The organism is Micromonospora coerulea (assembly GCF_016598485.1).
Lineage (GTDB): Bacteria > Actinomycetota > Actinomycetes > Mycobacteriales > Micromonosporaceae > Micromonospora > Micromonospora coerulea.
The window spans coordinates 171,355-227,590 of record NZ_JAEMUW010000008.1 but is presented as its reverse complement, the minus strand read 5'-3'; the positions used below and the strand labels follow the sequence as shown (position 1 = coordinate 227,590).

Below are 56,236 nucleotides of genomic sequence, written 5' to 3'. Positions count from 1 at the left end.
CCTCACGAAACTCGCCGCTCAGGAGCGGATGACCCCAGACGGCTACGCCGTGACCGCCATCGCCGGTGACTTCGCCGCCCGCGGCGCACTGTCCTTCGAACGGTTCCTTTCCGGCTACTACGCCGAATCCATCCGCATCATCCACGAAGCACACCTCACCGACTGCACCATCGCCGACGGCCAGCACTGCGCCACCTGCAACGCCATCCGCGTCGGCCTCGCCGGCCTCGACGCCGAAGAACGCGTCGTCACCGCCGGGGAGGTGGCCGGCAATGCCGCGCACTGACCGCAGCACCGGCACCCGCGTGGAAGGTGTCGTCCTGGTCCTCATCCTGCTCACCGTCGCCGGCTTCGCCGGAGCCGCCTCCTTCACCCACGTCAAAGACTGGACCCTCGCCAACTCGCCCGCCGGCACGGGCGAGTGGTTCGGCTGGGCCAACGCCGTCATCTCCGAACTCGTCCCCATCGCCGCCCTACTGACCATCCGCCGCCTACGCCGCACCGGCGCTCCCATCGGCTACCCGATGACCCTGCTCATCGCCGCCGCCGGCCTGTCCCTCGCCGCACAGTTGGCGGTCGCCAAACCCGGCCCCTCCGGCTGGCTCCTGTCGGCCGTCCCCGCCCTGGCGTTCATGGCCCTGGTCAAGCTGGTCCTCGCCCCGACACCCGTCACCACTGGGGACACCCTGCCGGCCGCTGAGCCGGCCGAGCCGATCCGCGTCCAGGTGGCCGAGCAGGTCACCACCGCGCCGGAACCCCCGGCCGCCATCACCCCAACCCCCGAACCGACCCCGGCCGTCGAGCCGGAACCTGTCACCACGCCGGCCCCGGAACCGGTCGACGTCCCTGCCCACCTACTGCCCCCGGCCCGCTTCGCGGCCGTGCAGCACGAACAAGCCACCGGCCGCCCCATCACCACCGCCGAACTGGTCGACCGGCTCGACGTCACCCCGGCCGTCGCCGGGCAACTCCTCGCCACTATTGGCGGTGGTGCCCGATGAGCATCTACCTCGTCGACATCGAGCAGGTCACCCACACCTGCCCCGCCTTCCCCGACGCGCACCCGTTCGACACCCGACGGACCCTCGTCGACGTCATCCCCGGCGGACCCTGCCGGGCACCAGTCACCATCCGCTGCGGCAACACCACCGCCCAGATCCCCTGCCGTCGGCACGAGCCGGCCAAACGCCAATGCGGCGCCTGCCGGGTCATCGTCACCGAACGCACCATCACGAACACCTTCGTCGGCTACCAAGGTCCCGAGCACATGCGTCCCACCAAGGACGCCGCCTGATGGCCTCGACGCTGGACCTCACCCCCCGGACCTCGGCCCGGGGGGTGGGCTCGAACGCCGACACCATCGTCTACGGCTACACCGCCGCCGGCTCCGCCTTCGCACGCGCCACCCGGCCGGACTACTTCGGCTGGCTGGAACACGTCCGCGCCGCCGCCGGCTGCACCCGACCCATCCGCCTCGCCGGCAGCCTGCTCACCGTCGAGCAGGGCACCGGCCGTGTCCTCGACGCCCGGCACACCGACGCCATGCCCGACGCCACGATCTACACCGCCTGCGGCAACCGCCGGGCCACCGTCTGCCCGTCCTGCGCCCAGACCTACCAGCGCGACGCCTTCCAACTCCTGCGCGCCGGCCTGATCGGCGGCAAGGGCGTCCCCGACACCGTCGCCCAGCACCCGGCGGTGTTCGCCACCTTCACCGCACCCTCGTTCGGAACCGTGCACGCCCGAGTGGTCAAGCGGCACACCTGCGGCAACCGCCGCCGCTGCGACTGCCGCGCCGAGCCGTGCCACGCCCGCCGCGACGGTGGCCTCTGCGAGCATGGCCGCCCGGCGGTCTGCTGGGCACGCCATGAAGCCGGTGACGCGGTACTCGGGCATCCGCTCTGTCTGGACTGCTACGACCACGACCACCAGGTCGTCTGGAACATCTTCTCCGGCGAACTGTGGCACCGCACCAAACAAGCCGCGGAACGCTACCTGGCCAAGCTCGCCCGCCGCCGGGGCATCCCCCGCGTCGACGTCGTCACCGCGTCGGGAAAGACACGCAAGGTTCCGCCGGTCCGGCTGTCACCGGGCAAGGTCGCCGAACTCCAAGCACGCGGAGCGGTGCACTTCCACGCCATCGCCCGCCTCGACGGCGTCAACGGCCAGGACCCCGACGGCATCGTCCCGCCACCGGCCGGGTTCACCATCGACGACCTCGTCGATGCGCTCCGGCACGCCGCCCGACAGGTCACCTTCCACACCCCTGCCCACCCGGACCGGCCAGAGGGTTGGCCGATCGCCTGGGGAGAACAGATCGACCTGGAACCCATCAACACCAGCGGAACCGGAGAGGTCACCGACAGCCTCGTCGCCGGCTACCTTGCCAAGTACGCCACCAAGAGCACCGAGGCCACCGGGCACACCTCCACCCGCCTGACCGCCGACAGCATCGGGGACTACGCGGACCCCGACGGCGACCACACCGCCCGCCTCATCGACGCCTGCTGGCGCATCGGCCGACCCACCGGCACACCCGTGCCCCTGTCCGAGCGGCCCCGCGACCTACGGCTCCGGCCCGGCTTCGTCGACCGCTGGGAGTGCTCCGACTGCGGCGCCCACACCCGCTACGCCGCCTGCCCCGTCTGCGTCGCCCAGCGTCAAGCCGCCCTTGACGCCCAACCCGCCAACCGGCCGCAGGCCACCAACCCATACGCCCGGCTCCGGCGGTGGGCCCACATGCTCGGCTACGGCGGCCACTTCCTCACCAAAGGCCGCCGCTACTCGGTGACCTTTCAACTCCTGCGGGACATCCGCGTCGCCTACCGCCGCCACGAACACCACCACCAGGCCGACGAGCACACCGGCACCCTCCGGACCGTCGACCACCTCGACGAGGACGGTACGACGCTAATCGTCGGCACCCTCACCTTCGCCGGCGTCGGCTGGCACACCTCAGGTGACGCACTGCTCGCCAACACCGCCGCCGCCATGGCCCGCGAACGACGAGCCACCGGCCGCGAAGAGCTCGCCCACGAACTCGCCACCATGCCGACCGGCGGCGTACCGGCTGCCGCTTGATCCCCTCCCGCCACACGAGGAAGGCCATTCGATGGACACCCCCACTCCGATCGCTCCTCGCGTGCTGCGCGTGGAGGAAGCCGCGCGAGCGCTCGGCATCGGCCGCTCGCTCGTCTACGACCTCATCCGCTCCGGCCGGCTGCGCTCCTTCAAGGTCGGCAGCCGCCGGCTCATCCCCGCCGCCGCCATCGACGAAGTCATCACCACACTCACCGAGGAAGCCGCCTGATGCCTAACGAACCGAAGCAACGACAGTCCGCCGCCCGGCGTAACCCCAACGGCGAAGGCTCCATATACCAGCGAGCCAGCGACGGCCGCTGGGTCGGACAGGCATACGTCCTTACCACCGACGGCAGTCGCAAGCGTAAGTTCGTCTACGGAGCGACCTGGGAGGAAGCCCATGGCAAGCTCGTCGACCTGAAGTCCAGATCTCAGCGCGGCATACCGGTGCCTGATCGGGCCTGGAAGCTGGCCGACTATCTGCCCTACTGGCTGGCCGCGTACGTCAGCGACTTGAAGCCCACCACCGCCCGAGGGTATGAGAGCGCCGTGCGGCTGCATCTGGTGCCGGCCCTCGGCACAAAGCGCTTGGATGGCTTGCAGGTTCAGCATGTCAAGGCGTTCATGGACGGGTTCCGCAATAAGTGTCTCTGCTGCACCAACGGCCTCGACAAGATCCGCCCGGCCGACCGGCGCTGCTGCTCGATCGGTCGGTGCTGCCAGCACTACCCCAGCGCCCGCCAGATTCAGTTCGTGCACGCGGTGCTGCGCAACGCCCTCCAACACGCCATGCGCGAAGAGCTGGTGTCGCGAAACGTCGCCAAGCTGGTCCGCGTTCCCTCGCCCCGTTACAAGGTCGGCAAGGGGCTCTCCGTCGAGCAGGTACGCAAGATCCTTGCTGCCGCCGCCGGTCATCGACTCCACGCCCTCTACGTCGTGGCTGCCACGATGGGGCTGCGGCGCGGTGAGCTGGTCGGGCTGCGCTGGTCGGACGTCGACCTGGACGAGGGCACCTTACGGGTGCAGCAAACCGTGCAACGGGTCGCCGGAAAGCTTCACGTCCTGGACGCCAAGACCGAGGACTCCGAGGCCGTGTTGCCACTGCCCGAGGTCACCTGGCTCGCTCTCCTCGAACACCAGGAACGCCAGAAGGCGGAGTGTGCCGCGCTCGCCGAGGTCTGGGAGGACCATGATCTTGTCTTCCCCTCGGAGCGGGGCACCCCGCTGGAGCCCACCAACCTCAGCCGCTCGTTCGCTCGGCTCCGGGAGACCGCCGGTCTGCCGGGTGTCCGCCTGCACGATCTCCGGCACACCGTCGTTTCGCTGCTGATGGAGCTGGGCGTCCCGCCGCACGTCGTCCAGGCCATCGCCCGGCACGCCGACGTCAAGGTCACGCTCAAGGTCTACGCTCACGCCAACATCGATGCGATGCGTCAGGCGCTTGGCAAGCTCGACGGGCGGCTGTCGTGACCCCGGTTGCTGTCAGCGTTGCTGTCAACCGGCCAACGCGCGGCAGCGCCCGGTGGAAACTGCCTGGTGGAATTGGAGCCCCCGGCCGGGATCGAACCGGCGACATCTCGCTTACAAGGCGAGTGCTCTGGCCAGCTGAGCTACAGGGGCGAGCGGTGCCTTCGTCAGCATAGCGACCGGCGTCCGGTTTTCCCGCTCGGCAGGCGTCCCGAGCACGGGAAACGTCAATTTCCCGACCCCGACACCGACGGATCGACGCCACCTGCCGCGCCTGGACCCGGCGGATTGATGCCCGCCCGTGCCCGACTGACCGAAATGCCTATGCGCTCCGTCCCACCCCGTGCCCCCTCGTCTTGGCAGGGTCGGAAAAGGCGTTTACCGTGCAGTGACACGGACGACACTCCGGCTGGCCTCGGCTGCCCGGGCGACGCCCGCAGGCCGGCACCGCACGGTGCCGGTCGCTCCTTCACTCGGATCGTCCGGCACGTTCCTGCCGGTGAAAGGAAGCGCTTCACCATGGCTACGGTCACCTACTCGAAGGCATCCCGGATCTACCCGGGCACCGAACGCCCCGCGGTCAACCAGCTCGACCTCCAGATCGGCGACGGGGAATTCCTCGTCCTGGTCGGTCCGTCGGGTTGTGGTAAGTCCACCAGCCTGCGGATGCTCGCCGGCCTCGAGGACGTCGACGACGGCGCGATCTACATCGACGACAGGGACGTCACCCACCTGCCGCCGAAGGCCCGCGACATCGCGATGGTCTTCCAGAACTACGCCCTCTACCCGCACATGTCGGTGTACGAGAACATGGCGTTCGCGCTCAAACTGCGCAAGACCTCGAAGTCGGAGATCGACCGGCGGGTCAAGGAGGCGGCCGGGCTGCTCCAGCTGGAGGAGTTCCTCAACCGCAAGCCGAAGGCGCTCTCCGGCGGCCAGCGCCAGCGGGTGGCCATGGGTCGCGCGATCGTCCGCGAGCCGCAGGTCTTCCTCATGGACGAGCCGCTGTCGAACCTCGACGCCAAGCTCCGGGTGCAGACCCGTACCCAGATCGCCTCGCTCCAGGCCAAGCTGGGCATCACCACGGTCTACGTCACCCACGACCAGGTCGAGGCCATGACCATGGGTCACCGGGTCGCGGTCATGCTCGACGGCGTGCTCCAGCAGGTGGACACCCCGCGGGCGCTCTACGACACCCCGGCCAACGTCTTCGTCGCCGGCTTCATCGGCTCCCCCGCGATGAACATCAAGACCGTGCCGTTCAGCGAGCGGGGCGCCGCGTTCGCCGAGATGAACATCCCGCTGACCCGCGAGCAGGTCGCGGCCGCGCAGGCCGAGGGGGGCGACGGCAAGGTGACCGTCGGCTTCCGCCCGGAGGACTGCGACATCGTCAGCGCGACCGAGGGCGGCATGCCCGTCGTGGTCGAGCTCGTCGAGGACCTCGGCTCCGACGCGAACGTCTACGGCCACGCCGCGCTCGAGGGGCTCAACGAGCGCTTCGTCGTCCGGACCGACCGCCGCAGCATGCCGAACATGGGTGACACCATCTTCGTCAAGCCGCGGACCGGCCAGAGCCACGTCTTCCACGCCGTCACCGGCACCCGGATCTGACGTACGACGCACCGGAAGGGGCGGTCCGCTTCGGCGGGCCGCCCCTTTCCTGTCGTACCACCATCGGCACCTGATACCTGGGTAGCGGGGCGGCAATGGCTCCGTGGGTTGATCCGGTGCGGCGCTTTTCGCTCGTAGCGTCACGGCACCGTCCCAAACCGAGGAGCTGCCATGATCGACGCCGCCACCCGCCCTTCCGCACCGCGTCCGCGTTCCCGGTCGTACCGGACGGCCCGCCTGGCCGGTCGCAGCCTGGCGTACTGCGCGGCGCTGATCCCGCTCGCGCTCATCGCGTTGCTCGCCGCGCCGCTCGGCCGGTCCGGCGCCGCCGCCGCACGCTGGCGGGCCCTGCGCACCGGGCTGCTCGGGGCACCGCCGGTCGCCGACCCCCGACGGCGTCCCGGCCCGGTCGCGATCGTCGGGCACGCGGTGCTGAGCCTGCTGCTCGGCGTCACGGCCCTGGTGCCGCTCGGCGTCGAAATGCTGATCGTGCTGCGTGGCGTCCTGTACGGCCTGGTCGACCCCGGTCCGTACACGAACTCGTGGGGTGGCCCGACCCGGGCCGGCGCATGGCTGGCGCACTTCCTGGTCGGGCTGCCGATGGCCGCCGCCGGCCTGGTCGCGCTGGTCGGGATCGCCGCCGTGCACCAACGCCTGACCCGCAGCCTGGACGGGGTGCGGCCCGCGCCCTGGCTGATCCCGGTCACGCTGCTGATCACGCTCGCCGGGGCGCTGCTCTTCGTGGCCTGGACCCACCAGATCTAGCAACGCGGAAAGGCCCCCGCCACCGCCGCGAACGCGGCAGGGCGGGGGCCCGTTTTCCTCCGGCTTACTGCTCCATCGCGCGGCGGCGGGCGACCTCGGCGAGGGTGACCGCGGCGGCGACGCTGGCGTTGAGCGACTCGACGTCGGAGATCATCGGGATGCTGACCGTCAGGTCGCAGGTCTCCCCGACCAGCCGGGACAGCCCGCGCCCCTCGGAGCCGACCACCACGACCAGCGGGCCGACCGCGGCCTCCAGGTCGTACAGGTCGGTGTCGCCGTCGGCGTCCAGCCCGACCACCATGAAACCGGCGTCCTTGCAGGCCTTGAGCGCCCGGGTCAGGTTGGTGACCTGGCCGACGGGCACCCGCGCGGCCGCGCCGGCGCTGGTCCGCCAGGCGGTCGCGGTGATCCCGGCGGCCCGCCGCTCGGGTACGAACACACCCTGCGCGCCGAACGCGGCGGCGGACCGGATCACCGCGCCGAGGTTGCGCGGGTCGGTGACGCCGTCCAGCGCGACCAGCAGCGGGGCGGGCTGCTCCAGCGCGGCCGCCATCATGTCCTCGAACGGCTCGTACGCGAACGGCGGCACCTGGAGGCCGACGCCCTGGTGCAGCACCCCACCGGTCATCCGGTCCAGCTCGGCGCGGCTGATCTCCAGGATGGCGATGCCCCGGTCGGCGGCGGTCCGGATGATCTCGTTGATCCGGTCATCCATGTCGATGCCCTGGGCGGTGTACAGGGCGGTCGCCGGCACCTGGGTGCGCAGCGACTCCAGCACCGGGTTGCGGCCGACCAGCAGCTCCGGGGTGTCCTTGGCCGGGGTGGACTTGCGGCCCGGGGCGACCCGCGGGCCGGATCGGCCGCCGGGCTTGCCGCCCCGACCGCCGGCGCCGCCACGGCCCGCCGGCACGCCCCGGCCACCGCCCCTGCCCCAGGTGGTGTCCTTGCTGCCCGGCTGTCCGATCTTCGGGGCGCGCCCCTCCTCGGCCGCCGCGCGGCGCTCCTTGTCCTGCTTCCAGGCGGTCCGCTGGGGCAGCTTCTCGGTGCCCGAGTACGCCTTGTGCCAGGGCCGCTCGTCGGCGGGCAGGGTCCTGCCCCGGCCCGCGAGGGCGTCCTTGCCCTTGCCGCCGGTGCCCTTCGGGGCCCCCTGCTTCGGGGTCAGACGCCGGCCACGGCGCTGCGAGTTGCCGGCCATCAGTCCTGCTCTCCAATAGTCCAACGGGGGCCCTGCGGGGTGTCCTCGACCACCACCCCGGCCTGCTTGAGCTGGTCACGTACGGCGTCCGCGGCGGCCCAGTCCTTGCGGCTGCGAGCCTGGGCGCGCTGCTCGAGGGCGAGCGCGATCAGGGAGTCCACCACGCCGCGCAGGTCGTCTGTACGGCCGCCGCCGGTCCAGGCCGGGTCCAGGGGGTCGACACCAAGGATATCCAGCATCGCCCGGGCGGCGGCCAGGGTCGTGCGGACGGTCACATCGTCGCCGGCGGTCAGCGCGGTGTTGCCGTCCCGAATCACCTCGTGCAGCACGGCCAGGGCGGCCGAGGTGTTGAGGTCGTCGTCCATCGCCGCCGTGAAGCCGGCGGGCAGTGCCCCGAGCTGGCCGCCACCGACCCGCTCGGCCGCCCGCTGCACGAAGCCCTCGATCCGCCGGTACGCGACGGCGGCCTCGCGCAGCGCGTCCTCTGAGTAGTCGATGCGGGACCGGTAGTGCGCCGCGGCGTAGTAGTAGCGCAGCTCCACCGGGCGGACGCCCAGCGCCGCGACGTAGTCGAGGTCGAGGGCGTTGCCCAGCGACTTGCCCATCTTGGCGCCGCCGATGCTGAGCAGCCCGTGGTGCACCCAGTACCGGGCGAACGGCAGATCGGCCGCCTGGGACTGGGCGATTTCGTTCTCGTGGTGCGGGAAGGTCAGGTCCAGCCCGCCGCCGTGGATGTCGAACTCGGCGCCCAGGTAACGCCAGCACATCGCCGAGCACTCGATGTGCCAGCCAGGGCGGCCCCGGCCCCACGGCGACGGCCAGTAGGCGTCGGCCGGCTCCTCCGGCTTGGCGCCCTTCCACAGGGCGAAGTCGCGCGGGTCGCGCTTGCCCCGCTCCGGCGCGTCCCCGGCGGACTGCATGTCCTCCGGCGACTGCCCGGACAGCGACCCGTACGCCGGCCAGGAGGCCACGTCGAAGTAGACGTCGCCGGAGCCGTCGGTCGCCGGGTACGCGTGACCGGTCTCGATCAACCGGGCGATCAGCTGGTGCATCTCGGGGATGTGCCCGGTGGCGCGCGGCTCGTAGGTCGGCGGTAGCACGTTGAGCGCCCGGTACGCCTCGGCGAGGATCAACTCGTTGACGTACGCGATGGACCAGAAGGGGCGGCCCTGATCGATCGCCCTGACCAGGATCTTGTCGTCGATGTCGGTGACGTTGCGGATGAAGGTGACCTCGAAGCCGGCGGCGAGCAGCCAGCGGCGCAGCACGTCGTAGTTGACGCCGGAGCGAAGGTGGCCGATGTGCGGCGGGGCCTGGAGGGTGAGACCACACAGGTAGACCCCCACCTTGCCGGCTTCCCGCGGGACGAAGTCCCGCACCGATCGGGTGGCGGTGTCATACAGGCGTAGCGTCACCGTACAAGGGTAGCCGTCCGTGCTATTCCAGGTTGGGCGGAGCCGGGTCGTACGCTGCGTGCTGTGGACACGGCGGCACGGGCGGGAGAGACCGCGCAGACCCTCGACCGGGGCCTGCGCCTGCTGCACCTGGTCGCCGACGCACCCGGCGGGCTGACCGTCACCGAGGCGGCGAACCGGCTGGGCATCGGGCGGGCCGCGGTCTACCGGCTGGTCGGCGCGCTGACCGCGCACGCCCTGCTCCGCCGGGACGGCGACGGCCGGCTGCGACTGGGGCTGGGCGTGCTGCACCTGGCCCGCCGGGCCCAGCCACTGCTCGCCGAGGGGGCGTTGCCCGCGCTGCGCCGGCTGGCCGAGCAGGCCGGCGCCACCGCCCACCTCACCGTGGTAGAGGGTGGCGAGGGCATCGCGGTGGCGGTGGTGGAGCCGAGCTGGACGTCGTTCCACGTGGCGTACCGGACGGGGTCCCGCCATCCGCTGGAACGCGGGGCGGCGGGGCGGGCCATCCTGGCCGGGCGGACCGGCGCCGCGGGCCCGGTGAACACCAGCGGGGAGTTGCAGTCCGGGGCGTACGGGGTGGCCGCGCCGGTGCTCGGCATCCCCGGTCTGGAGGCGAGCGTGGGGGTGGTGTCGCTGGCGCCGCTCGACGTCGACGTGGTCGGCGCCCAGGTGACCACCGCCGCGACCGCGATCGCCGCCGCCCTCTCCTGAGCGGGTGACCGATTTGCGGCATGGCGCGGTGTCAGGGCGCGTTCCGCCCCGACATGCCGCAGATCGGGTTGATCAGAACGGAAGGGCCCGGGCGACGACACATCGCCCGGGCCCGTCACGGTGTTGCCGGCTGTCACATGGGGGTGGTCACCGCGGCTTTCGCGTCGATGATCCCGTAGCCGTAGAAGCCGTTGAACTGCGCGTCACCCTCGCAGTACGCGTCGAACTCCGCCGAGCGTCCCTCGTTGGTGTACGTCTGCAGCCGCGGCTCCGGGCAGGCGTGCTCGGCGGCGGTGGCGTAGAGCTGCTTCTCCACCTGGCCGGGGGCCATCCGCAGGCCGCCGTTGACTCGGTCGGCCACGCCGAACCGGCTGACGATCAGCGAGGCGACGCCGGCGGCGTGCGGCGACGCCATGGACGTGCCCTGCAGGTAGGTGTAGTAGCCGCACTGGCCGGCCTTGGTGCAGTCCTTGAACACGAAGTCCTTGGCGGCAGCGACGACGTTGCCGTTCTTGTCGACCGAACCCTCCTCCTGGAGGACCTTCTTCGGGTACGACGAGAGGATCATGTTCGCGTCGGTCCGGTACGACGACGTGCCGTAGCCGTCCCGGAACCAGCCGCCGGGGGCGGCCACCGAGATCTGCTCGACGCCGTAGTTGGAGAAGTCCGACTTCTTGCCCGACGGGCCGAGCGCCGCCACGCCGATCACGTGCGGGCCCTCCGTTGGCAGGTCCCAGCAGCTGGAGTTGTCGATCGGCCGGGGGTATGCCGGCGCGCCGTAGTCCGGGCTGGAAAGGTCCGTCCGCGGCTTGCCGAGGTCCTCGTGGTTGTTGCCGAGCGCGCCGACGAGCGTCACGCCCTTGTCGTGCGCGTAGTTGAGCGCCCGGTTCATGCCCTCGATGATGACCTGCTGCTCGGCCTGCGCCTCGGGAGAGTCGGCCGGGTTGGCGGTGCAGTTGTAGAGCCACGGGTCGACGTAGAACGACATGTTGACGACGTCGAGCCCGGCGTCCCCGGCGTGCACCAGGGCGTTGACCACCGGGTTCAGGAAGAAGTAGCCGGAGTCCTGCCCGCCCTTGAGCTCGACCAGGGTGACGTTCGGGGCGACGCCGGAGACGCCGAGGCCGTTCGCGGCGGCGCCGATCGTGCCGGCGACGTGCGTGCCGTGGCCGCCGTCGTCCGTGCCGACCGGGTCGAGGCAGCCGGCCACCTCGCAGGGACCGTCCACGTCGGTCAGGTCGGGGGCGAAGTTCTTCGACAGCGACCAGCTGAAGTTGGCCGCGAGGTCCGGGTTGCTGGCGTCGAGGCCGGTGTCCAGGACGCCGACAGTCACGCCGCGCTTGCCGGGCTCGGTCTGCCGCGCCTGGTCGGCGTGGATCATCGACAGGCCCCAGAGCTTGTCGTCGAGCGGGTCCATGCCGGTCGCGCTGGTGCCGGAGGCGGCGCCGGCGCCCTTGCTTTGCGCGTCCGCCAGCAGATTCTCCTGCTCGACGCGGTCAATCTTCGGCGCGCGGCCGATGGCCTTCTGCTGGGCGGCGCCGACGAGGGCGTCGGCGGCGGCGGCCCGGCTGGCGAAGTCCGAACGGTCGCTGCGTACCTGGAACATGCCCAGGCTGTCGGTACGGGACACGACGGTGCCGCCGGCGGCCTCGATCGCCGCGATGGCTGCGTCGATCGAGACGCCCTTCTCGGCGACCACCGTGTACTGGGTCGTGGTCGACGGGGCGGCGCCGGCCATGCTGGTCTGTCCGGCCAGCACGGTCGCCAGCGCCGCCACGGTAGCGACAGCACCGACGGTGAAGCGTCTGCTCACCACATCTTTCCTCTCGGGTTGAGGGACGTGCTACGCATCACATCTCACCTGGGAGGATTCCGCCAGTGGTCAACGCGGATTTCTTTCCGCTCGGCAAGCATCTGCCACCGAACGGACAGGATGTGTCACCGCCCGGCAGGGGTCGGTCATCGACTCAACGGGTGGCGGCTGACCGGCTGGTCGCGGCGCCGACGGCCAGCCGCTGGACCAGCTCCGGCAGTTCCGCCAGCGACCGCGCCGCACCGTCACGGTCACCAGCGCGGCGGTGACCGCCGGGCGCAGGTCCAGCAGGGTCTCGTCGGCGTCGAAGACGACGGCCGTGGCCATGACGGCCGGTCGCGCACCGGTCGCCACCGGACCGGATACCGGTGCGCTCACCGGTCGCTCGTCAGGACCGGCTCCGCCGCGGGTCCGGCCGGCTGCGCCGGCTCCGGCGCGGCCCGCAGCTCGGCCAATCGGACCAGGGCGACGCCCGCGACGATCAGCGCACCGCCGAGCAGTTGGACGGGGGTCGGCAGCTCGCCCAGGACCAGCCAGGCGATCAGCACCGCGAACATCACCTCGGTCAGCCCGACGAACGACGACAACCGGGCGCCGAGCAACCGGGCGCCGGCGATGCCGGTCAGGTACGCGACCACCGCCGCGATCAGCGACAGCCCGACGATCGGCACCAGCCAGCTCATCCGGTGCCCGGCGAAGCTGACGTCGGCGAGGCCGGCCCGCAGTGGCAGCACCCCGATCAGGCCGAGCAGGAGCAGGATCGCGGCGCCGACGGCCATCCCGCCGCTCGCCATCACCACCGAGGGGAGGCCGGCGTCGACCCGGCCGGCGATCACGAAGTAGCCGGCCAGCCCGACCCCCGCGCCCAGGCCCCAGAGGACGCCGACCGGATCGAGGCGGGTGGCGCCGGTCAGGTCCAGCACGAACACCAGCCCGCACAGGGCGGTCACCGATCCGGCCACGGTGAGCGCGCGGGGTCGCTGCCCGTGGACCAGCCACATCCAGCCGACCACGAGGACGATGCCGAGATACTCCAGCAGCAGCGCGACCCCGACCGGCAGGTAGCGGACGGCGTTGAAGAAGCAGGCCTGGGCGAGGGCCACCCCGAGCAGGCCGAAGACGCCGACCGTGGCGGCGTTGCGGCGCAGCACGTGCCAGCGGCCCCGCAGTGCCAGCACGGCCGGCACCGCCAGCACCAGCGCGGCGATGCCGACCCGGGCCACCACCACGGCCTCGGCGGACCACTCGCCGGTGATCAGCGGCCGGGCGAAGGTGCCCGAGGTGGCGAAGGTGAGGGCGGAGACCAGGGCAAGGCCGAGGCCCACACCAGGCCGTTCACGCATCGGTACGCTCCTTGGTCCGGTACCTGTCATGAGTCAATCGGGGCTATGCTCATGACGTTAGGCCGGCACCCCGACAGGAGTCAAGTTGCTCTTCGCTCATGACACCGACTGCTCGTTGATCGCCGCCGCCGCGCTCGTCAACACCGCCGGCCGCGACGGCGAGGGCCTGCCCGACGTGACCGCCCTGGCGGAGTTCTTCACCGCCCACGGCTGGACCGGCCGGCACGAGCGGACCGAAGCGGAGCTGACGTCGGTACGGGAGCTGCGGCCCCGGTTGCGGCGGGTCTGGTACGCCGACGAGGACGAGGTCGTCACCATCGTCAACGGGCTGCTCCGGGAGTCGGCCGCGCTGCCGCAGCTGATCCGGCACGACGACGAGCCGTACCACCTGCACGCGGTGCCGCGCGACGCGCCGCTGGCCACCCGGATGGCGGTCGAGGCGGCGATGGCCCTGGCCGACCTGGTCCGCACGGGCGAGCTGAGCCGGCTGCGCACCTGCGACCATCCCGACTGCGACAACGTGCTGGTGGACCTCTCGAAGAACCGGTCCCGCCGGTTCTGCGACGCCGGCTGCGGCAACCGGGCCGCGGTCACCGCCTACCGGGCCCGCAAGGCGGCGGCCCGCCCCTGACCAGGCTGCCCGCGCAGCCAGTCCGCGCGGCACAGCTCGTACTCGACCTCGCCGTGCTCCGTGCCCGGGATCGGGTCGTCGAAGGTCAGGTGGAAGGTGCGGACGTACCGCAGGCCGGCCTTCTCCATCACCCGCCGCGAGGCCAGGTTGACCGCCATCGTCTCGGCCCAGACCCGCCGGAGGCGGATGACCGTGAAGGCGTACCGGATCAGGGCCACCGACCCCTCGGTCGCCAGGCCCCGGCCCCACGCCGACCGGCGCAGCCGGTAGCCCAGTTCCGCCTGCGTCCCGTCCCCGTCGGCCGGCGGGCGGAGCGCGAACCACCCCAGGAAGTCGCCGGTCTCCCGGTCCAGGGCCGCCCACCGGCCCAGCCCCGGGTGGCGGTCGTACTGGCGGAGAAGAGCCGGCAACTGCTCGTCGCGAACGACCTCGACCGGGGTCGGCCGGCCGTTGGTCAGGTACCGCATCACCTCCGGGTCGCCATCCAGCTCGACCAGGTGCGCCACGTCGTCCACCGTGAGCCGGCGCAGCCGCAACCGCCGGCTCTCCAGCAGCACGCCGTCATCGTTTCCGGTCATGACGCCGATGGTGCCGCGCCGCCGCCGGCCCGGCGACGGATTATCCGGTCACCCGGCCCAGCCGGCCAACAGCCAGCGCGCCACGCCGGGCCAGGACGTCCGCGCCGGGCCGGGTGGGTCACGTCAGCGCGACGGCGCGGCCACGAAGGCCCGCCAGGCGTACGCGTCGAAGGCGAGCACGGGACGGCCGGGTCCTTGCGGTCCAACCCCGCCGGGGTGATGTCGCAGACGATTCAGCTCCACAGGAGGCGCACACCATGCCCCGGCCCGCCGTTCCGGCCTGCCCCTCTGGCGGGTCAGGGGTGGGTCATCCGGAGCAGGTCGAGGGCCTCGTCGAGCTGGGTCTCGGAGAGCTTCCCCGAGTCCACATGCCCCCGGGCGATCACCACCTCGCGGATGGAGATCTGCTTGGCCAGCGCCTCCTTGGCGATCGAGGCGGCCTCGTCGTACCCGAGGTGGCGGTTGAGCGGAGTGACGATCGACGGCGAGCCCTCCGCGTACGCGAGACAGACCTCGGCGTCCGCGACCAGGCCGACCACCAGGCGGTCGGCGAAGAGCCGGCTCGACGCGGCCAGCAGCCGGATCGATTCGAGCAGGTTGCGGCCCATCACCGGGAGCATCACGTTCAGCTCGAAGTCGCCCTGCGAGCCGGCGAAGGCCACCGTGGCGTCGTTGCCGATCACCTGCGCGCAGACCTGCCGCATCGCCTCGGCCACCACTGGGTTCACCTTGCCGGGCATGATGGACGAGCCGGGCTGGAGATCCGGGATGCGCAGCTCGCGCAGGCCGGCCCGGGGGCCGGAACCCATCCAGCGGATGTCGTTCGCCATCTTGTAGAGCCCGACCGTGATGGTGCGGAGCTGGCCGGACGCCTCCACCAGCGCGTCCCGGGCACCCTGCGCCTCGAAGTGGTTGCGCGCCTCGGTCAGCGGCAGCCCGGTCGAGGCGCGCAGCTTCTCGATCACCTTCGCGGCGAAGCCGAGCGGGGTGTTGATGCCGGTGCCCACCGCCGTGCCACCGAGCGGCAGCTCGGCCAGTCGGTGCAGCATCCCCTCCAACCGCTCCACGCCGTAGCGGACCTGGGCGGCGTACCCGCCGAACTCCTGCCCGAGGGTGACCGGGGTGGCGTCCATCAGGTGGGTCCGCCCGGCCTTGACCACGGTCTCGAACTCGACCGCCTTGCCCTGCAGCGCCCCGGCCAGGTGCGCGAGCGCCGGAATTAGGTCCTCCATCACCGCCTGGGTGGCGGCCAGGTGGATCGAGGACGGGAAGACGTCGTTGCTGGACTGAGAGGCGTTCACGTCGTCGTTCGGGTGGACGCTGCGGCCCAGCTCCCGGGCGGCGAGGGTGGCGATCACCTCGTTGGCGTTCATGTTGGACGAGGTCCCGGAGCCGGTCTGGAAGACGTCCACCGGGAACTGGTCGTCGTAGCCGCCGTCGGCCACGTGCGCGGCGGCGGTGGCGATCGCCTCGGCCACGTCCGCGGCGATCACGCCCAGCTCGCCGTTCACCTGGGCGGCGGCGCCCTTGATCTGGGCCAGGGCCTTGATCTGGGCGGGTTCGAGGCCCCGCCCGGAGATCGGGAAGTTCTGCACCGCGCGCTGGGTCTGCGCCCGCCACAGCGCCTCGGCGGGCACCTCCACCTCGCCCATCGAGTCGCGTTCGATCCGGTAACCGGTCGCCTCTGGAGTCGTCACGCGTACCATCCTGCCGCGCCCGTCGCCGGCTCGCAGATGATCGCTCAGTCCAGCTCGGCGAGGAGCCGGACCACCTCCTCGCCGTCCGGCGACCCGACCTGGCGGAACAGGGCCAGCGCCCGGGTCCAGTGGGACCGGGCCGCCGCCAGGTCGGTGTCCCGGAGGCACCGGGCGATCCCGTCCAGCGCCCGGGCCTGCTCGTAGCGAGCGCCGAACCGGGTGGCGTCGGTGAGCACTCGGCGGTGCAGGTCCAGCGCGCTGGCCACGTCCCCCTGGTCGCGCATCGCCCGGGCCAACAGGTTGCGTGAGGCGCACTGACCGATCCGGTCCCCCACCTCGGTCATCTCGACCAGCGCCGCACGGTGCCGGGCCGCCGCCACCTCCGGCCGACCCAGCGAGCGCTCGATCGCCCCCAGCTCGTTGAGCAGCTCGCCCACCCCGTAGTGGTTGCCGAGCCGGCGCTTCCAGCGCAGCGCCACCTCCAGCCGGCGCACCGCGACCCCGGCGTGCCCGAGCCGCGCCCGGGCCATCCCGACGTGCCCGATCCCGTTCGCCACGTCGTGCAGCGTGCCGACGTCGCGGGACAGCGCGAGCTGTCGGCGGGACACCAGCAGCGCCTCCTCAGCGCGCCCGGCCATCAGCAGGATCGCCGCCTTGTTGGTGAAGAGCGCCACGGTCCCCCGGCCGTGGCCGGCGGCGCGCAGCAGCACCAGCGCCCGGTCGAGGTGGCTGAGTGCGCTCGTCATGTCGCCACCGATGGCGCAGACGATCGCGGCGTTCTTGTGGGTGCCGGCGCGGGCGATGGGGTCGCCCAGCCGCTCCCGCAGCCGCAGGGCGGTCTCCATGGAGGTGAGCGCCTCCTGGTAGCGGGCGAGGCGGTGGTAGCCGGACGCGAGATAGTTGTGCATCGTCGCCACCGCGTCATCGTCGCCCAGGCGCTCGGCGGCCCGCAGACCGATGGTGTGCGCCTCGATCAGCTCGTCGAGGTGGCCGCCGGCGAACCAGTGGCTCCAGCAGGCCCGCGCCAGCTGCCAGCAGTACCGGAGCTGACCCTCCTCCTCGGCCAGTCGGACCAGCGCGACCAGGGTGGTGCGGTTCTCGTCGAGCCAGTCGAGGCCCTGGGACCGGCACACCTCGATCAGGTCCGGGCGGGCCACCGGGGATAGGGGCAGGGCCGCCGCGCTCGCCGACCGGTCGACCAGGCGGGCGAGTTCGGCGCCGGCCTGCAGGTGGAAGTCGAGCAGCCGCTTTACCGCCGCCGGCCGCTCCACCGCGGCGTCGGGCTCCGCCAGCCGGTGCCGAGCGAAGTCCCGGACCAGGTCGTGGAAGCGGAACCGGCCCGGCTCCGGCTCGTCGGCGAGGTGCGCGTCGACCAGGCCGTCCAGCAGGTCCTGCGCGTCGGGTATCGGCAGGTCGGCGAGCGCCGCCGCCACCCGGTTGTCGAAGAACGCCCCCGGATGCAGCGCCAGCAGCCGGAACATCCGCTGCGAGGCGGGGCCGAGCTGCGCGTACGACAGGGCGAAGGCCTGACCGACGGAGCGCTCGCCGGCCGACAGCTCCGTCAACGCGTCCCGGCCGGTGACGAGCCGGTCCGCCAGGTCCCGAACCCGCCACCGGGGCCGGTGGGCGAGCCGGGCGCCGGCCAGCCGGATCGCCAGCGGCAGGTGACCGCAGCGCCGGGCCACCTCGGCGGCCGCCTCCGGCTCGGCGGCCACCCGATCGGCGCCGACCACCCGGCCGAGCAGCTCTACCGCCTCCTCCGGATCGAGTACGGCCAGCGACCACGGCTTGCCGCCGTCCAGCCCGGTGAGCCGGCGGCGGCTGGTGATCATGGTGAGGCAGTCCCGGCCGTTGGGGAGCAGCGGCGCGACCTGGGCGGCGCTGGCGGCGTTGTCGAGCACCACGATCGCCCGCCGCCCGGAGAGCTCGCTGCGCCACAGGGCCGCGCGCTCGTCGGTGTCGGCGGGGATCCGCTCGCCGGGGACGCCGAGCTGGCGGAGCAGCCCGGCGAGGGCGGCGGCCGGCGGCACCGGTTCGCGGTCGCTGTGGCCGTGCAGGTCGATGAAGAGGTGCGCGTCGGGGTAGCGGCCGCGCAGGGCGGTCGCCACGTGCACGGCCAGGGTGGTCTTGCCGCTGCCGGCCATGCCGTCGATCAGCTGGATCCGGGCGTCGTCCTCCTCGATCTCCTTCACCAGCCGGGCCACCGTCTCCTGCCGTCCGGTGAAGTCGCTGATCGCCCGGGGCAGTGCCCGAACCGGGGTGAACGACCGCTCCTCCGGAGCGCTGAGCGCCAGGTCGCCGGCGAGCACCCGCTGGTGCAGCTCCTGGAGCGCGGCGCCGGGTTCGATGCCCAGCTCCTCGGCGTAGATCCGGCGACCCTCGCGGTAGACGGCGAGCGCATCGGCCTGCCGACCCACCGAGGAGAGGGCGAGCATCAGCTGGCCACGCAGCCGCTCCCGCAACGGGTGCGCCTCGACGATCTCGGTCAGTTCGTCGACCAGGTCGGCCGCCTGCCGCAGCCGCAGCTCGACGTCGACGCACTCCTCCAACGCCGTCAGGCGCTGCTCGTCGAGGGCCTGCGCCCGGCGGCGCACACTGCGGCTGGCGATCCCGCTCAGCGCCGGGCCGCGCCAGAGCGCCAACGCGGACCGGTAGTGCCGGCGGGCCTCGGCCGACCGGCCCGCGGCCACCGCGACCCGGGCGGCCTCCACGCCCCGGGCGAAGACCTCGGCGTCCAGGTCGGTCGGTTGGACCCGGATCCCGTACCCGACCGGGTCGGTGATGATGGTCTCCGGCGGCAGTCCGAGCCGGCCGAGCCGCTGTCGCAATCGCGACACGCAGATCTGCAGCTGGGCGCGGGCGGTGGCGGGCGGCCGCTCCTCCCAGACCGCGTCGACCAGCTCGTCGGGGGGCACCACCCGACCGGCGCGCAGCAGCAGCATGGCGAGCACGGCCCGGTCCCGACCTGCGGTGATGGTGGCTTCGCCACCACCGACCCGCAGGGGTCCCAGGATCCCGAACCGCATCTGCGCCCCCGCACGCCGTCTGTCGACTTTCACAGCGTAGCCCGCCGGTAACAGGTCGCCCGGGCCAGGCGATAGCGATGTGATAGCGGATCGACAGCGACAGGGCCGACACTCGGTCCGGGTTGTCGGTGACGGCATCCGACGGGGGCGGTGCGCCCGACCGGTATCGCCCGGTCGGGCGCACCGATGTCGATGAGCGGCAGACGACGAAGGGGCGCCGGGCTGCTGCCCGACGCCCCTTCCAGCCGTCCCGCGGTCAGCGCCGCCCGACGGTCAGTACCGGCTTGGTGACCTCGGCGAAGAAGTCGTTGCCCTTGTCGTCGACGACGATGAAGGCCGGGAAGTCCTCCACCTCGATCTTCCAGACCGCCTCCATGCCCAGCTCCGGGTATTCCAGGACCTCGACGTGCTTGATGCAGTCCTGAGCCAGGCGGGCCGCCGGCCCGCCGATCGAGCCGAGGTAGAAACCGCCGTACTGCTGGCAGGCGCGGGTGACCTGGGCGGAGCGGTTGCCCTTCGCGAGCATCACCTGGGAGCCTCCCGCGGCCTGGAACTTCTCCACATAGGCGTCCATCCGGCCGGCGGTGGTCGGGCCGAACGAGCCGGAAGCGTACCCCTCCGGGGTCTTGGCCGGACCGGCGTAGTAGACGGCGTGGTCGCGCAGGTACTGCGGCATCGGCTCGCCCGCGTCCAGCCGCTCGGCGATCTTCGCGTGCGCGATGTCCCGGGCCACGACGAGCGGGCCGGTCAGCGAGAGCCGGGTCTTCACCGGGTACTTGGACAGCTCGGCGCGGATCTCGTCCATCGGCCGGTTCAGGTCGACCCGGACCACCGTCTCGGCGTCCAGCGTCTCGTCGGTGACGTCGGGCAGGAAGCGCGCCGGGTCGGTCTCGAGCCGCTCCAGCCAGACGCCCGACGGGGTGATCTTGGCGACCGCCTGCCGGTCGGCCGAGCAGGAGACGGCGATCGCCACCGGGCAGGAGGCGCCGTGCCGGGGCAGCCGGACCACCCGGACGTCGTGGCAGAAGTACCGGCCGCCGAACTGCGCGCCGATGCCGAAGTTGCGGGTCAGCTCCAGCACCTCCGCCTCCAGCTCCAGGTCGCGGAAGCCGTGCGCGGTCATCGAGCCGGAGGTGGGGAGGCTGTCCAGGTACTTCGCGGAGGCGTACTTGGCGGTCTTCAACGCGTACTCGGCGGAGGTGCCGCCGATGACGATGGCCAGGTGGTACGGCGGGCAGGCGGAGGTGCCAATCAGCCGCAGCTTCTCTTCCAGGAACTGCATCATCCGGGTCGGATTCAGCAGCGCCTTGGTCTCCTGGTAGAGGTACGACTTGTTGGCCGAGCCGCCGCCCTTGGCCATGAAGAGGAACTTGTACGCGTCCGGGTGCCCGTCCGGGTCCTCGGCGTAGAGCTCCACCTGCGCGGGCAGGTTGCTGCCGGTGTTCCGCTCGTCCCACATGGTCAGCGGGGCGAGCTGGCTGTAGCGCAGGTTCAGCTTCGTGTACGCCTGGTAGACGCCCCGGGAGATGGCCTCGGCGTCGGTGCCGTCGGTGAGCACGTGCCGGCCGCGCTTGCCCATCACGATGGCGGTGCCGGTGTCCTGGCACATCGGCAGCACCCCGCCGGCGGCGATGTTGGCGTTGCGCAGCAGGTCCAGCGCGACGAACCGGTCGTTCGGCGAGGCGGCCGGGTCGCCGATGATCGACCGGAGCTGGGTCAGGTGCGCCGGGCGGAGGAAGTGGGCGATGTCGTGCATCGCCTCGGCGGTCAGGGTGGTCAGGGCGGAGGGCTCCACGGTGAGGAACCGGCGGCCACCCGGGCCGTTGACGACATCGACGCCCTCGTCGGTGACCAGGCGGTACTCCGTCTGATCGGGACCGGTCGGCAGCAAGGGGGCGTACGAGAACGCGGCGGCACTGCTCATGAGCGAAAAGCCTAGGGCAGAGCGGTCGATCGTCGACACCCGCCGGGTGGGTGCTGGGACGCCGCTCTCACCCGGTGCCGTCGACTCAGTCGCAGAGTTCCCGCTTGGGCCCGCAGCTGCCCTCGTCGGAGGGGGGCTGCCAGGTGCTGCCCGGGTTCGGGCCGGGGAGGTCGCCCTCGTCGGGCGGGGGCGGCGGCACGGTGGCACCGGCGCCCCAGCGGACGTACCCGATCTCCCGTCCCTCCCCGATGATCATGCCGGTGGGGCCGACGGCCAGGGCGTTCGCCGAGGTCCGCAGGACCGCCAGCTCGCGACCCGTACGCGGGTCGACGGCGATCAGCCGGGACGGCTTCTCCTCGGCGATCACCGCCGCGTACGGGGTGAGCGCCGCGCCGCTCTTCCCCCCGGCGGCGCGGGTCCACCTGGTCCGGTCCACGGACAGCTCCCGGCCGAGGAGGGAGCGCTTGTCGGCGCTGCGCACCACCGCGTACCGATCGTCGACGGCGAGCAGTTTCTCCCCGTCGGCGCCGACCTGGAGCAGTCGGCCGTCGTACCCGTCGATGACCGCCTCGCGGCCGTCCGGGCCGACCCCGATCAGCACGTTGCGGGCGCCCTGCGGGTCCTCCCGCTGCACGCACCCGGCGTAGTCGGCGGTGCGCAGGTTCAGCCCGGTACGCCGCCACACCTCCTGCCCGGTGGCCGGGTCGTGGGCGGCGACGGTGAAGTAGCAGGTGCCGTCGCGGGAGGTGGCGGTGATCCGGAGCAGGCGTCCACCGATCACTGCCAGCCGCTCCTCCCGGCCGGGCTGGACGTTCTGCAGCACCCGGCCGGTGGCGGTGTCCACCACGTGCACCCGCCCGTCGACGGGGAAGCCGAGCAGCGGCGGCACCGACTCCGGGCCGGCCACCCCGCCGTCGATGCGCGGCGTGGTGAGCCGCCGGCTGCCGAGCAGGTCCGGGTTGTCGGCGAGCAGGCCGCTGTGCACCCCGGGCAGGAACGCGGTCCACAGTGGCTGGGTGCCGCGCGGGTCCCAGGCGCTCAGCGTGCAGTCGGTGGGCTCGACGCAGCGGACGTCGAGGATCGCGTTGCGGTACGTCCACACCGCCACCGCGTCGCCGTCCCGCCGCCGGACCACCCCGGTGCCGGGGTCGAGCAGTTCGTACCCCTTGACCAGCAGCTTTCCCACGGCGACGACCGGGTCCCGGTCGCCGCCGGCCACCGCCGACCAGTCCGCCTTGCGCTCCCAGAGCTGGGTGCCGGTGGCCAGGCTGCGCGCCTCCACCCGGGTGCGCTGCTCGACGATGACGGTGTCACCGGCAATGGTGACGCTCTTCGGCGTGCCGCCGACCCGCTGCTGCCAGACCAGGTCCGGCTCGGAGATCGGCTGGCTCCGGTCGACCCAGTCCCACACGGCCGGGAACGGGTTCCACACCCCCGTCGAGGTCAGCACGACCACGGTGATGAGCCCCAGCAGCAACCAGCCGCGTACGCCAAGGCCCTTCACACCGCACACCGTAGCGACGATCACCGCCCCGCCGAGCCCGCGCAGGGCCGTGTCGCCGCGCTTTCTTCCCCCGCCGGGTCATGCCCCGGACGGCCCGCCGCGCACGGCCGAGCGGACGAGGGGCAGGGTGCGGTAGGGGATCTGCTCGGCCAGGGCGATGATCGTGGACGCTCGGGTGATGCCGGCGGAGGAGACGATCTGGTCGATCACCCGCTGGAGGTCGGTGTTCGATCTCGCCACGATGCGGCAGAGCAGGTCGCTGGAGCCGGTGATGGTGTGCGCCTCCAGCACCTCCGGGATGGCGGCCAGGTGGGCGGTGACCGGGTCGTGGCCGTGCCGCTGGCTGATCTCCAGGGTGACGAAGCTGGTCACGCCGAAGCCGATCGCGGCCGGGGAGATGTCCGGCCCGAAGCCGGCGATCACCCCCCGCTCGACCAGCTTGTCCAGCCGGGCCTGGACGGTGCCCCGGGCCACGCCGAGCCGCCGGGAGCACTCCAGCACCCCGATCCGCGGCTCCTCGGCGAGCAGATCGATCAACCGCACATCCAGCTCATCGAGCTGTACATCTTGACCAGCGTTCACAGCTCAACACCCTACCGAATGCGCAACCTGACCAGCATTTCGGCGAAGGGTTGCCCAACGGGTCGTCGCCCGGCGATCCTCGCCACACGAGCAACCAACGGCGGCCCACGAGGCCGGCCGGTACGCAAGGGAGGCCACCATGACCCAGGCGATCGACCGACCGACCGACGAGGTCGACGTCGACGCGCTCGTCGGCGCCGTCGACCACGACATCAGCCGCGACCCGTTCCCGGTCAAGGGCCTCGACCACGTGCACTTCCTGGTCGGCAACGCCAAGCAGGCCGCGCACTACTACTCCACCGCGTTCGGCATGACCTGCGTGGCGTACCGGGGGCCGGAGCAGGGCTACCGGGACCACGCCCAGTGCGTGTTGACCAGCGGCTCGGCCCGGTTCGTGCTGACCGGCGCGGTCCGCCCCGACGCCGAGGGCGCCGAGCACGTCGCCAAGCACAGCGACGGCGTCTCCGACATCGCGCTGGAGGTCCCCGACGTCGACGCCGCGTACGCGCACGCCACCGCGCAGGGCGCGACCGGCCTGCTCGAGCCGCACGACGTCGCCGACGAGCACGGCACCGTCCGGCTGGCCGCCATCGCCGCGTACGGCGACACCCGGCACACCCTGGTCGACCGGTCCCGCTACACCGGCCCGTTCCTGCCCGGCTTCGTCGCGCGCGGCCCGATCGTGGACCGGCAGCCGATGATCGACGCCGGCATCCAGCCGAAGCGCTTCTTCCAGGCGATCGACCACGTGGTCGGCAACGTCGAGCTCGGCAAGATGGACGAGTGGGTGGAGTTCTACAAGCGGGTCATGGGCTTCAGCAACATGGCCGAGTTCATCGGCGACGACATCGCCACCGACTACTCCGCGCTGATGAGCAAGGTCGTCGCCAGCGGCACCCGCAAGGTGAAGTTCCCGCTGAACGAGCCGGCCATCGCCCGCAAGAAGTCGCAGATCGACGAGTACCTGGAGTTCTACCAGGGCCCGGGCGCCCAGCACATCGCCGTCGCCACCAACGACATCCTGGCCAGCGTCGACGCGATGCGGGCCGCGGGCGTCGAGTTCCTGGCCACCCCGGACTCGTACTACGACGACCCGGAGCTGCGCGCCCGTATCGGCAAGGTGCGGGTGCCGATCGAGGAGCTGAAGGCCCGCAAGATCCTGGTCGACCGGGACGAGGACGGCTACCTGCTCCAGATCTTCACCAAGCCGGTGCAGGACCGCCCGACCGTCTTCTTCGAGCTGATCGAGCGGCACGGCTCGCTGGGCTTCGGCAAGGGCAACTTCAAGGCCCTGTTCGAGGCCATCGAGCGGGAGCAGGAAGCCCGCGGCAACCTGTAACACTGTCGGCGTGACACAGCCTCCCCCGAGCACCACGCCGCCGCCCGCCGGGCCGCCGCCCGCGGGCGGCGGCTTCGCGCCGCCCACCGGCCCGACCCCCCTGCGGTACGCGGCACCGGCGCAGCACGTCCCACCGCCGTACGCCGGGCTGCCTGCCTACCCGGGCCCCGGGCCCGGCTGGGCGCCGCACCCGGCCTTCCCGCCCCCACCGCTGGCGCCGAACGGGCAGCCGCTGGCCAGCTTCACCGACCGGCTGCTCGCCTGGCTGATCGACACCGCCGTGGCGAGCCTGCTGGCGATGGTGCTCTTCCTGCCGTTCTTCGCGTGGATCTGGTACCGCATGTTCACCGAGATGGTGAAGGTCAACCCGGACGGGACGATGGGCGAGCCGGACCCGGCCCGGATGATGGGCGAATTCATCGTCCCGCTGCTGCTCGCCGAGGCCGGACTGTTCCTGGTCCTCCTGGTCTTCTACTGGCTCTACCACGTCGAGTACGCCCGCCGCAGCGGCCAGACGCTCGGCAAGAAGCTGATGAAGATCCGGATCGTCCCGATCGACCCGGCGGGCACCCTGACCCGGGGCGCCCTGGGCCGCCGGTACCTCATCGAGTTCGTCGCCGGCTCGCTGGTGCCCTTCCTCAACTACCTCGACGGGTTCTGGCAGCTCTGGGACAAGCCCTGGCAGCAGTGCCTGCATGACAAGTTTGCCGGCACCGTCGTCGTTAAGGTTGCTCCGTGACTGTGCAACCCGGCTGGTACGTCGACCCCGCCGAGCCCGAGACCAGACGGTACTGGGACGGCGAGGGGTGGATCGGCGCGCCGATCCCGGTCGACGCCACCCCGCCCGAGGGCCCGCCGCCGCCCGAACCCGCGCCGGCCCCCGCCCCCGCTGCCGTACCGGCCGGGCCCGGCCCGCATCCCGGGCCCCCCGCCGCCGGCCCCGGCCACCCGACCGGCCCCGGCCACCCGACCGGCCCCGGTTACCCGACCGGCCCCGGTTACGGACCGCCGAGTTACGGGCCGCCCGGCCCGGGCTATGGGCCGCCGCCGGGGTACGGGCCGCCCGGAGCGGGGCGCCCGCAGGGTCCGCCACCGGGCTGGCCGTACCCGACCTGGCCGGGACGGCTCCCCGAGCCCCGGCCGCACGGGCTGCGGCTCGCCTCGTTCGGCGTCCGCCTGGTTGCCCGCCTCATCGACTTCGGGATCGTGTTCCTGCTCAACGCCGCGGTGAACGGCTGGTTCGTCTGGCAGTTCGCCCTCGGGTACGCCCCCGTCTGGCGGGAGGGATGGCGGCGGGCCAGCACGGGTGACACCACCACGGAGCCGCTGCCGCCCCCCGGGGAACAGACCACCGGCCTCCTGGTCGTCATCCTGGTGATCGCCACCGCGCTCTGGTTCGCCTACGAGGTGCCGTCGATGGCGGCCCGGGGGCAGACCTTCGGCAAGCGGGTGATGCGGGTCCGGGCGGTGCCGGTCGAGGCCGACCAGCCGCTCGGCTTCGGCCGGGCCACCCGGCGGTGGAGCACCCTCGGCCTGCCCACCCTGCTCTGGTACTGCTGCGGGCTCGGCCTGCTCCTCCAGCTCGTCGACGCGGTCTCCCCGCTCTTCGATCACCCGCTGCGTCAGGCGCTGCACGACAAGCGTGCGCAGACCGTGGTGGTGCAGGTCCCCCGCGCCACGCCCGACACCCGTACCGCCCCGCGCGACCGCGCCAATCCCCCGGGAGACACCCCATGACCGACACCGGACGTCACCAGCCGCCGCTGCGGCTGACCCGCGCCGACCTCGACGCGCTCCCCAACTACGTGCCCGGCCGCAGCCCCGCCGACCTGGCCCGCGAGCTGGGCCTGGACGAGGCGATCAAGCTGGCCAGCAACGAGGTGCCGTACGGGCCGCTGCCCGGCGTGGTGGAGGCGGTCACCGAGGCGGTGACCGGGTCGCACCGGTACCCGGACATGGGCGTGGTGGCGCTGCGCCAGGCACTCGCGGAGCGGTACGGCGTGGACGCCGACCGGATCGCCACCGGCTGCGGCTCGGTGGCGCTGGCCGAGCACCTGGTCCGGGCCACCTGCCTCCCCGGCGACGAGCTGCTCTACGCGTGGCGGTCGTTCGAGGCGTACCCGATCATCGCGGCGACCAGCGGCGCGACCAGCGTGCGGGTGCCCAACGACGCCGGCCACGGCCACGACCTGGCGTCGATGGCCGCGGCGGTGACCGACCGGACCCGGATGATCCTGGTCTGCAACCCGAACAACCCCACCGGTACCGCGGTGCGCAAGGCCGAGCTGGACCGCTTCCTCGACGCGGTGCCGGACGACGTGCTCGTGGTGATCGACGAGGCGTACCGGGAGTTCGTCACCGATCCCGAGGTGCCGGACGGCCTGACCTACCTGGACCGGCCGAACGTCGTCGTGCTGCGCACCCTGTCGAAGGCGTGGGGGCTGGCCGGCCTGCGGATCGGCTTCCTCGTCGCCGCCCCGGAGGTGGCCGCCGCCGTCCGCAAGGTGGTCACCCCGTTCTCCACCAGCATGGCCGCCCAGGCCGGCGCGCTGGCCGCGCTGGCGCAGGCCGACGAGGTGGAGCGCCGCTGCGCGCTGGTCGTCGCCGAGCGGGACCGGGTCACCGAGGCGCTGCGCAAGTTCGTCCCGGACGTGCCGGCCAGCCAGGCCAACTTCGTCTGGCTGCCGCTCGGCGAGCGGGCGGTGGAGTTCGGCAAGGCGTGCGAGGCGCGCGGCGTGATCGTCCGGCCGTTCGCCGGCGACGGGGTCCGGGTCACCATCGGCACCCCGGCCGAGAACGACGCCTTCCTCGCCGCCGCCGAGTCGGCGCTGGCCTGACCTGCCGGCTGCTCGCCGCCGCCGCTACGTCGCGGCGAGCAGCACCGGCTCGGCCATCAGGAAGTACGCCTGGTCGTCGTCGTCCGGCCCGGCCCGCTCCCGAACCCGTTCCAGCGCGAGATAGCCGTCGGCCGCGTACGCCCGCCCGGGTACCCAGCCGATCCCGTCGCGACCGATGTCCATCGCGAACCGGGACCGCTCCGCACCGGTGACCGGGTCGAGGGTGACCAGGTCCTTCCGGTCGGTCAGCAGGTGCACCAGGCCCGGCTCGACCGCGATGATCCGGACCGGCCCGAGGTCGCCCCGGCGCCACAGCTCCTCGCCGGTCCGGGCGGACCGGCCGGTGATCACGCCCGCGGTGGTGCCGATGGCCCGCTCGCCGTCGAGTTCCGCGTCCGCCCCGTCGAGGGCGGGCGCGGCCACCGGGTTGCCGGGGCCGACCAGCCAGCCCCGGCCGCTGCCGTCGCTGCGACCCGAGATGCGCAGGCCGCGGCAGCCGGAGTGCCCCTGCCGGCAACCGACCGGGGTCACCACGAACTCGTCCGGGGCGTCCGGGGGACGCCAGCGGGTGCGTACCGCGCCGGTCGCCGGGTCCCGGAACTCGACCGTCTCCGGGCCGTCACAGGCGTCCAACCCGAGCACCTCACCGGTGGCGGTGGTGCCCGCGGCGCCGATGCAGCCCCGCTCCCGGTCGATCCGCCAGAGCCGGCGGCCGTCGGCCAGGTCGTACCCGTCGAGCTGTCCGGCGCCGGCGGCGACCAGCACGGCCCGGCCGTCGGCGGCACGGGCGACGTGCAGCCCGGCCGGGCCCCAGACCGTCGAGGCGTAGGTGCGGCGCGACTCTGGCAGCTCCGCCGCCTCCGGCCCGTCGGCCCGCCAGGCCACCCGCCCGGTACGCGCGTCCAGCGCCACCAACTTCCCGTCGGACCAGCGGCTGACCACGGTGGTGCCGTCGGCGAGCACCCCGTCGAGCTTCGCCGGCCAGCGCCGGTACGACCAGAACGGGGTGACCCGGTGCTTCCCGTCGACCGGCTGGTCGGCGTACAACTGGCGGGTGCCGGCGTAGACCCGGAGCCGGCCGTCCACGATCAGCGGGGCCACCGGCAGCCGGCCGATCACCCCCACCTGGGGGGTGGCCGCGGCCGGGTACGCGCGCCGGGCGACCGTGGTGACCTCGGCGGGCGCCAGTACCCGGTAGACGACGGCGGCGGCCGCGCCGACGGCGAGCACCGCCGCGAGCGCTGTCACGACCCGCCGTCGTCCCATCGGGAACCCCATGCCGCACCTCCGCCCGGCACCCTACCCAGCCGAACCCCGCATCCCCCGGTCAGGTGGAAGCGAGTCGATCAGGCGGCCTCGGCGGAGGAGGCGGGGGCCACGGCGAGGGCCAGGTCGGCGAGGTCGCGGCGGAGGGCGCCCTCGACCGCGCGGGCGGCGAGGCCGCCGAGGATCAAGGCGAGCACCCGGCCGTAGCGGGCGGTCGGCACGGCCTCCTGCTCGACGGTGACCGCCGTGCAGCCCCGCCGCCGCCGCTCGACCGTGCGCAGGGTCCAGGTGATCCGGTAGTCCACGCCCGCCCCGGGCGAGCTGAGCACCAGCCGGTGCGGGGCGACGGCCTCCACCACGAGGAACTCCTCGGACTGCTCACCGCCGCCCGGCCGGAGGCGGGTCTCCCGCCACGCGGTGCCGGCGGCGAAGGGACCCGTGGTGAGCACCTCGACCGCGCCGACGGCGGAGAGCCAGCCGGCCCGGGCGGAGAGGTCGGTGAGGAGCCGCCAGACGTCGACGTCCCCCGCCTCGATGAATTCGGTAACGGTCACCGTCGACATGGCACCTCCCGTGTTGTCCACGGTACGGCCCGTGAACGGGAAACGGGGAGCCCTCGGTGACATTTCCGTCCCCGGTGCCCCGATCGGGCACCGGGGACGGGTGGGTTCAGCGGCGGAAGGCCCCGCCACGGATCGCGGTGACGAACGCCGTCCAGCCCGGTGGGCTGACCGCGAGCGTCGGCCCCGACCGGTCCTTCGAGTCGCGTACCCCGACCAGGCCGTGCGCGACGACCACGTTGGCCGCCACCTCCACGCAGAGGCCCTGGTCGTTGGAACGGCTGCTGGTGCGCCAGATGGCGCCGGTCAGCTCGGTCATCCTGCTACCTCCGGTCCACTCGGTCGCCACGGGACCGGCCGGGGACGGCGCGGCGTGGCGACGGAATCCGCGACGATCAACGCGGAAAGCGCTGCCCCCGGTCGCACAGCGGGTGCGACCGGGGACCGGTGGGCGGAGGGGGCGGTTCAGCGGGCGGGCAGGATCCGCCCGGTGACCTCGCCGAGGGCGATGGTGGTGCCGTCCGGACCGGGCGCGGTGGCGGTGACGGTGACCGTGTCGCCGTCCTCCAGGAAGGTCCGGGTGCCGCCGTCGGCGAACTTGACCGGCTCGGCGCCGCCCCAGGTCAGCTCCAGGAACGAGCCGACCTGGCCACGGTCCGGCCCGGAGACGGTGCCGGAGGCGTAGAGGTCGCCGGTACGCAGCGACGCGCCGTTGACGGTGAGGTGGGCGAGCTGCTGGGCCGGCGTCCAGTACATGGTGGCGAAGGGCGGCTCGCTGACCCGCTCGCCGTTCCACTCGACCGCCAGCCGGAGATCGAGCCCGAGGTGCGGGGTGTCGTGCAGGTACTCCTGCACCGGTGGGTCCTGGTCGGGGGCGGGCACGAAGGCGTCGGCCAGCGCGTCCAGCGGGGTCACCCAGGCCGAGACCGAGGTGGCGAAGGACTTGCCGAGGAACGGACCGAGCGGCTGGTACTCCCAGGCCTGGATGTCGCGGGCGGACCAGTCGTTGACCAGCACCACACCGAAGACGTGATCGGCGAAGTCGGCCACGGAGACCCGGTCGCCCAGCACGCTCGGCACCCCGACGACGAAGCCCACCTCGGCCTCGATGTCCAGGCGTACGGAGGCGCCGGTGGTCGGGCCCTGCGCGCTGGCCCGCTGGCCACGGGGGCGGACGACCGGGGTGCCGGAGACCACCACGCTGCCGGCCCGGCCGTGGTAACCGATCGGTAGGTGCTTCCAGTTGGGCAGCAGCGGCGGCTGCCCGGGGCGGAAGATCTGCCCGACGTTGCCCGCGTGGTGCTCCGACGAGTAGAAGTCGACGTAGTCGGCGACCTCGAACGGGAGCAGCAGCTCCACCTCGCGCAGCGGCACCAGCAGCGGCTCCACCGCCGGCCGCTGACCGGTGTCGGTGAGCAGCTCGGTGACCCGCTGCCGGACGGCCGTCCACTGGGGGCGGCCCAGCGCCATGAAATCGTTCAGCGTGGGCCGGCGGAGCGCCCCGGCGGCCAGCACCAGCCTGGCCGCCTCGGCGCCGGCCAGGTCCAGCACGAAGTCGGCGATCCGTACGCCGATCCGCGGCTCCTGCCCGCCGCGCCGGAACACCCCGTACGGCAGGTTGGTCACCCCGTACGGCGAACCGTCGGCACCCGTCACCCAGGTCATTCGTCGTATCCCCCGTTCACCAGCCCCAGCCGGATCAGATCGGTCAGTGGTTCCTCGATGCTGCACGAGCCGTACCCGATCCAGAGCGGACGCGCCGCGTCGCGCTCGGCCCGGGCCCTCTCGACGACCCGGACCGGGTCGGTGGCGGCGAGCAGCCCGGCCACCGCGTCCACCTCGGCGCCCCCGGCGGCGGCGAGCGCGGCGGCGAGCACGTTGACGAAGCCGTGGTGGGTGAAGCCGGTCTCCGGGTCCCGGTGCCGCACCGCGTGGTGCAGCCCGGCGGTCAACTTGAACGGCAGCTCCCGGTCGCGGCACGCGCAGATCACCGCGGCCAGCTCGATCGGTGTCGGGAAGAGCTCGGCGGCCAGCCCGCCGGTGCGGAACTTCGCCGCGACCGGCGCGCCGGCGGCTCGCGCCTCGGCGAGCGCGTCCAGCGCGCTCATCAGCCCGAAGGTCAGCGGGACCTCGGCGTAGCAGGACTCGACGGCCCGCGTCTTGTCGATCAGTTGGAGCAGCGCCGCGACGCCGGGCGACGGGTCTTCGCCGCGCTTGGCGACCGGCACCTCGAGCTGGCGGACGGTGACGCCGTCGGGCGCCAGGAACGACAGGGCGACGGGCAGGCCGTCGATGCCGGTGTCACCGATCAGGCCGATCACGTAACCCTCGGCCGGGTCGACCAGGCTCAGCTCACCGGCGGTGACCGCCGAGGCGGGCAGCAGCAGCGGGCCGACCAGGTCGGCGTACCAGGCGCTGCGGTGCCGCCGGTGGGCGACCACGGCGTCCGGCAGCGGCGCGCTGCCGGGCGGGAAGACGGCGGCGTCGTCGACGAGACCGGCGAAGAGGCGGGGCACCTGCGTTGACACGAGACAAGAATTTACGGGACGCTACAAGGAACGGACAACAGCGTCCGATTATCGGACGTTGCCGGCCGGAGAACGGGACATATCGGGAGGCGAAGTGCCGTACTACCGCAGCGTCGGTGAGGTGCCCCGCAAGCGCCACACCCAGTTCCGCCAGCCCGACGGCAGCCTCTACGCCGAGGAACTGGTCGGTCAGGAGGGCTTCTCCTCCGACTCGTCCCTGCTCTACCACCGGTACGCGCCGACCGCGATCATCGCCGCCGAGGAGTTCACCCCACCCGCCTTCACCCGGATGCCCAACCTGCCGCTCAAGCCGCGTCACCTGCGCACCCACAAGCTCGACGGGACGGGCGCGGACCCGGTGCTCGGCCGGCAGTACCTGCTCGCCAACGACGACGTCCGGATCGCGTACGTGCTGGCCGACCGGCCGTCCCCGCTGTTCCGCGACGCCACCGGCGACCACTGCCTCTACCTGGAGTCCGGCTCGCTGCGGGTGGAGTCGCCGTTCGGCGTGCTGGACGCGGTCGCCGGCGACTACGTCATCATCCCCACCTCGACCATCCACCGCCTGGTGCCCACCGGCGACGAGCCGACCCGGCTGCTGGCGATCGAGGCGACCGGCCACATCGGCCCGCCCAAGCGCTACCTCTCCGTGCGCGGCCAGTTCCTGGAGCATTCGCCGTACTGCGAACGGGACGTCCGCGGGCCGGACGCGCCGCTGCTGGTCGACGGCGAGGACGTCGAGGTGCTGGTCCGGCACCGGCGCGGGTGGACCCGCTACACCTACGCCCACCACCCGTTCGACGTGGTCGGCTGGGACGGGCACATGTACCCGTGGGCCTTCTCCATCCACGACTTCGAGCCGATCACCGGCCGGATCCACCAGCCGCCGCCCGTGCACCAGACCTTCCAGGGCCCGAACTTCGTGATCTGCTCCTTCGTGCCCCGCAAGGTGGACTACCACCCGGACGCCATCCCGGTGCCGTACAACCACCACAACGTCGACTCCGACGAGATGCTCTTCTACACCGGCGGCAACTACGAGGCCCGGCGCGGCTCCGGCATCGAGCAGGGCTCCATCTCCCTGCACCCGTCCGGCTTCACCCACGGCCCGCAGCCGGGTGCCGCCGAACGCGCGATCGGCGTCGACTTCTTCGACGAGCTCGCCGTCATGGTCGACACCTTCCGCCCGCTCGACCTCTGTGACGCCGCGACGGCCTCCGAGGACTCCGGCTACGCCTGGACCTGGGCGCGCCGCCCCTAGCCGCGGTGCGGTTGTCGCCGGATCACCGGGACGAACGGGCGAACACCGCGAACGCGGCCAGGGCGGTGGCGGCGATCGCCCCGACCAGCGGCCACGGCGTCCCGACCAGCGCGTAGAGCAGGAGCAGCACCGGCCCGGCGGCCACCGCGTAGAGCGCCAGCGCGAGCGTGCGGTCGGTGCGGAGCAGGCCGGGCAGGATCGTGCGGACCAGCCCGGGCACCCGGGTCGAGTGCCGCCACACCACCAGCGCCCCGCCGAGCGCGGCCAGCGCGGCGAAGACCCGGGACGAGCCCGGCCCGGCCGGGGCCAGGAAGGCGACCAGCACGGTCGCGACCAGCGACCAACCGGCGCCGTACAGCACCAGCCGGCGCAGGGCGTCCGAGATCGTACGCCGGGAGTCCGCCCGCGCCGGGTCCAGCGCGGCCGCCTCGGCCAGGTGCTCCAGCGCCTCGGCGTAACGGCGCTGCTCCAGCCGGATCACGCCCATGTCGTGCCGGGCCACGGCGAGTTGCGGGTCCAGCCGCAGCGCCTCCCGGTAGGCCCGTTCGGCGAGGTCGAACACCCCGAGCCGGGCCGACACCAGGCCCAGCACCAGGTGCGCCTGCGGCTCCTCCGGGGCCAGCTCGACACCCCGCCAGGCGGCGTTGAGCGCCTGCTGCCCGTTGCGCGAGCCGGCCAGGATCGCGGCGGCGCTGCGCTGGGCGTACGCGTCGGTCGGGCCCAGCGCCAGGATCTCGTCGGCGGTGCTTGCGGCGGCCTTGTACTCGCCCAGGTCGGTCAGCGCGAACCCGCGCGCGACCAGCGGCGGCACCGCGTCCGGAGCGGCGGCTGCGGCCGCGTCGGCGGCGGTGAGCGCCTCGGCGGAGCGGTCGGCGGCGAGGTGCACCCGGGCCAGCATGGTCAGCGCCTCGGCGTTCGCCGGGTCCATCGCGATCGCGAAGCCCAGCTCCCCGGCGGCCTCGTCGTAGCGACCGAGCTCGGCGAGGAGCTGCGCACGCTGGAGATAGCCGTCGGCAGCGGACTGGTCGGGGGTGGCGTCACTCGACATCCAGCGAGCCTAGTGCGATGTGCCGGGGCGCCGCCGGGACGTCGCGGCCCGCTCGCCGACCGGCGATCCAGTCGTCGACCAGACCGGCGTGGCCGGCCCACACGGCGCTGTGGCTCGTCGACGGTCAGTTCAAGGTGGAGTTCACCCCGACCTACGAGAAGACCATCACCATGCGCCACGGCACCACCCACCACGTCTGCACCGACGTGGACTGAGCCGGGTGGACGGTCGGGGGCCTGGGCGACCGGGTCCCCGACGTCAGGCCGTCGGCGCCTCGTACACCAGGGCCACCGCGATGCCGGTGAGCCCTTCGCCGCGGCCGGTGAAGCCGAGGCCGTCGGTGGTGGCGGCGGAGACGGTGACCGGAGCGCCGACCGCCTCGGAGAGCACCCGCTGCGCCTCGGCGCGGCGCGGACCGATCTTGGGCCGGTTGCCGATCACCTGGACCGAGACGTTGCCGATCCGGAACCCGGCCGCGCGCACCCGTCGGGCGCTCTCGGTGAGCAGCGCCGCCCCCGGCGCACCGGCCCACTCGGGCTGGTCGACGCCGAAGTTGGCGCCCAGGTCGCCGAGACCGGCCGCGGAGAGCAGGGCGTTGCAGGCGGCGTGGGCGGCCACATCCGCGTCGGAGTGGCCGGCAAGGCCGTCCTGGCCCGGCCAGTGCAGGCCGGCCACCCAGCAGGGCCGGCCTGCTTCGAAGGCGTGCACGTCCGTGCCGATGGCCACCCGAGGAACGATCATGAGCCGAGGGTACGCATCAGGCCCCGGCCGCCAGCAGGTGCTCGGCGAGGGCCAGGTCGAACGGTCGGGTGATCTTGAGGGCGTGCTCGGAGCCGGGTACGCAGACCACCGGGACGCCCTGCTTCTCCACCAGGCCGGCGTCGTCGGTCAGCGGGTCACCCGCGGCGGCGTGCGCGGCGGTCAGCACGGACCGGCGGAAGCCCTGCGGCGTCTGCACCGCCCGCAACGCTGACCGGTCGACCGTGCCGAGGACGCGCTCCCCGGCGCCGACCTCCTTGATCGTGTCGACCACGGGGAGGACCGGGATCACCGCGTCATGGCCCGAGCGGACCGCCGCCGCCACGGATTCGACCAGCTCGGGCGGGGTGAGCGCGCGGGCGGCATCGTGCACGAGAACGATCTCCGGGCCGGCGGGGACCGCGGCCAGCGCGGCGGCCACCGACGCCTGCCGCTCCGCCCCGCCGGGGACCACGGTCACCGGCGCCACCGGCGCCAGCATCGCCCGGACCGACTCGACGTCGGCGGCCGGGGCGGCCACCACGATGGTGTGCACGGCGGGTGCCGCGGCGATCCGGCGTACCGCGTGCACCAGCAGCGGCTCGCCGGCCAGCGGCCGGAGCGCCTTGGGCGCGCCCGGGCCCAGCCGTACGCCGGCACCGGCCGCAGGAACGAGGACCGCGACGTCACCGCGCGGATTGAGCTGCGCGGTCACGTCGCGGTCCTCGGATTTCTTTGCTACGGGGTGGGTACGACGATGCTGCGGGGACTAGGCCTCGCCCAGCACCTTGTCAAGCAGCGACTCCGCCTCGTCCTTGGTGCTCTTCTCCGCCAGCGCGACCTCACCGACGAGGATGTCCCGGGCCTTGGCGAGCATGCGCTTCTCGCCCGCGGACAGGCCCCGCTCCCGCTCCCGGCGCCACAGGTCGCGGACGACCTCGGCGACCTTCAGCGGGTTACCGGAAGCCAGCTTCTCCAAATTCGCCTTGTAACGCCGCGACCAGTTGGTCGGCTCCTCGGTGTGCGGTGCACGGAGCACGTCGAAGACCTTGCCCAGGCCCTCTTCGCCGACCACCTCGCGCACACCCACGATCTCGGCGTTCTCGGCGGGCACCCGGACCGTCAGGTCACCCTGCGCGACCCGCAGGACGAGGTACTGCTTAGGCTCGCCCTTGATGACCCGAGTCTCGATTGCCTCGATGAGTGCGGCCCCGTGGTGGGGGTAAACAACGGTCTCGCCGACACTGAAAACCATAGGTTCGAAACCCCTTTCGCTGTGTCTAGGGTAACACGCTCAGGCACCGATGTCTCACCGCTGTCCTGACCGTTGGCGCAGCTCAGGGGCCCTGTGAGAGGTATTTCTTCAGCTTGACAGGCGGTCAAACCGATGGTTTCAACACGCTCCGTGACCAACGGATGACAACCCGGTAGGAGGAGCGGAGCGTCGATATCTAGGGCGATGCGCTCTCCCATGGTATCCCGCCGATCCGAGGCGCGCCCAGGTGTAGCGGTACGCCGGTCGGTGCGGGACGCTGGAGGTGGACACGACGTCCGCTCACCGCGACGGTTCCTGGGGGTCCGATGGGCATGCCTGACGCAGAGGGCCACGGCCCGCCGGACGGGCTGCCCGACCTGCCCCCGGAGTGGGGTCGGGTGGTCGTACCGGACGACGCCTCCGCGCTCGCCGAGGAGGCCCGGCAGCTCCGCCGCGAGCTGCGCCAGTCCCGGCTACGCGCCACCTGGCGCCGCCGGCTGGGCCTGACTCCCCGCGCCGACGGCCGCCCCCCGCTCGCCCTGCCGGTCCTGATCCTGGTGGTCGCCGTGCTCACCACCCTCGGCGGGCTGGCCGCGGTCACCTGGCCCCGGTCGTCCCGCTCCGGCGGCAGCCCGACCGTGGTCCCGTACCCGGCGGCGACCCCCGCCACCATCGGTCCGCTGCCCGCGCTGGACCTGGTCGGCGCCGACGACACCCCGGTGCCGCTGCGCGCCCTGCTGCCGGCGGTGATCCTCCTGGTCGACGCCTGTGCCTGCGCCGACCGGGTGGCCGAGGCGGCCAGCGTCGTACCGCCCGGTGTCAGCGTGGTCACCGTGGCCGGTGGCCGGGACGTACGCCCCGTTCCCTCGACCGCGCGAGCGCCGGTACGCGCCCTGGCCGACCCGGCCGGCGGCCTGCGCGCGTACCTCCACCTGCCCGCCCGCCCCGGCGCGGCGACCGCGCTGCTGGTGGACCGGGAGGGCACCCTGGTCCGGGTGGTGCCGGTGCTGAACAGCGTCGAGGAGTATCGCGTCGACCTGGCCCGCCTCGCCGGCTGACCGGGCGCTCAGAACAGGGCGGCGAGCCGGGCGTCCAGGTCGACGTCGCCGGCGGTCACGGTGAACCGCACCCGCAACGGCCCGCCGGCCGAGTTCAGCGTCACGGTGAACAGTGCCCCCGAACACGCCACCGGCTGATCCGACCCGTCGTCGTCCGAGCCGGAGAAGGAAACCACCAGTTTCCCGGTGCCCGTACAGCTGACCACCAGCAGGTAACGGTCCCCCTTCGACGGGCTCGTCTGCCGAACCACCGTCGGCCCGACCGGGGTGAGCTGGGAACGGTCCTGCCAGACGGTGTGCGAGATGAGCGTCGCGTCCGGGTCGCCGGGCTCCTGATGGAACACCAGCGGCTCGTCCGGGTCGGCCTCCGGCCCCGCCAGGACCCGCCCGTCCTCGGGACTGACCAGGACGAGCCGGTCGAGGTCGGCCTCCGTCGGGCCCGCCGAACCGACCGCCGCCGGCACCGGACCGGTCGCCGGCGCGGACTGCCACCACCACCAGCCCCCCGCCGCCAGGGCGGCCACGGCCAGCCCGGCCAGCAGACCACCGCGCCACCGGTCGTCCGCTCTCGCGTCCATGCCGGGAGCGTAGCCGCCGGTCCCACCCCCCGCCGGCCCCCGAGGGCGACCACGCAGTTCGATCGCCGGGCGTCAGTCGCCGCGCTCGAGGAGGGCGGCGTACAGGGTCAGGCCGGGGCCGAAGGCGAGCAGCACGATCCGCTCCGGCGGCGCCGCCGCCCGCAGCAACCGGTCCAGGATCAACAGCACCGTCGGGGAGGAGCAGTTGCCGTGCTCGCTCAGCGTGGCCCGGGAGGCGGCCAGCGCCTCCGGCGGCAACGCCAGCTCCCGTTCCACCACGTTGAGAATGCGGGGGCCGCCCGGGTGCACCGCCCAGCCGTCCACCTCGGACGCCGTTCGGCCGTGCCGGGCCAGCAGGTCGTCGACCAGGCCCCGGACGTGGCGCGAGAGCACCTGCGGGACCTTCGGCGACAGGCCCATCCGGAAGCCGGTGTCCGTGACGTCCCAGGTCATGTGGTCCGTGGTCGAGGTGTCGGTCACCGACGCCACCTCCCGCAGCGCGTACCCCCGGCCGCCGGGGACCACCACGGCGGCCACCGCGGCGTCCGAGAAGAGCGCGTGGGAGACGATCTGCTGGGTGTCCACCCGGGCACCGGCCGGCTGGATGTGCAGGCTGGTGAGCTCGGCGCAGAGCAGCAGGGCCGGCCGCCCCCGGGCGCTGACGAAGTCACTCGCCGCGCCCAGCCCCGGCAGGGCCGCGTAGCAGCCCATGTGCCCGACGAACATCCGCTGGGTGTCCGCGGCCATGCCCAGGTCCCGCGCGAGCAGGATGTCCAGCCCCGGGGTGGCGTACCCGGTGCAGGAGCAGACGACGAAGAGGCCGACGTCGCTGGCGTCCAGGCCGGCCGCGGTGAGCGCCCGACCCACCGCCTCCTTGCCCAGCGGCAGCGCCTCCACCTGGTAGCGCCGCATCCGGCGCTCGGTCGGCCAGTCGGAGACGTCCTCCAGCAGCGGGTTCACCGCCGCCTGGCGCCGGGACACCCCCGAGTTGGCGAAGATCCGCTCGGCCAGTGCGCGGGTGGTGCCGGAGAAGTGCTTCGCGAAGAAGCCCGCCCAGAGCTCGTCCTGCGCGGCGGCCGGCGGCTGCGCCGTACCCAGACCCGCGATTACCGGCACCGCCATGACCCCCACCTCTCGTCGTGGAACTCGTGAACCCTCAACCTTCACCAACGAGGGGTGGCGGCATCGCGGTCCGGGTCGCCGCCGAGCGCCGCGACGCCGAGCCAGTCCGCGCAGACGTCCGACGTCGCCGGGTGCAGCGAGCCGCACCGGGCGTCCCGGTAGAGCCGTTCCAGCGGGTGCCCCCGGCGAGTCGCCGAGGTGCCCGCCGCCTCCAGCATGGACGCGGCCACCTCGGCCGCGGTGGTGCCGGCGAGCAGCTTGGCCCGCCACACCCAGCGGTTCGTCTCCGGGTCACCGGGCGCCTCGTCCACCCGGCGGGCCGCCTCGGCCACCACCAGGCCGGCCGCGGCCACCGCCGCGTCCGCCCGCCCCACGCGGGCCCGGACGGCCGGCAGGCCGGCGAGGTTGCGGGCGGTCAGGTGCTCGACGGCCGCGTCGACCGCCGCCCGGGCCACCCCCACGTAGACGGCGGCGTAGCTGGCCACCAGCCAGTGCGGCATCAGCTGGGCGACCACCAGGGCCAGCCCCTCGACGCCGCCGAGCAGCCGGTCGGCCGGCACGGTGACGTCCAGGTGCAGGTCGTGCGAGGAGGTGGCGCGCATGCCGAGGGAGTCCCAGGTCGGCTCGACGGTCAGGCCGTCGCCGGCCGGCACCAGGAACTGGGAGACCACCGACTGGTCGGCGACGCTGCGGGCGGCCACCAGGTAGCCGTCGGCGTGCCCGGCACCGGAGCAGAAGGTCTTGCTGCCCTTGATCCGCCAGCCGCCCTCGACCGGCTCGTAGACCGTGCTGAGCTGGGAGAGCCGGGCGCCGGCGCCGCGTTCGCTCATCGCCACCGCGTACCAGGAGCCCTCGGCGGCCGCGCGGAGCAGCCGGTCCCGGGCGGCCAGCGCCTCCTCCGGTACGCCCAGCGCCTCGGCCAGTTCCTCGGTGACCGCGCCGAGCGCGCCGGTGACCGAGGCGTGCATGTTGAACACCAGGGCCGTCGCGCCGTTGCCCCGGGCCAGCTCGGTGGCGACGGCGGCGTACTCGGCGAAGGTGGCCGCCAACCCGCCGAGCTCCCGGGGCGCCATCAGCCCGAAGAGCCCGGCCTCCCGCAGGTCGGCGAAGTCGTCGACCGGGAAGCTGCCGTCCCGGTCGTGCTCGGCGGCGCGGGCGGCCAGTCGCGGCGCCAACCGGCGGGCCGCCTCCAGCGCGTGCACAGTCATGTAGCCCCCTTCTCGGCGTCCCCTTTACCCCGGGTGGCCCCGGCTACCCACTCCGGCGCCCACAGCCCTGGTACAGCACCGCCGTCGACCGGGTCGGCACGATCCGCGGCTCGCGGCTCCCGTCCGTCCCCACCGGACGGCCGACGATCCGGCCGCGCATTCGCCGGAACAGCCAGCTTAGGGTGCCCGGCAGCTCCGGACGGATGCCACGCAGCCGCAGCCCGACGCCGTGTCGGGCGCACTCGGCGACCAGCTCGCGGGCGTCCACGAACAACCGTGGATCGTGGATGCCGCGCGGCACGGTGGGCAGCCGCTCGCTGATCTCCACGGCGACGAGCCGGGCGAGCACGGTGTCGTTGAGGGTGTCCAGCACCAGGAGACCGCCGGGCCGGAGCAGGCGGCACGCCTCGGCGACCACGCGCCGCCACTGCGGCACGTGCTCCAGCACCTCACCCGCGGAGACCACGTCGGCGCAGCCGTCCACGAGCGGCACCGCGGTGGCATCGGCGTTGACCACGGTCACTCCGTGCGCGGCCGCCTGGTCGAGGGCCGAGCGGGTGATGTCCACCCCGACGTGCCGGTAGCCCTTGCCGGCCAGGTGCGGCGCGAGCAGCCCGGCGCCGCAGCCCAGATCGACCAGGAGGGCGCCCGGGCGGGACGCCGGCGGCACCATCGCGGCTCGGGCCCGGGCCAGCCAGTGCAGCATCGCGAACGCGCCGTCCGGTCGCCACCACTCGCCGGCCAGGTCGTCGTACTGGCGCGGGTCGTTGGGCGGCAGCACCCGGGGCGGGGTGGACACCGGGGCCGCGTCTCGCATGGACCGAGCCTGGCACGACTCCCCGGTAACGACCAGACTTCTCTTATGTCGACGTCGGTGTTAGGGCTGGTCAGGGCGAGCCACCCGGAGCCGGCCGCCGCGGTCACCACGGTGGCCGGGCTGCTCGCCTGGGGGGCCGGGCACCGGCCGGCCGGCGTCGCCGCCGTGGTGCTCACGGTGCTGGCCAGCCAGCTCGCCGTCGGCTGGAGCAACGACGCGCTCGACGCCGACCGGGACGCCGCGGTGGGGCGTACCGACAAACCGGTCGCCACCGGCGCGCTGTCGCGGCGCAGCACGGGCCTGGCCGCGGTGCTGGCCGCGCTCGCCACCCCCGTGCTGGCGCTGGCCACGAACCCGGTGGCGGCGGTCTGGGCCACCGTCGGCCTGCTCTCCGCGCTGCTCTACGACTGGCCGCTGAAGTCGACCCCGGTGTCGGTGCTGCCGTACGCGGTCTCCTTCGGGTCGCTGCCCGCCTTCGTGGTGCTGGCGCTGCCCGGCGCGCCGGCGCCGCCGGTCTGGCTGGTCGCCGCCGCGGCCTGCCTCGGCGCCGGGGCGCACTTCGCCAACGTGCTGCCCGACCTGGCCGACGACGCCCGGACCGGGGTGCGCGGCCTGCCGCACCGGCTCGGCCCGGCGGGCAGTCGGCTGGCCGCCGCCGGGCTGCTCCTGGCGGCGACCGTCACCCTGGTCTTCGGGCCGCCGGGGCCGCCGTCGTGGGCCGGGCTGTCGGCGGTCGCGGCCGCCGTGCTGGTGCCGGCCGTCGGCGGGTACGGGGGACGCGCCGCGGCCCGGGCCGGCGGCCGGCCGGTGGCCGCCTTCCGGGCGGTGATGGTGGTCGCGCTCATCGACGTGGTCCTGCTGGTCGCGAGCGGGCGGGTGGTCTGACCCGCGCCCGGGCAGGTGGCATTACCGGGTCGGCGTGCGGCCCTCGATCAGCTCCAACTACCCTGGAGCGCGGTCTGCGCGGGTATGGCCACCGTGCCCGGGGTACGGCCGGGTGGGGATCGTGACGAGGAGGACCGACGTGACGCGCTCGATCAGGGGTTCCGGGCGGGCGGCCCTGCTGCTGGCCGGTACGGCGGCCGCGGGCCTGCTGCTGTCCGGGTGTGGCACTGGTCAGGTGGCCGAGACCGCCAACAAGATCCCGTCGGTCCAGGGCGTGAACGTCCAGACCTCCGACAACCTGTACAAGGTGCGCGGCCTCTACGTGCAGTACCCGGGCACCGAGGGCTACCCGGCCGGCGCCGACGCCGCGCTGAACGTCGTGATCTACAACGACAGCCAGGCCCCGGTCACCGTGACCGTCACTACGGAGGGCGCCCGCGACATCCTGCTCACCGGCGCGACCCCGGCCGGCGCACAGCCGAGCCCGACGGTGTCGCCCACCGAGCCGGCCTCCGCGTCGCCCACCGCGACCGACCCCAGCGCGTCGCCGAGCGAGTCGCTCGGCGCCAGCGAGTCGGCCTCGGCGACCCCGTCCGCCCCGGCCAGCCCGCCGGCGCCCGCCGGCCAGCCGGCCCGGCTGGAGATCCCGGCTCTCGGTTACGTCCAGCTCCTGGCCACCGGCGGCGGCCCGCACCTCCAGGTCGTCGGCCTGAAGGAGAAGCTGCTCGCCGGCCAGAAGGTCGAGCTGGTCTTCGACTTCGGCGGCGGCCGGACGCTCAAGACCGGCGCCCCGGTCGGCGTGCCGTTCACCCCGGGCGCGCCGCCCTCGCCGATCATCAGCCGCGAGGGCGGGTACGAGGGCGCCGGCGAGGGTGGCGAGGGCGGCTCGGGCCACGGCGGCTGAGCCGGCAGCGAACTGTCGACGACACCGCCGGTGTGGTGACCACCACGCCGGCGGTGTTTTCGTCTCCGGGTGGGTTTTCGTCGTACCGCCCGGTTAGCGTCCTGGGGTGACCACGCCCCGTTCGACCTCCCCGCGCGCGTCCACCGCCGGCCGGAGCCGGGCCTCGGCCCGGGAGCCCCGGCCGGCCTACGCGTGCGACGCCTGCGGCCACCAGCCGCCCAAGTGGGTCGGGCGGTGTCCGGAGTGTGGCGAGTGGGGCTCGGTGGTCGAGTGCACCGTCACCGGCCCGCTGGTCTCCGGCCGGGTGGTGAGCTCTCGGATGCCGGCCGAGCCGGCCCGGCCGATCGCCACCATCAGCGCCGCCCCGGCCCGGGCCCGGCCCACCGGAGTCAGCGAGCTGGACCGGGTGCTCGGCGGCGGCCTCGTGCCCGGCGCGGTGGTGCTGCTCGCCGGCGAGCCCGGCGTGGGCAAGTCGACGCTGCTGCTCGACGTCGCCCAGCAGTGGGCGGCCGGCGCTGGCAGCCCGTCCCTGGTGGTCAGCGGCGAGGAGTCGGTCAGCCAGGTGCGGCTGCGCGCCGAGCGGATGGGCACCCTGCACGAGCAGCTCTACCTGGCCGCCGAGAGCGACCTGTCGGCCGTCCTCGGCCACCTCGACGCGGTCAAGCCGGGGCTGCTGGTGCTCGACTCGGTGCAGACCATCTCCACCACCGGCACGGAGGGCGTCCAGGGCGGGGTGACCCAGGTGCGCGCCGTCACCGCCGCCCTGGTCGCGGTCGCCAAGGAGCGCGGCATTGCCACGGTGCTGGTCGGTCACGTCACCAAGGACGGCCAGGTGGCCGGCCCCCGGGTGCTGGAGCACCTGGTCGACGTGGTGCTGCACTTCGAGGGCGACAAGCACTCCTCGCTGCGGATGGTCCGCGGCGTGAAAAACCGGTTCGGCGCCGCCGACGAGGTGGGTTGCTTCGAGATGCACGAGGGTGGCATCAGCAGCCTGGCCGACCCGTCCGGCCTCTTCCTCACCCGCTACTCGGAACCGGTGCCGGGCACCTGCGTCACGGTGGCCATGGAGGGGCGTCGGGCCCTGGTGACCGAGGTGCAGGCGCTGATCGGCGCCACCGTGGCGGGCTCACCCCGGCGGACGGTCTCCGGGTTGGACGGTGCCCGGCTGGCGATGGTGCTGGCGGTGCTCCAGCGGCGTACCGAGCGGCTGACCCTGCACGACCGCGAGGTCTTCGCCGCCACCGTCGGCGGCATCCGGGTGGTCGAGCCGGCCGCCGACCTGGCCGTCGCGCTCGCGGTGGCGTCCGGCGGTCTCAACCTCGCCATCGCGCCGCACCTGGTGGCGATCGGCGAGGTGGGGCTCACCGGCGAGGTGCGCCGGGTCGGTGCGGTCCCGCGCCGGCTGGCCGAGGCGGCCCGGCTCGGCTTCCGGCTCGCCCTGGTGCCGTCGGGCTGCGGCCCCGGCAGCAGCGGGGTGGCCCCGGAGAACATGCGAGTGATCGAGGTCACCGACGTCCGCGCGGCCCTCCAAGCTGCCGCCCGCGCGTCGGCGGAGTGACCGACGGTGACCGCGTGACGGGACCGGCCGGGCGATATCGGACAGCCCGCCCGACCAGCCAACAGTCACGGAAGCCGGACATCGTGACACATCACAGTAACCACGAGAGCACCCACCGCACGGCAGTCCGTAGACTGTGCCCGTGCCGATCGACCGCGATGCCACCAAGCCCGCCGCGGCGACGCCGCACGCCCGCACCGCCGCCGTGGGCTCGCCCGCCCGTCCGATCAGCGTCAGCGTGACCGGGAGCGTCGGCGGGGCCGGCGGCGACCCCCTGCGGGCAAACCTCGCTCTCATGGCGCCGGGCACCGCACTGCGCGACGGGCTCGAGCGGATCCTGCGCGGCCGCACCGGCGCGCTCATCGTCCTCGGCTACGACAAGGTGGTCGACCAGATCTGCACCGGCGGCTTCCCGATGGACGTGGAGTTCTCCGCCACCCGGGTCCGCGAGCTGTGCAAGATGGACGGCGCCGTGGTGCTGTCCAGCGACGGCACCCGGATCGTGCAGGCCGGCGTGCACCTGATGCCCGACCCGTCGATTCCCACCGAGGAGTCCGGCACCCGGCACCGCACCGCGGAGCGGGTGGCCCGGCAGACCGGCTACCCGGTCATCTCGGTCAGCCAGTCGATGCGGATCATCAGCCTCTACGTCAACGGCCAGCGGCACGTGCTGGACGATTCCGCGGCGATCCTCTCCCGCGCCAACCAGGCGCTGGCCACCCTCGAGCGGTACAAGCTCCGCCTGGACGAGGTCTCCGGCACCCTCTCCGCCCTGGAGATCGAGGACCTGGTCACCGTCCGGGACGCGGTGGCGGTGGTGCAGCGGCTGGAGATGGTCCGCCGGATCGCCGACGAGATCGCCGGTTACGTGGTCGAGCTGGGCACCGACGGCCGGCTCCTCGCCCTCCAGCTCGACGAGCTGATGGCCGGCGTGGACGCCGACCGCACCCTGGTCATCCGGGACTACCTGCCCACGGGTCGCAAGTCGCGCACCCTCGACGAGGCGCTCGTCGAGCTGGACCTGCTCGGCGCCACCGAGCTGATCGACCTGGTCGCGGTCGCCAAGGCGATCGGCTACCCGGCCGCCTCCGACGCCCTCGACGCGGCGGTCAGCCCGCGCGGCTTCCGGCTGCTGGCCAAGGTGCCCCGGCTCCCGGTCGCCGTGGTCGACCGGCTGGTCGTCCACTTCGGCAGCCTCCAGCGGCTGCTCGGCGCGACCGTGGAGGACCTCCAGGCGGTCGAGGGGGTGGGCGACGCCCGCGCCCGGGGCGTCCGCGAGGGCCTCTCCCGGCTCGCCGAGGCGTCCATCCTGGAGCGGTACGTCTGAACCGGCCCCCGCTCAGCCGGTGATGGTCAACTTCACCGGCTCGCTGAGCTTGGTGCCCACCCGGGCGAACACCTGGTACGCCCCGATCGGCGCGTACGGGCCGGCGGCCACGCCATTCGCGCAGCGACTGGTGTCCCGCCCGTTCCAGCCCAGCTCGTAGAGGCGCTCGAAGCCGGGCGTGAACGACTGCACGTCGGAGCCCTTGCCGGTGCCGCAGGTGTCCGAGGACCAGACCTTCTCCGCGCCGGACTTGATGAACAGCTCCTGGAGGTCCGCCCCGACGTCCCGACTGCAGGTGCGCTGGGACTTGTTCTTGATCTTCAGCTGGAGGTTCACCACGGTGCCCCGCTGCGCGGTGGCCGGCAGCGCCACCGGCGTCACCAGGATCTCGGCGTCGGTGCAGGTGCCGTCGTCGACCACCGGGGCCGCCGGGGCGCCGGTGGTGGCGGTGCCGGCACCGGCCGGGCCGCCCTCGCCGCCCTCCGAGCCACCGGGCCCGCCACCGGAATCACCGGATGAGGCGGACGGACCACCCGACTGCGGGGTCAGCACCGGTCCGGACGGCTCCGGCGTCGACGACGGGGCGGAGCTCGTCGCCGACGGACCCGGGGTCGCCGCGGTGTTGCGATCCCCGCCCGTGCACGAATAGAGCAGGACAATCAGGAAGAGAAGCCCCGCTCCGAGCACGACGGCGCGACGCCGCCAGTAGACAGCGGATGGCAGGGGGCCGACCGTCAGACGCATGATGCGTTCACCGTAGCGGCGCACCGCGCGGGGCGGGGGTGCGACGCGCCGGGCGGGCGCGGCACGCGGGCCGCCGTTCCACAGTCGACGGTCAACTCCGCTGCGCAGCGGCCCTCGCGCGTGGTCACCAGTCACCGCCGCGACGCTGCGGCGTCCGGGCGCGGTCAGCGCCGCGACAGCGCGGCGCCAGAGCGTGGTCACCGCGGCGAAGCTGCGGTGGCCGTCAGAGGTAGACCTTGCGTTGATAGATGGCATGCGCGCCGGCGACCCGGTCGAGGAAGAGCAGCCCGGCGCAGTGGTCGATCTCGTGCTGGAGCGCCCGTGCCTCGAAGCCGTCGGTGGCCAGCCGGACCGACCGGCCCGTACCGGGCAGGACACCCTCCACCACCAGCCGACCGGCCCGCTTGACGTCACCGGTCAGGTCCGGCACCGACATGCAGCCCTCCCGGCCGGCCTTCCACCGGCTGGCCTCCACCACCCGGGCGTTGCACAGCACGAAGGTGCCGTGCACGGTGAGCGCCTTGGGATGGCCGGTGACGTCCACCGCGAACACCTGCGCACTCACCCCCACCTGCGGCGCCGCCAGGCCCACGCAGCCGGGCGAGACGCGCATCGTGGCGACCAGGTCGGCGGCGAGACGGACCACCTCGTCCGAGGTGGGGTCCACCTCCGGCCCCGGCCGGCTGAGCACCGGGTCCGGGGCGGAGACCACCGGGCGTACGTCGCCCGGCACGACGAGCGCCTCGGGGGTCCAGCCGTCCAGGCCGACGTACTCCGCCGTCACAGCAGGTCCGTGTCCGCCGGGCGGAGGCTGACCCCGACACCCAACTCGGCAGCGGTCCGCGCCAACCGGCCGGCCACCTCATCCGAGCTGCCCGGCGGCAGCTCCACCTCGGCCACCACCACGTAGAGGGAGCCGGTCAGCCGGGTGCTCAGGTCGGTCACGTTGCCGCCGGCGTCGGCCAGCACCCGGGTCATCGCCGCGACGATGCCCATCCGGTCCGCCCCGTGCACCGCCAGCACGTACGGCTCACCGGTCGGCGCGGCCTCGCCGTCCCGGGTGACCGCCCGTACGGTGGCCAGCAGCTGACCGTCGGCGGCGAGCGGGGCCAGCGCGGCCTCGACATCGGCGGCGGCCGGGCCCACGCAGATCAGGGTCATCGCGAAGTGTCCCCGCAACCGGGTCATCGTGGAGTCGGTGAGGTTTGCGCCGAGCCGCGCGAGCGCCTCCGCGACGTCGGCCACGATGCCCGGCCGGTCCCGGCCGATGACGGTGATCGCGAGCTCGTTCATCCGGACATTCTGCCCCGCCCGCCCGGGGCGGCCCGCCGCCCCCCGGCCCGCCCGCCCATCCTGCGGGAACGCGGCCCGTGACATCATCGGCAGCGCGATGTCTGAGCCCACTTTCGCCACCCTGGTCAGCCGGTGGTACGAGGAGAACGCCCGCGACCTGCCCTGGCGCAAGCCCGGCACGAGCGCCTGGGCGGTCCTGGTCAGCGAGGTCATGCTCCAGCAGACACCGGTGGTCCGGGTGCTCCCGGCCTTCCAGGCGTGGCTGGCCCGCTGGCCCGAGCCGGCCGCCCTGGCCGAGGACACCCCGGCCGAGGCGATCCGGATGTGGGGGCGGCTCGGCTACCCCCGCCGCGCGGTCCGGCTGCGCCAGTGCGCGGTGGCGATCGTGGAGCGCCACGGTGGCGAGGTCCCGAACCGGCTGGACCAGCTGCTGGCGCTGCCGGGCGTCGGCACGTACACGGCCCGGGCGGTCGCCGCGTTCGCGTACGGGCAGCGGCACCCGGTGGTCGACACGAACGTCCGTCGGGTGGTCTCCCGGGCGGTGGCCGGGGAACCGGACGCCGGCCCGGCCACCCGCCCCGCCGACCTGGTCGCCACCGAGGAACTGCTGCCCGTCGAGCCGGGCGCCGCGGCGCGGGCCAGCGCGGCCTTCATGGAACTCGGCGCGGTGGTCTGCATCGCCCGCGCCCCGCGCTGCGCAGTGTGCCCCGTGGAGTCGGTCTGCGCCTGGCGGGCCTCCGGCCAGGCGGCGCCCACCGGACCGACCCGCCGCCCGCAGCGGTACGCCGGCACCGACCGGCAGGTGCGTGGGCTGCTCCTGGCGGTCCTGCGGGAGGCCACCGGGCCGGTGCCGCACCAGCGCCTGGACCAGGTCTGGCACGACGACGTACAGCGCTCCCGCGCGCTGTCCGGGCTGGTCACCGACGGCCTGGTCGAACCGGTCGGCGAGGCGTCCTTCCGCCTCGCCGGCGACGGCCCCCCGGTCCCCCTCCCCTGAGAAAGGCGACGGCCCCGGTGGCTTTCGCCAACCGGGGCCGTCGCCCTGTTTCAGGTGTTGCTTACTCGTCCGCTCCTGCGGTGGCGGCGCCGCCGAGGTCGGCCGGTACGGCGTCCGGAACCTCCACCGGCTTCTCCGCGCCCCGGAAGACAAGCTTGGACTTGTCGATGTTCTCCGGGTCGCCCTCGCAGTCCACCACCACGATCTGACCCGGGGTCAGCTCGTTGAAGAGGATCCGCTCGGACAGGTTGTCCTCGATGTCGCGCTGAATCGTGCGACGCAGCGGACGGGCACCGAGCACCGGGTCGAAGCCCTTCTTCGCCAGGTACTTCTTGGCGTTGTCGGTCAGCTCCAGACCCATGTCCTTGTTGCGCAGCTGAGTCTCGATCCGCTGGATCATGATGTCCACGATCGAGAGGATCTCGCTCTCACGCAGCTGGTGGAAGACGATGGTGTCGTCGATCCGGTTCAGGAACTCAGGCCGGAAGTGCTGCTTGAGCTCGTCGTTGACCTTCTGCTTCATCCGGTCGTAGGTGGACTCGGAGTCCTCCGACGCCTGGAAGCCCAGGGAGACCGCCTTGGCGACATCCCGGGTGCCCAGGTTGGTGGTCAGGATGATGACCGTGTTCTTGAAGTCCACGATCCGGCCCTGACCGTCGGTGAGCCGCCCGTCCTCCAGGATCTGGAGCAGCGTGTTGAACACGTCCGGGTGAGCCTTCTCGATCTCGTCGAAGAGGACCACCGAGAACGGCCGACGCCGCACCTTCTCGGTCAGCTGCCCGCCCTCGTCGTAGCCGACGTAGCCGGGAGGGGCACCCACCAGCCGGGACACCGTGTACCGGTCGTGGAACTCGGACATGTCCAGCTGGATGAGGGCGTCCTCGCTGCCGAAGAGGAACTCGGCGAGCGCCTTGGAAAGCTCGGTCTTACCCACGCCGGACGGACCGGCGAAGATGAACGAGCCCGACGGGCGCTTCGGGTCCTTCAGGCCGGCCCGGGTACGCCGGATCGCCTTCGAGACCGCCTTGACCGCGTCCTCCTGGCCGATGACGCGCTTGTGCAGCTCGTCCTCCATGCGCAGCAGGCGCGAGGTCTCCTCCTCGGTCAGCTTGTAGACCGGGATGCCGGTCCAGTTGCCGAGCACCTCGGCGATCTGCTCGTCGTCAACCTCGCTGACGACGTCCAGGTCACCGGCCTTCCACTCCTTCTCCCGCTGGGCCTTCTGGCCGAGCAGCTGCTTCTCCTTGTCACGGAGCTGCGCCGCCCGCTCGAAGTCCTGCGCGTCGATCGCGGACTCCTTGTCGCGGCGGACCTGGGCGATCCGCTCGTCGAAGTCGCGCAGGTCTGGCGGCGCGGTCATCCGGCGGATCCGCATCCGGGCACCGGCCTCGTCGATCAGGTCGATCGCCTTGTCCGGCAGGAAGCGGTCGGAGATGTACCGGTCGGCGAGCGTCGCCGCCGCCACCAGCGCGGCGTCGGTGATGCTCACCCGGTGGTGCGCCTCGTACCGGTCGCGCAGGCCCTTGAGGATCTCGATGGTGTGAGCCAGCGACGGCTCACCCACCTGGATCGGCTGGAAGCGGCGCTCGAGAGCGGCGTCCTTCTCCAGGTGCTTGCGGTACTCGTCGAGCGTGGTGGCACCGATGGTCTGGAGCTCGCCACGGGCCAGCATCGGCTTGAGGATGCTCGCCGCGTCGATCGCGCCCTCGGCGGCACCCGCACCCACCAGGGTGTGGATCTCGTCGATGAACAGGATGATGTCGCCGCGGGTGCGGATCTCCTTGAGCACCTTCTTCAGGCGCTCCTCGAAGTCACCGCGGTAGCGGGAACCGGCGACCAGCGCACCGAGGTCGAGCGTGTAGAGCTGCTTGTCCTTGAGCGTCTCGGGCACCTCGCCCTTGATGATCTTCTGGGACAGGCCCTCCACCACGGCGGTCTTACCGACGCCGGGCTCACCGATCAGGACCGGGTTGTTCTTGGTACGGCGGGAGAGCACCTGCATGACCCGCTCGATTTCCTTCTCGCGCCCGATGACCGGGTCGAGCTTGCCCTCGCGGGCGGCCTGGGTCAGGTTGCGGCCGAACTGGTCCAGCACCAGGCTGGTCGACGGCGCGGCCTCGCCCGGCGCGGCGCCCGCCGCGGCCGGCTCCTTGCCCTGGTAGCCCGAGAGCAGCTGGATCACCTGCTGGCGGACCCGGTTGAGGTCGGCGCCGAGCTTGACCAGCACCTGGGCGGCAACGCCCTCACCCTCGCGGATCAGGCCGAGCAGGATGTGCTCCGTGCCGATGTAGTTGTGGCCGAGCTGCAGCGCCTCGCGCAGCGACAGCTCCAGCACCTTCTTGGCCCGCGGCGTGAACGGGATGTGCCCGCTCGGCGCCTGCTGGCCCTGGCCGATGATCTCCTCGACCTGCTGGCGGACGCCCTCGAGGGAGATGCCGAGGCTCTCCAGGGCCTTTGCCGCTACGCCCTCACCCTCGTGGATGAGGCCCAGCAGGATGTGCTCCGTACCGATGTAGTTGTGGTTGAGCATCCGGGCCTCTTCTTGGGCCAGGACGACAACCCGTCGCGCTCGGTCGGTGAACCGCTCGAACATGCCCTCGTGCTCCTCACGTGCCGTGCGCCTTGATGGTCAAGATCTTGGCGGGGCCGGTGCGCGGACGTCCGGGACGGGCGTCCGTGCCTCCTTACTCTATCGCCGCGGACCGACTCCGCTGAGGTCGTGTGTCCCCGTGGAATGCCGTGTACGCGTCGTTTTTGACAACCGTCCGCGCTCAGGAGGTGTTCCGGTACCCCGGCCTGTACGCGCAGAGCGAAATTCGGGGAGCTCTTCGGCGGGGCCAGAGCGGCCCGCCGGGTCCGGGTCACCCCGAACCGTTCATCCACAGGTTGTGGACGGACTCTCCACCGCCTGTGGACAACGCCCGGCCCGGCCCGGTTCTTCCCGGCCCGCCCGGACCCGGACAGACGGCGCGCGAGGGCGGATACGGCGACGCCGGCCCGGAGTGGCACTCCGGTCCGGCGTCGGTGTCGCCCGGTGCGGGGCTCAGCCTCAGTGGCCGGCCTTCGAGTGGTACTCGTCGACGATCTCCTGCGGAATGCGCCCCCGGTCCGAGATGTCCTTGCCGGACTTCTTCGCCCAGGCGCGGATGGCCCTGTTCTGCTCGCGGTCGGCGGTGGCGCCGCCCCGCCCGCGCGCGGCCCGCCCGCCGACGACCACGCCGCCGCGGCCGACCTTGTTGCCCGCCGCCACGTACGGCGCGAATACGTCGCGCAATTTCTCCGCGTTCGAAGTCGAGAGGTCGATCTCGTACTGCACGCCGTCCAGCGCGAACTTGACGGTCTCGTCAGCGTCCCCGCCGTCCAGGTCATCGACCAGCTTGTGAATGATCTGCTTGGCCACGTCCCACATTCCTTTCGAGCAGGGTCTACTCCTGCGAATCCAGGAGCACAATAACCCGCGCGATGCTTGTCGCGTCAATAGGACGCGGTAACGACCCGGAGAAGGTTGACCGCTACTCGGGGCGGACCAACGGGAAGAGGATGGTTTCCCGAATTCCCAGCCCGGTCAGCGCCATCAAGAGCCGGTCGATTCCCATTCCCATACCACCGGCCGGCGGCATTCCGTACTCCATCGCCCGGAGAAAGTCCTCGTCCAGTCGCATGGCCTCGTCGTCGCCGCGGGCGGCGAGCTGCGCCTGCGCCACCAGCCGCTCGCGCTGCACCACCGGGTCCACCAGCTCGGAGTACGCGGTGCCCAGCTCGAACCCGAGGACGTAGAGGTCCCACTTCTCGGCCAGCCCCGGCTCGCTGCGGTGCGCCCGGGTCAGCGGGCTGGTCTCCTCGGGGTAGTCCCGGACGAAGGTCGGCGCCGTCAGCGACGGAACGACCAGCTCCTCGAAAAGCTCCTCGGCCAGCTTCCCCGGCCCCCACTTGGGGTCGACGGCCAGCCCGACCTTGTCCGCGTACTCCACCAGGCGGGACCGTTCGGTGCGTACGGTGACCTCCTCGCCGAGCGCCTCGGAAAGAACCCCGAACAGGGTCACCGAACGCCACTCGCCGCCCAGGTCGAACTCGTGGCCGTCGGCGTGGGTGACCACGGTCGAGCCGCTCACCGCGATCGCCGCGCGCTGCACCAGATTGCGGGTCAACTCGGCCATCGTGTCGTAGTCGCCGTACGCCTGGTAGACCTCCAGCATCGCGAACTCCGGCGAGTGCGACGAGTCGACGCCCTCATTACGGAAGTTGCGGTTGATCTCGAAGACCCGGTCGACGCCGCCGACCACGGCCCGCTTGAGAAACAGTTCCGGCGCGATTCGCAGATACAGATCGGTGCTCAATGCATTGCTGTGGGTCACGAATGGGCGGGCGGCCGCACCGCCGTGCAGCAACTGGAGCATGGGGGTCTCGACCTCGATGAAGCCCTCCCCGTGCAGGGAATCGCGAAGGCTGCGCACCGCGGCCGCCCGGGTACGCACCATCTGCCGCGCCTGCGGGCGGACGATCAGGTCGACGTAGCGCTGGCGGACCCGGGCCTCCTCGCTCAGCGGCTTGTGCGCCACCGGCAACGGGCGCAGCGCCTTCGCGGTGACCGCCCACTCGTCGGCCAGGACGGACAGCTCGCCCCGCCGGCTGGTGATCACCTCACCGGTCACGCCGACGTGGTCGCCGAGGTCGACCAGGCGCTTCCAGTCGTCCAGCCGCTCCGCGCCGACCCGGTCCAGGGAGAGCATCGCCTGCAGCTCGGTCCCGTCCCCGTCCCGCAGGGTGGCGAAGCAGAGCTTGCCGGTGTTGCGTACGAAGATCACCCGGCCGGTGACCGAGGCCCGGTCGCCGGTGGCGGTGTCCGTGGGCAGGGCGGCGTACTTCGCGCGGATCTCCGCCAGGGTGCTGGTGCGGGGGAAGCCGACCGGGTACGGCTCGACGCCCTCGGCGAGCATCCGGTCCCGCTTCTCCCGGCGGACCTTCATCTGCTCCGGAAGGTCGTCGGCGGGGTCGACTGGCACGGGGTTCTGCTCGGTCACGGCACGCTTCCTCAGAAGGGAGATATCGGCGGGGTCAGGCCCCGAGCGTACTCAAGCCCCCAGGTGGCTGTTACCGGATAACCTGCCCGCCATGACCGACCCCACTCAGGCGCTCTCGTTCGGCGTCGCCGCCGCCGAGTACGACCGGTTCCGCCCCCGCTATCCGCACGAGGCGGTGCGCTGGGCGCTGGCGGGCGTCGACGCCCCGGCCCGGGTCGTCGACCTGGGCGCCGGCACCGGCATCCTCAGCCGCGCGATCCTCGGCCTCGGCCACCAGGTGCTTGCGGTGGAGCCCGACCCGGGGATGCGGGCCCAACTGGACGCCGTGACGCCCGGCGTCACCGCGCTGACGGGCAGCGCCGAGGAGGTGCCGCTGCCGGACGGGTCGGTGGACGCGGTGCTGGTCGGGCAGGCCTACCACTGGTTCGACAAGGAGCGGGCGCACGCCGAGGTCGGCCGGCTGATCCGGACGGGCGGGACGTTCGCCCCGATCTGGAACACCCGGGACAACAGCGTGGCCTGGGTGGCCGAGCTGGAGCGGATTGCCGACCTGCGGGACCACGCCGGCAACCTGGTGGAGAAGGTCACCGGCTTCGGCCCCGACTTCGACGCCGTCGAGCTGGGCGAGTTCGCGCACCGGACCACGCTCACGCCGGACGAGGTGGTCGGCATGCTGCGCACCCGGTCGTACTACCTGACCGCCGCGCCGCAGGAGCAGCAGCGCGTCGACCGGGAGCTGCGGGAACTCTTCGCCACCCACCCGGACCTGGCCGGCCGGGAGACCGTCGAGCTGCCGTACCGGACGCTGGTCTTCCGGGCGCGGCGGCGCTGACGGCAGCCGCGGCGCTCGACCCCGGCGGCGGTCGGGGTCAGTTGTTGCGCTCGTAGACCATCCGCAGGCCGATCAGGGTGATCATCGGCTCGTGGTGGGTGATCGTCCGGCACTCGCCGATCACCACCGAGGCCAGGCCGCCGGTCGCGATCACCGCCTTCACCTCGCCCAGCTCCTCGGTCATCCGCTCGACGATCCGGTCCACCTGCCCGGCGAAGCCGAAGTAGAGGCCGGACTGGAGGCACTCCACGGTGTTCTTGCCGATCACCGAGCGGGGCTTGGTCGCCTCCACCTTGCGCAGCTGGGCGGCCCGGGCGGCGAGCGCGTCGAAGGAGATCTCGATGCCCGGCGCGAACGCGCCACCGAGGAACTCGCCCCGGCCGCTGATCACGTCGAAGTTGGTGGTGGTGCCGAAGTCCACCACGATCGACGGTCCGCCGTAGAGGGTGTACGCGGCCAGGGTGTTGACCACCCGGTCCGAGCCGACCTCCTTGGGGTTGTCGATGGCGAGCTGCACCCCGGTCCGCACCCCGGGCTCGACGATCACGCTGGGCAGGTCGGCGTAGTAGCGGGCCAGCATGTTCCGCAGCGAACGCAGCGCGGCCGGCACCGTCGAGCAGGCGGCCACCCCGGTGATCTCCACGGCGTCACCGGCCAGCAGCCCCCGGAACATCAGACCGAGCTCGTCCGCCGTGGAACGGGCATCGGTCTTGATCCGCCAGGAGTGCACCAGCTTGTCGCCGTCGAAGGTCGCCAGCACGGTGTTGGTGTTTCCGATGTCGATGCAGAGCAGCACGCACGCAGCCTAGACGCCGCGACTGCCCACCCTCACTCCTCCCGGAGGTCCAGGGCGATGTCCAGGATCGGCGACGAATGGGTCAGCGCGCCCACCGAGATGAAATCGACGCCGGTCGCGCCGTACTCGGCGGCCACCGGCAGGGTCAGCCCACCGGTCGCCTCCAGCTCGGCCCGGTCCCCCACCGCCGCGACCACCTCGCGCAGCTGCGCCGGGGTCATGTTGTCCAGCAGCAGGAAGCCCGCCCCCGCCTCGACGGCCTCCACCGCCTCGGCGAGGGTGTCCACCTCCACCTGCACCGGCACGTCCGGGAAGGCCTCCCGGACCCGGCGGTAGGCGGCCGCGATCCCGCCGGCGGCGACCTTGTGGTTGTCCTTGATCATCGCGACGTCGTGCAGGCCCATCCGCTTGTTGGTGCCGCCGCCCGCGCGGACCGCGTACTTCTCCAGCAGCCGCAGGCCGGGCGTGGTCTTGCGGGTGTCCAGCACCATCGCCCTGGTGCCGGCCAGGGCGTCCGCCCAGGCCCGGGTGTGGGTGGCCACCCCGGACATCCGGCAGAGCAGGTTCAGCGCCGTCCGCTCGGCGGTGAGCAGCAGCCGGGTCGGGCCGGTCACCGTCGCCAGCACATCGCCGCGCGCCACCCGCTGCCCGTCGTGGGCCACCAGCGACACCTCGACCGTACGGTCCGACCCGGTCACCTCGCCCACCAGCTCGAACACCGCGGCGGCCACGGCCAGCCCGGCCACCACCCCGTCGGCGCGGGCCACCAGGTCGGCGGTGTCGTTCTGCGCGTCCGGGATGGTGGCGACGCTGGTCACGTCGAGGAAGTCCGGGCCCAGGTCCTCGGTGAGCGCGTCGACGATCACCCGCCGGACCCGCGCCGGGTCCAGGCCGCCGTCCTGCAACGCCCCTGCCGTCGAC

General features: G+C 73.0%; 54 protein-coding genes and 1 tRNA gene (2 of these 55 running past the window's edge). 23 read left to right on the top strand and 32 right to left on the bottom strand.

Translation table 11 applies throughout. The features are described 5' to 3' along the window. The 6 genes from I8N68_RS13635 to I8N68_RS13610 all read left to right on the top strand — a co-directional run. Positions 1–286, top strand: partial view of a hypothetical protein gene (locus I8N68_RS13635; protein WP_200210309.1) — the 3' portion only. The gene continues 11 nt to the left of window position 1, outside the view; 286 of the gene's 297 nt are visible here — the last part of the coding sequence; its start codon lies beyond the left edge, outside the window; it ends in the stop codon at positions 284–286. Next, positions 273–1,001 carry a hypothetical protein gene (locus I8N68_RS13630; protein ID WP_200210308.1) on the top strand — a complete coding sequence of 243 codons (729 nt, stop codon included), beginning with the start codon at positions 273–275 and terminating at the stop codon, positions 999–1,001. The genes I8N68_RS13635 and I8N68_RS13630 overlap by 14 nt, the downstream gene beginning before the upstream one ends. Next, on the top strand, positions 998–1,294 hold the full coding sequence (locus tag I8N68_RS13625) for a hypothetical protein (protein ID WP_200210307.1): 297 nt from the start codon (positions 998–1,000) through the stop codon (positions 1,292–1,294). The genes I8N68_RS13630 and I8N68_RS13625 overlap by 4 nt, the downstream gene beginning before the upstream one ends. Further along, positions 1,294–3,081 (top strand): replication initiator, encoded by a 1,788-nt coding sequence (locus I8N68_RS13620; protein WP_234039574.1) that lies wholly within the window; start codon positions 1,294–1,296, stop codon positions 3,079–3,081. Before I8N68_RS13625 ends, I8N68_RS13620 begins: the two co-directional genes overlap by 1 nt. A 61-nt stretch (positions 3,082–3,142) precedes the next feature. Further along, positions 3,143–3,310, top strand: a complete 168-nt coding sequence (locus I8N68_RS32810; RefSeq protein WP_225853851.1) for a helix-turn-helix domain-containing protein — start codon at positions 3,143–3,145, stop codon at positions 3,308–3,310. Continuing rightward, positions 3,310–4,551: a tyrosine-type recombinase/integrase gene (locus tag I8N68_RS13610; protein ID WP_200210303.1), complete on the top strand. Its 1,242-nt coding sequence runs from the start codon at positions 3,310–3,312 to the stop codon at positions 4,549–4,551. Before I8N68_RS32810 ends, I8N68_RS13610 begins: the two co-directional genes overlap by 1 nt. 73 nt (positions 4,552–4,624) lie before the next feature. On the opposite strand, the gene I8N68_RS13605 is transcribed toward I8N68_RS13610, so the two are convergent. Then, a tRNA-Thr gene (locus tag I8N68_RS13605) sits at positions 4,625–4,701 on the bottom strand. 366 nt (positions 4,702–5,067) lie between these two features. On the opposite strand from I8N68_RS13605, the gene I8N68_RS13600 reads away from it, so the two are divergent. Continuing rightward, positions 5,068–6,159, top strand: a complete 1,092-nt coding sequence (locus I8N68_RS13600) for an ABC transporter ATP-binding protein (protein ID WP_200210301.1) — start codon at positions 5,068–5,070, stop codon at positions 6,157–6,159. 171 nt (positions 6,160–6,330) lie between these two features. Next, positions 6,331–6,924, top strand: coding sequence for a hypothetical protein (locus I8N68_RS13595; RefSeq protein ID WP_200210300.1), 594 nt, complete (start codon positions 6,331–6,333; stop codon positions 6,922–6,924). Between the two features lie 64 nt (positions 6,925–6,988). Here the strand turns inward: I8N68_RS13595 and rlmB are convergent, their stop codons facing one another. Continuing rightward, positions 6,989–8,119, bottom strand: coding sequence for a 23S rRNA (guanosine(2251)-2'-O)-methyltransferase RlmB (gene rlmB / locus I8N68_RS13590; protein WP_200210298.1), 1,131 nt, complete (start codon positions 8,117–8,119; stop codon positions 6,989–6,991). Next, positions 8,119–9,534: a cysteine--tRNA ligase gene (gene cysS, locus I8N68_RS13585; protein ID WP_200210297.1), complete on the bottom strand. Its 1,416-nt coding sequence runs from the start codon at positions 9,532–9,534 to the stop codon at positions 8,119–8,121. The genes rlmB and cysS overlap by 1 nt, the downstream gene beginning before the upstream one ends. Before the next feature lie 63 nt (positions 9,535–9,597). Between cysS and I8N68_RS13580 the strand changes: the two genes are divergently transcribed. Further along, complete coding sequence (locus tag I8N68_RS13580; RefSeq protein ID WP_200210296.1) at positions 9,598–10,245, top strand: IclR family transcriptional regulator; 648 nt, start codon at positions 9,598–9,600, stop codon at positions 10,243–10,245. Positions 10,246–10,378: 133 nt separating this feature from the next. On the opposite strand, the gene I8N68_RS13575 is transcribed toward I8N68_RS13580, so the two are convergent. Both I8N68_RS13575 and I8N68_RS13570 read right to left on the bottom strand, forming a co-directional pair. Further along, positions 10,379–12,058 (bottom strand): S8 family serine peptidase, encoded by a 1,680-nt coding sequence (locus tag I8N68_RS13575; protein WP_200210295.1) that lies wholly within the window; start codon positions 12,056–12,058, stop codon positions 10,379–10,381. A 374-nt stretch (positions 12,059–12,432) separates the two neighbouring features. After that, positions 12,433–13,401, bottom strand: coding sequence for an EamA family transporter (locus I8N68_RS13570; protein WP_200210294.1), 969 nt, complete (start codon positions 13,399–13,401; stop codon positions 12,433–12,435). A gap of 85 nt (positions 13,402–13,486) precedes the next feature. Here I8N68_RS13570 and I8N68_RS13565 point away from each other — a divergent pair, with 85 nt between their 5' ends. After that, positions 13,487–14,032, top strand: a complete 546-nt coding sequence (locus I8N68_RS13565) for a CGNR zinc finger domain-containing protein (protein WP_200210292.1) — start codon at positions 13,487–13,489, stop codon at positions 14,030–14,032. On the opposite strand, the gene I8N68_RS13560 is transcribed toward I8N68_RS13565, so the two are convergent. The 6 genes from I8N68_RS13560 to I8N68_RS13535 form a co-directional block, all read right to left on the bottom strand. Then, the gene (locus I8N68_RS13560) at positions 13,999–14,610 is read right to left on the bottom strand and encodes a GNAT family N-acetyltransferase (RefSeq protein ID WP_200210291.1); all 612 of its coding nucleotides are present in this window, start codon (positions 14,608–14,610) and stop codon (positions 13,999–14,001) included. The two genes, I8N68_RS13565 and I8N68_RS13560, sit on opposite strands and share 34 nt — an antisense overlap. A 296-nt stretch (positions 14,611–14,906) precedes the next feature. Then, complete coding sequence (locus tag I8N68_RS13555; RefSeq protein ID WP_200210290.1) at positions 14,907–16,316, bottom strand: class II fumarate hydratase; 1,410 nt, start codon at positions 16,314–16,316, stop codon at positions 14,907–14,909. A gap of 35 nt (positions 16,317–16,351) precedes the next feature. Further along, the gene (locus I8N68_RS13550; protein WP_200210289.1) at positions 16,352–19,333 is read right to left on the bottom strand and encodes an AfsR/SARP family transcriptional regulator; all 2,982 of its coding nucleotides are present in this window, start codon (positions 19,331–19,333) and stop codon (positions 16,352–16,354) included. A 256-nt stretch (positions 19,334–19,589) separates the two neighbouring features. Further along, positions 19,590–21,257 (bottom strand): fumarate hydratase, encoded by a 1,668-nt coding sequence (locus tag I8N68_RS13545; RefSeq protein WP_200210287.1) that lies wholly within the window; start codon positions 21,255–21,257, stop codon positions 19,590–19,592. 85 nt (positions 21,258–21,342) lie between these two features. Next, positions 21,343–22,770: an outer membrane protein assembly factor BamB family protein gene (locus I8N68_RS13540; protein ID WP_200210286.1), complete on the bottom strand. Its 1,428-nt coding sequence runs from the start codon at positions 22,768–22,770 to the stop codon at positions 21,343–21,345. Between the two features lie 69 nt (positions 22,771–22,839). Next, positions 22,840–23,343, bottom strand: a complete 504-nt coding sequence (locus tag I8N68_RS13535) for an Lrp/AsnC family transcriptional regulator (RefSeq protein ID WP_200210285.1) — start codon at positions 23,341–23,343, stop codon at positions 22,840–22,842. A gap of 139 nt (positions 23,344–23,482) precedes the next feature. Here I8N68_RS13535 and hppD point away from each other — a divergent pair, with 139 nt between their 5' ends. From hppD to hisC, 4 genes are read left to right on the top strand one after another with little or no spacing between them, the layout of a single operon-like run. Continuing rightward, positions 23,483–24,682: a 4-hydroxyphenylpyruvate dioxygenase gene (gene hppD, locus I8N68_RS13530; RefSeq protein WP_200210283.1), complete on the top strand. Its 1,200-nt coding sequence runs from the start codon at positions 23,483–23,485 to the stop codon at positions 24,680–24,682. 10 nt (positions 24,683–24,692) lie between these two features. Next, positions 24,693–25,421: an RDD family protein gene (locus I8N68_RS32805; protein WP_200210282.1), complete on the top strand. Its 729-nt coding sequence runs from the start codon at positions 24,693–24,695 to the stop codon at positions 25,419–25,421. Next, positions 25,418–26,419, top strand: coding sequence for an RDD family protein (locus I8N68_RS13520; protein ID WP_200210281.1), 1,002 nt, complete (start codon positions 25,418–25,420; stop codon positions 26,417–26,419). Before I8N68_RS32805 ends, I8N68_RS13520 begins: the two co-directional genes overlap by 4 nt. After that, positions 26,416–27,519 (top strand): histidinol-phosphate transaminase, encoded by a 1,104-nt coding sequence (hisC, locus tag I8N68_RS13515; protein WP_200210279.1) that lies wholly within the window; start codon positions 26,416–26,418, stop codon positions 27,517–27,519. Before I8N68_RS13520 ends, hisC begins: the two co-directional genes overlap by 4 nt. Positions 27,520–27,543: 24 nt before the next feature. On the opposite strand, the gene I8N68_RS13510 is transcribed toward hisC, so the two are convergent. The 5 genes from I8N68_RS13510 to I8N68_RS13490 form a co-directional block, all read right to left on the bottom strand. Beyond that, entirely contained in the window at positions 27,544–28,797 is a 1,254-nt protein-coding gene (locus I8N68_RS13510) for an outer membrane protein assembly factor BamB family protein (protein WP_200210277.1), read from the bottom strand. A 68-nt stretch (positions 28,798–28,865) separates the two neighbouring features. Further along, positions 28,866–29,348 carry an SRPBCC family protein gene (locus I8N68_RS13505; protein ID WP_200210276.1) on the bottom strand — a complete coding sequence of 161 codons (483 nt, stop codon included), beginning with the start codon at positions 29,346–29,348 and terminating at the stop codon, positions 28,866–28,868. Between the two features lie 106 nt (positions 29,349–29,454). Next, positions 29,455–29,664, bottom strand: coding sequence for a DUF397 domain-containing protein (locus I8N68_RS13500; protein WP_200210275.1), 210 nt, complete (start codon positions 29,662–29,664; stop codon positions 29,455–29,457). Between the two features lie 146 nt (positions 29,665–29,810). Then, positions 29,811–31,010 carry a fumarylacetoacetase gene (gene fahA, locus I8N68_RS13495; RefSeq protein WP_200210274.1) on the bottom strand — a complete coding sequence of 400 codons (1,200 nt, stop codon included), beginning with the start codon at positions 31,008–31,010 and terminating at the stop codon, positions 29,811–29,813. Then, positions 31,007–31,873 (bottom strand): hypothetical protein, encoded by an 867-nt coding sequence (locus tag I8N68_RS13490; protein ID WP_200210273.1) that lies wholly within the window; start codon positions 31,871–31,873, stop codon positions 31,007–31,009. Before I8N68_RS13490 ends, fahA begins: the two co-directional genes overlap by 4 nt. A 94-nt stretch (positions 31,874–31,967) precedes the next feature. Here I8N68_RS13490 and I8N68_RS13485 point away from each other — a divergent pair, with 94 nt between their 5' ends. Next, entirely contained in the window at positions 31,968–33,134 is a 1,167-nt protein-coding gene (locus I8N68_RS13485; protein ID WP_200210272.1) for a homogentisate 1,2-dioxygenase, read from the top strand. Between the two features lie 22 nt (positions 33,135–33,156). Here I8N68_RS13485 and I8N68_RS13480 read toward each other — a convergent pair whose 3' ends face one another. Next, the gene (locus tag I8N68_RS13480) at positions 33,157–34,182 is read right to left on the bottom strand and encodes a tetratricopeptide repeat protein (protein ID WP_200210271.1); all 1,026 of its coding nucleotides are present in this window, start codon (positions 34,180–34,182) and stop codon (positions 33,157–33,159) included. Between the two features lie 17 nt (positions 34,183–34,199). On the opposite strand from I8N68_RS13480, the gene I8N68_RS13475 reads away from it, so the two are divergent. Next, on the top strand, positions 34,200–34,397 hold the full coding sequence (locus I8N68_RS13475; RefSeq protein ID WP_200210331.1) for a hypothetical protein: 198 nt from the start codon (positions 34,200–34,202) through the stop codon (positions 34,395–34,397). Between the two features lie 43 nt (positions 34,398–34,440). Here the strand turns inward: I8N68_RS13475 and ispF are convergent, their stop codons facing one another. From ispF to I8N68_RS13460, 3 genes are read right to left on the bottom strand one after another with little or no spacing between them, the layout of a single operon-like run. After that, positions 34,441–34,923, bottom strand: a complete 483-nt coding sequence (gene ispF / locus I8N68_RS13470; RefSeq protein WP_200210270.1) for a 2-C-methyl-D-erythritol 2,4-cyclodiphosphate synthase — start codon at positions 34,921–34,923, stop codon at positions 34,441–34,443. A gap of 16 nt (positions 34,924–34,939) precedes the next feature. Continuing rightward, the gene (gene ispD / locus I8N68_RS13465; RefSeq protein WP_200210269.1) at positions 34,940–35,635 is read right to left on the bottom strand and encodes a 2-C-methyl-D-erythritol 4-phosphate cytidylyltransferase; all 696 of its coding nucleotides are present in this window, start codon (positions 35,633–35,635) and stop codon (positions 34,940–34,942) included. Between the two features lie 54 nt (positions 35,636–35,689). Beyond that, on the bottom strand, positions 35,690–36,175 hold the full coding sequence (locus I8N68_RS13460) for a CarD family transcriptional regulator (RefSeq protein ID WP_089012187.1): 486 nt from the start codon (positions 36,173–36,175) through the stop codon (positions 35,690–35,692). 326 nt (positions 36,176–36,501) lie between these two features. Here I8N68_RS13460 and I8N68_RS13455 point away from each other — a divergent pair, with 326 nt between their 5' ends. Beyond that, on the top strand, positions 36,502–37,233 hold the full coding sequence (locus tag I8N68_RS13455) for a hypothetical protein (RefSeq protein ID WP_200210268.1): 732 nt from the start codon (positions 36,502–36,504) through the stop codon (positions 37,231–37,233). Between the two features lie 8 nt (positions 37,234–37,241). On the opposite strand, the gene I8N68_RS13450 is transcribed toward I8N68_RS13455, so the two are convergent. The 4 genes from I8N68_RS13450 to I8N68_RS13435 all read right to left on the bottom strand — a co-directional run bounded on the left by I8N68_RS13450 (position 37,242) and on the right by I8N68_RS13435 (position 40,958). After that, complete coding sequence (locus tag I8N68_RS13450; RefSeq protein WP_200210267.1) at positions 37,242–37,811, bottom strand: hypothetical protein; 570 nt, start codon at positions 37,809–37,811, stop codon at positions 37,242–37,244. A 72-nt stretch (positions 37,812–37,883) separates the two neighbouring features. Further along, positions 37,884–38,933, bottom strand: a complete 1,050-nt coding sequence (locus tag I8N68_RS13445) for a type III polyketide synthase (protein WP_200210266.1) — start codon at positions 38,931–38,933, stop codon at positions 37,884–37,886. Between the two features lie 41 nt (positions 38,934–38,974). Continuing rightward, complete coding sequence (locus tag I8N68_RS13440; RefSeq protein ID WP_200210265.1) at positions 38,975–40,141, bottom strand: acyl-CoA dehydrogenase family protein; 1,167 nt, start codon at positions 40,139–40,141, stop codon at positions 38,975–38,977. Positions 40,142–40,184: 43 nt separating this feature from the next. Continuing rightward, on the bottom strand, positions 40,185–40,958 hold the full coding sequence (locus tag I8N68_RS13435) for a class I SAM-dependent methyltransferase (protein ID WP_200210264.1): 774 nt from the start codon (positions 40,956–40,958) through the stop codon (positions 40,185–40,187). Between the two features lie 45 nt (positions 40,959–41,003). Here I8N68_RS13435 and I8N68_RS13430 point away from each other — a divergent pair, with 45 nt between their 5' ends. From I8N68_RS13430 to disA, 4 genes are all read left to right on the top strand, one after another. Next, positions 41,004–41,843 (top strand): UbiA family prenyltransferase, encoded by an 840-nt coding sequence (locus I8N68_RS13430; protein WP_200210263.1) that lies wholly within the window; start codon positions 41,004–41,006, stop codon positions 41,841–41,843. 139 nt (positions 41,844–41,982) lie between these two features. Further along, positions 41,983–42,747, top strand: a complete 765-nt coding sequence (locus I8N68_RS13425; protein ID WP_200210262.1) for a copper chaperone PCu(A)C — start codon at positions 41,983–41,985, stop codon at positions 42,745–42,747. A gap of 106 nt (positions 42,748–42,853) precedes the next feature. After that, positions 42,854–44,305 (top strand): DNA repair protein RadA, encoded by a 1,452-nt coding sequence (gene radA / locus I8N68_RS13420; protein WP_200210261.1) that lies wholly within the window; start codon positions 42,854–42,856, stop codon positions 44,303–44,305. Positions 44,306–44,447: 142 nt separating this feature from the next. Continuing rightward, a complete protein-coding gene (disA, locus tag I8N68_RS13415) occupies positions 44,448–45,632 on the top strand; it encodes a DNA integrity scanning diadenylate cyclase DisA (RefSeq protein WP_200210260.1) in 1,185 nt (394 codons plus the stop codon). Between the two features lie 12 nt (positions 45,633–45,644). On the opposite strand, the gene I8N68_RS13410 is transcribed toward disA, so the two are convergent. From I8N68_RS13410 to I8N68_RS13400, 3 genes are all read right to left on the bottom strand, one after another. Further along, complete coding sequence (locus I8N68_RS13410) at positions 45,645–46,376, bottom strand: hypothetical protein (RefSeq protein WP_200210259.1); 732 nt, start codon at positions 46,374–46,376, stop codon at positions 45,645–45,647. 223 nt (positions 46,377–46,599) lie between these two features. After that, positions 46,600–47,160: a peptide deformylase gene (locus I8N68_RS13405; protein ID WP_200210258.1), complete on the bottom strand. Its 561-nt coding sequence runs from the start codon at positions 47,158–47,160 to the stop codon at positions 46,600–46,602. Then, entirely contained in the window at positions 47,157–47,669 is a 513-nt protein-coding gene (locus tag I8N68_RS13400; protein WP_200210257.1) for a glycine cleavage system transcriptional repressor, read from the bottom strand. The genes I8N68_RS13405 and I8N68_RS13400 overlap by 4 nt, the downstream gene beginning before the upstream one ends. A 97-nt stretch (positions 47,670–47,766) precedes the next feature. Between I8N68_RS13400 and I8N68_RS13395 the strand changes: the two genes are divergently transcribed. Further along, complete coding sequence (locus I8N68_RS13395; RefSeq protein ID WP_200210256.1) at positions 47,767–48,666, top strand: HhH-GPD family protein; 900 nt, start codon at positions 47,767–47,769, stop codon at positions 48,664–48,666. A gap of 61 nt (positions 48,667–48,727) precedes the next feature. Here the strand turns inward: I8N68_RS13395 and I8N68_RS13390 are convergent, their stop codons facing one another. The 3 genes from I8N68_RS13390 to lysS form a co-directional block, all read right to left on the bottom strand. Beyond that, positions 48,728–51,259: an ATP-dependent Clp protease ATP-binding subunit gene (locus I8N68_RS13390; RefSeq protein WP_200210255.1), complete on the bottom strand. Its 2,532-nt coding sequence runs from the start codon at positions 51,257–51,259 to the stop codon at positions 48,728–48,730. Between the two features lie 456 nt (positions 51,260–51,715). Continuing rightward, the gene (locus I8N68_RS13385; protein ID WP_200210254.1) at positions 51,716–52,066 is read right to left on the bottom strand and encodes a histone-like nucleoid-structuring protein Lsr2; all 351 of its coding nucleotides are present in this window, start codon (positions 52,064–52,066) and stop codon (positions 51,716–51,718) included. Positions 52,067–52,178: 112 nt separating this feature from the next. Beyond that, the gene (lysS, locus tag I8N68_RS13380) at positions 52,179–53,687 is read right to left on the bottom strand and encodes a lysine--tRNA ligase (protein WP_200210253.1); all 1,509 of its coding nucleotides are present in this window, start codon (positions 53,685–53,687) and stop codon (positions 52,179–52,181) included. Positions 53,688–53,778: 91 nt separating this feature from the next. On the opposite strand from lysS, the gene I8N68_RS13375 reads away from it, so the two are divergent. Beyond that, positions 53,779–54,519, top strand: a complete 741-nt coding sequence (locus I8N68_RS13375; protein WP_200210252.1) for a class I SAM-dependent methyltransferase — start codon at positions 53,779–53,781, stop codon at positions 54,517–54,519. A 37-nt stretch (positions 54,520–54,556) separates the two neighbouring features. Here I8N68_RS13375 and I8N68_RS13370 read toward each other — a convergent pair whose 3' ends face one another. Continuing rightward, positions 54,557–55,315 carry a type III pantothenate kinase gene (locus I8N68_RS13370; RefSeq protein ID WP_200210251.1) on the bottom strand — a complete coding sequence of 253 codons (759 nt, stop codon included), beginning with the start codon at positions 55,313–55,315 and terminating at the stop codon, positions 54,557–54,559. 32 nt (positions 55,316–55,347) lie between these two features. Continuing rightward, positions 55,348–56,236: the 3' portion of a carboxylating nicotinate-nucleotide diphosphorylase gene (gene nadC / locus I8N68_RS13365; RefSeq protein WP_200210250.1), read on the bottom strand. It continues 8 nt past the right edge of the window; 889 of the gene's 897 nt are visible here — the last part of the coding sequence; the start codon falls outside the window, past its right edge; the stop codon is at positions 55,348–55,350.

Excerpts from the sequence above, each read along its gene's own strand:
- I8N68_RS13625 (WP_200210307.1), top strand. The coding sequence starts at position 998 with ATGAGCATCTACCTCGTCGACATCGAGCAGGTCACCCACACCTGCCCC.
- I8N68_RS13500 (WP_200210275.1), bottom strand. The coding sequence starts at position 29,664 with ATGACCGAGCTGACCGGCGCCATCTGGCGCACCAGCAGCCGTTCCAAC.
- rlmB (WP_200210298.1), bottom strand. The coding sequence starts at position 8,119 with ATGGCCGGCAACTCGCAGCGCCGTGGCCGGCGTCTGACCCCGAAGCAG.
- I8N68_RS13620 (WP_234039574.1), top strand. The coding sequence starts at position 1,294 with ATGGCCTCGACGCTGGACCTCACCCCCCGGACCTCGGCCCGGGGGGTG.
- I8N68_RS13410 (WP_200210259.1), bottom strand. The coding sequence starts at position 46,376 with ATGCGTCTGACGGTCGGCCCCCTGCCATCCGCTGTCTACTGGCGGCGT.
- I8N68_RS13480 (WP_200210271.1), bottom strand. The coding sequence starts at position 34,182 with ATGTCGAGTGACGCCACCCCCGACCAGTCCGCTGCCGACGGCTATCTC.
- I8N68_RS13545 (WP_200210287.1), bottom strand. The coding sequence starts at position 21,257 with ATGAGCAGTGCCGCCGCGTTCTCGTACGCCCCCTTGCTGCCGACCGGT.
- I8N68_RS13450 (WP_200210267.1), bottom strand. The coding sequence starts at position 37,811 with ATGGACGCGAGAGCGGACGACCGGTGGCGCGGTGGTCTGCTGGCCGGG.
- hisC (WP_200210279.1), top strand. The coding sequence starts at position 26,416 with ATGACCGACACCGGACGTCACCAGCCGCCGCTGCGGCTGACCCGCGCC.
- I8N68_RS13460 (WP_089012187.1), bottom strand. The coding sequence starts at position 36,175 with ATGGTTTTCAGTGTCGGCGAGACCGTTGTTTACCCCCACCACGGGGCC.
- I8N68_RS13510 (WP_200210277.1), bottom strand. The coding sequence starts at position 28,797 with ATGGGGTTCCCGATGGGACGACGGCGGGTCGTGACAGCGCTCGCGGCG.
- I8N68_RS13560 (WP_200210291.1), bottom strand. The coding sequence starts at position 14,610 with ATGACCGGAAACGATGACGGCGTGCTGCTGGAGAGCCGGCGGTTGCGG.
- I8N68_RS13440 (WP_200210265.1), bottom strand. The coding sequence starts at position 40,141 with ATGACTGTGCACGCGCTGGAGGCGGCCCGCCGGTTGGCGCCGCGACTG.
- ispF (WP_200210270.1), bottom strand. The coding sequence starts at position 34,923 with ATGATCGTTCCTCGGGTGGCCATCGGCACGGACGTGCACGCCTTCGAA.
- I8N68_RS13390 (WP_200210255.1), bottom strand. The coding sequence starts at position 51,259 with ATGTTCGAGCGGTTCACCGACCGAGCGCGACGGGTTGTCGTCCTGGCC.
- I8N68_RS13555 (WP_200210290.1), bottom strand. The coding sequence starts at position 16,316 with ATGGTACGCGTGACGACTCCAGAGGCGACCGGTTACCGGATCGAACGC.
- I8N68_RS13550 (WP_200210289.1), bottom strand. The coding sequence starts at position 19,333 with ATGCGGTTCGGGATCCTGGGACCCCTGCGGGTCGGTGGTGGCGAAGCC.
- I8N68_RS13375 (WP_200210252.1), top strand. The coding sequence starts at position 53,779 with ATGACCGACCCCACTCAGGCGCTCTCGTTCGGCGTCGCCGCCGCCGAG.
- I8N68_RS13570 (WP_200210294.1), bottom strand. The coding sequence starts at position 13,401 with ATGCGTGAACGGCCTGGTGTGGGCCTCGGCCTTGCCCTGGTCTCCGCC.
- I8N68_RS13475 (WP_200210331.1), top strand. The coding sequence starts at position 34,200 with ATGTGCCGGGGCGCCGCCGGGACGTCGCGGCCCGCTCGCCGACCGGCG.
- I8N68_RS13400 (WP_200210257.1), bottom strand. The coding sequence starts at position 47,669 with ATGAACGAGCTCGCGATCACCGTCATCGGCCGGGACCGGCCGGGCATC.
- fahA (WP_200210274.1), bottom strand. The coding sequence starts at position 31,010 with ATGACCTGGGTGACGGGTGCCGACGGTTCGCCGTACGGGGTGACCAAC.
- I8N68_RS13430 (WP_200210263.1), top strand. The coding sequence starts at position 41,004 with ATGTCGACGTCGGTGTTAGGGCTGGTCAGGGCGAGCCACCCGGAGCCG.
- I8N68_RS13610 (WP_200210303.1), top strand. The coding sequence starts at position 3,310 with ATGCCTAACGAACCGAAGCAACGACAGTCCGCCGCCCGGCGTAACCCC.
- hppD (WP_200210283.1), top strand. The coding sequence starts at position 23,483 with ATGACCCAGGCGATCGACCGACCGACCGACGAGGTCGACGTCGACGCG.
- I8N68_RS13395 (WP_200210256.1), top strand. The coding sequence starts at position 47,767 with ATGTCTGAGCCCACTTTCGCCACCCTGGTCAGCCGGTGGTACGAGGAG.
- I8N68_RS13600 (WP_200210301.1), top strand. The coding sequence starts at position 5,068 with ATGGCTACGGTCACCTACTCGAAGGCATCCCGGATCTACCCGGGCACC.
- I8N68_RS13455 (WP_200210268.1), top strand. The coding sequence starts at position 36,502 with ATGGGCATGCCTGACGCAGAGGGCCACGGCCCGCCGGACGGGCTGCCC.
- I8N68_RS13595 (WP_200210300.1), top strand. The coding sequence starts at position 6,331 with ATGATCGACGCCGCCACCCGCCCTTCCGCACCGCGTCCGCGTTCCCGG.
- I8N68_RS13435 (WP_200210264.1), bottom strand. The coding sequence starts at position 40,958 with ATGCGAGACGCGGCCCCGGTGTCCACCCCGCCCCGGGTGCTGCCGCCC.
- I8N68_RS13630 (WP_200210308.1), top strand. The coding sequence starts at position 273 with ATGCCGCGCACTGACCGCAGCACCGGCACCCGCGTGGAAGGTGTCGTC.
- I8N68_RS13505 (WP_200210276.1), bottom strand. The coding sequence starts at position 29,348 with ATGTCGACGGTGACCGTTACCGAATTCATCGAGGCGGGGGACGTCGAC.
- I8N68_RS13445 (WP_200210266.1), bottom strand. The coding sequence starts at position 38,933 with ATGGCGGTGCCGGTAATCGCGGGTCTGGGTACGGCGCAGCCGCCGGCC.